General features: G+C 67.6%; 61 protein-coding genes (1 of these 61 running past the window's edge). 19 read left to right on the forward strand and 42 right to left on the reverse strand.

Translation table 11 applies throughout. The features are described 5' to 3' along the window. Nucleotides 1–19, forward strand: partial view of a hypothetical protein gene (locus ACQCSU_RS10710; protein ID WP_426979689.1) — the 3' portion only. 173 nt of this gene lie to the left of the window's left edge; only the last 19 of its 192 coding nucleotides appear in the window; its start codon lies off the left edge, out of view; its stop codon occupies nt 17–19. A 42-nt stretch (nt 20–61) separates the two neighbouring features. Here ACQCSU_RS10710 and ACQCSU_RS10715 read toward each other — a convergent pair whose 3' ends face one another. Continuing rightward, a complete protein-coding gene (locus ACQCSU_RS10715; RefSeq protein ID WP_426979690.1) occupies nt 62–1,252 on the reverse strand; it encodes a 4-hydroxybenzoate 3-monooxygenase in 1,191 nt (396 codons plus the stop codon). Between the two features lie 68 nt (nt 1,253–1,320). Then, complete coding sequence (locus ACQCSU_RS10720; RefSeq protein WP_426979691.1) at nt 1,321–2,100, reverse strand: IclR family transcriptional regulator; 780 nt, start codon at nt 2,098–2,100, stop codon at nt 1,321–1,323. A gap of 196 nt (nt 2,101–2,296) precedes the next feature. Between ACQCSU_RS10720 and ACQCSU_RS10725 the strand changes: the two genes are divergently transcribed. Continuing rightward, nucleotides 2,297–3,580 (forward strand): MFS transporter, encoded by a 1,284-nt coding sequence (locus tag ACQCSU_RS10725; RefSeq protein WP_426979692.1) that lies wholly within the window; start codon nt 2,297–2,299, stop codon nt 3,578–3,580. Here ACQCSU_RS10725 and ACQCSU_RS10730 read toward each other — a convergent pair. After that, nucleotides 3,577–4,656, reverse strand: a complete 1,080-nt coding sequence (locus tag ACQCSU_RS10730; RefSeq protein WP_426979693.1) for an FUSC family protein — start codon at nt 4,654–4,656, stop codon at nt 3,577–3,579. The genes ACQCSU_RS10725 and ACQCSU_RS10730 overlap by 4 nt on opposite strands. A gap of 223 nt (nt 4,657–4,879) precedes the next feature. Between ACQCSU_RS10730 and mscL the strand changes: the two genes are divergently transcribed. Continuing rightward, complete coding sequence (mscL, locus tag ACQCSU_RS10735) at nt 4,880–5,395, forward strand: large conductance mechanosensitive channel protein MscL (protein ID WP_426979694.1); 516 nt, start codon at nt 4,880–4,882, stop codon at nt 5,393–5,395. Between the two features lie 62 nt (nt 5,396–5,457). After that, nucleotides 5,458–6,354, forward strand: a complete 897-nt coding sequence (locus tag ACQCSU_RS10740) for an amino acid-binding protein (protein WP_426979695.1) — start codon at nt 5,458–5,460, stop codon at nt 6,352–6,354. On the opposite strand, the gene ACQCSU_RS10745 is transcribed toward ACQCSU_RS10740, so the two are convergent. Continuing rightward, nucleotides 6,351–7,319: a diacylglycerol/lipid kinase family protein gene (locus ACQCSU_RS10745; RefSeq protein ID WP_426975231.1), complete on the reverse strand. Its 969-nt coding sequence runs from the start codon at nt 7,317–7,319 to the stop codon at nt 6,351–6,353. The two genes, ACQCSU_RS10740 and ACQCSU_RS10745, sit on opposite strands and share 4 nt — an antisense overlap. Nucleotides 7,320–7,548: 229 nt before the next feature. Between ACQCSU_RS10745 and ACQCSU_RS10750 the strand changes: the two genes are divergently transcribed. Beyond that, nucleotides 7,549–7,788 carry a hypothetical protein gene (locus ACQCSU_RS10750; RefSeq protein WP_426975232.1) on the forward strand — a complete coding sequence of 80 codons (240 nt, stop codon included), beginning with the start codon at nt 7,549–7,551 and terminating at the stop codon, nt 7,786–7,788. Nucleotides 7,789–7,791: 3 nt separating this feature from the next. On the opposite strand, the gene ACQCSU_RS10755 is transcribed toward ACQCSU_RS10750, so the two are convergent. The 12 genes from ACQCSU_RS10755 to ACQCSU_RS10810 form a co-directional block, all read right to left on the reverse strand. Further along, a complete protein-coding gene (locus tag ACQCSU_RS10755) occupies nt 7,792–8,607 on the reverse strand; it encodes an IclR family transcriptional regulator domain-containing protein (RefSeq protein WP_426975233.1) in 816 nt (271 codons plus the stop codon). A 113-nt stretch (nt 8,608–8,720) separates the two neighbouring features. After that, entirely contained in the window at nt 8,721–9,395 is a 675-nt protein-coding gene (locus ACQCSU_RS10760; RefSeq protein ID WP_426975234.1) for a 3-oxoacid CoA-transferase subunit B, read from the reverse strand. Nucleotide 9,396: 1 nt separating this feature from the next. Further along, nucleotides 9,397–10,056 (reverse strand): 3-oxoacid CoA-transferase subunit A, encoded by a 660-nt coding sequence (locus ACQCSU_RS10765; RefSeq protein WP_426975236.1) that lies wholly within the window; start codon nt 10,054–10,056, stop codon nt 9,397–9,399. 3 nt (nt 10,057–10,059) lie between these two features. Beyond that, entirely contained in the window at nt 10,060–11,286 is a 1,227-nt protein-coding gene (locus ACQCSU_RS10770; protein ID WP_426975237.1) for a thiolase family protein, read from the reverse strand. A gap of 109 nt (nt 11,287–11,395) precedes the next feature. After that, nucleotides 11,396–11,848: a 4-carboxymuconolactone decarboxylase gene (pcaC, locus tag ACQCSU_RS10775; RefSeq protein WP_426975238.1), complete on the reverse strand. Its 453-nt coding sequence runs from the start codon at nt 11,846–11,848 to the stop codon at nt 11,396–11,398. Further along, a complete protein-coding gene (locus tag ACQCSU_RS10780) occupies nt 11,845–12,666 on the reverse strand; it encodes an alpha/beta fold hydrolase (RefSeq protein ID WP_426975240.1) in 822 nt (273 codons plus the stop codon). Before ACQCSU_RS10780 ends, pcaC begins: the two co-directional genes overlap by 4 nt. Further along, complete coding sequence (locus ACQCSU_RS10785) at nt 12,659–14,158, reverse strand: lyase family protein (protein ID WP_426975241.1); 1,500 nt, start codon at nt 14,156–14,158, stop codon at nt 12,659–12,661. Before ACQCSU_RS10785 ends, ACQCSU_RS10780 begins: the two co-directional genes overlap by 8 nt. Continuing rightward, nucleotides 14,155–14,745, reverse strand: coding sequence for a protocatechuate 3,4-dioxygenase subunit alpha (pcaG, locus tag ACQCSU_RS10790; RefSeq protein WP_426975242.1), 591 nt, complete (start codon nt 14,743–14,745; stop codon nt 14,155–14,157). The genes ACQCSU_RS10785 and pcaG overlap by 4 nt, the downstream gene beginning before the upstream one ends. After that, nucleotides 14,738–15,634 (reverse strand): protocatechuate 3,4-dioxygenase subunit beta, encoded by an 897-nt coding sequence (pcaH, locus tag ACQCSU_RS10795; protein WP_426975243.1) that lies wholly within the window; start codon nt 15,632–15,634, stop codon nt 14,738–14,740. The genes pcaG and pcaH overlap by 8 nt, the downstream gene beginning before the upstream one ends. Before the next feature lie 56 nt (nt 15,635–15,690). After that, nucleotides 15,691–17,667 carry a bifunctional sugar phosphate isomerase/epimerase/4-hydroxyphenylpyruvate dioxygenase family protein gene (locus tag ACQCSU_RS10800; RefSeq protein WP_426975244.1) on the reverse strand — a complete coding sequence of 659 codons (1,977 nt, stop codon included), beginning with the start codon at nt 17,665–17,667 and terminating at the stop codon, nt 15,691–15,693. Continuing rightward, on the reverse strand, nt 17,667–18,548 hold the full coding sequence (locus ACQCSU_RS10805) for a shikimate dehydrogenase (protein ID WP_426975245.1): 882 nt from the start codon (nt 18,546–18,548) through the stop codon (nt 17,667–17,669). Before ACQCSU_RS10805 ends, ACQCSU_RS10800 begins: the two co-directional genes overlap by 1 nt. Nucleotides 18,549–18,699: 151 nt before the next feature. Beyond that, nucleotides 18,700–19,539, reverse strand: coding sequence for an IclR family transcriptional regulator (locus ACQCSU_RS10810; RefSeq protein WP_426975246.1), 840 nt, complete (start codon nt 19,537–19,539; stop codon nt 18,700–18,702). A gap of 225 nt (nt 19,540–19,764) precedes the next feature. On the opposite strand from ACQCSU_RS10810, the gene ACQCSU_RS10815 reads away from it, so the two are divergent. Then, on the forward strand, nt 19,765–21,084 hold the full coding sequence (locus tag ACQCSU_RS10815) for an MFS transporter (RefSeq protein ID WP_426975248.1): 1,320 nt from the start codon (nt 19,765–19,767) through the stop codon (nt 21,082–21,084). A gap of 74 nt (nt 21,085–21,158) precedes the next feature. Here the strand turns inward: ACQCSU_RS10815 and ACQCSU_RS10820 are convergent, their stop codons facing one another. Further along, nucleotides 21,159–22,268: an ATP-dependent DNA ligase gene (locus ACQCSU_RS10820; RefSeq protein ID WP_426975250.1), complete on the reverse strand. Its 1,110-nt coding sequence runs from the start codon at nt 22,266–22,268 to the stop codon at nt 21,159–21,161. A gap of 215 nt (nt 22,269–22,483) precedes the next feature. Between ACQCSU_RS10820 and ACQCSU_RS10825 the strand changes: the two genes are divergently transcribed. Continuing rightward, nucleotides 22,484–22,720, forward strand: coding sequence for a hypothetical protein (locus ACQCSU_RS10825; RefSeq protein ID WP_354239040.1), 237 nt, complete (start codon nt 22,484–22,486; stop codon nt 22,718–22,720). Between the two features lie 5 nt (nt 22,721–22,725). On the opposite strand, the gene ACQCSU_RS10830 is transcribed toward ACQCSU_RS10825, so the two are convergent. From ACQCSU_RS10830 to ACQCSU_RS10855, 6 genes are all read right to left on the reverse strand, one after another. Next, entirely contained in the window at nt 22,726–23,013 is a 288-nt protein-coding gene (locus ACQCSU_RS10830; protein WP_354239038.1) for a MoaD/ThiS family protein, read from the reverse strand. 6 nt (nt 23,014–23,019) lie between these two features. After that, nucleotides 23,020–24,165, reverse strand: a complete 1,146-nt coding sequence (locus ACQCSU_RS10835; protein ID WP_426975252.1) for a WD40/YVTN/BNR-like repeat-containing protein — start codon at nt 24,163–24,165, stop codon at nt 23,020–23,022. Nucleotides 24,166–24,225: 60 nt separating this feature from the next. Further along, nucleotides 24,226–24,426: a hypothetical protein gene (locus ACQCSU_RS10840; RefSeq protein WP_426975253.1), complete on the reverse strand. Its 201-nt coding sequence runs from the start codon at nt 24,424–24,426 to the stop codon at nt 24,226–24,228. A gap of 88 nt (nt 24,427–24,514) precedes the next feature. Then, complete coding sequence (locus ACQCSU_RS10845; RefSeq protein WP_426975254.1) at nt 24,515–24,706, reverse strand: hypothetical protein; 192 nt, start codon at nt 24,704–24,706, stop codon at nt 24,515–24,517. 31 nt (nt 24,707–24,737) lie between these two features. Beyond that, the gene (locus ACQCSU_RS10850) at nt 24,738–25,097 is read right to left on the reverse strand and encodes a YegP family protein (RefSeq protein ID WP_426975255.1); all 360 of its coding nucleotides are present in this window, start codon (nt 25,095–25,097) and stop codon (nt 24,738–24,740) included. Between the two features lie 526 nt (nt 25,098–25,623). Next, the gene (locus ACQCSU_RS10855; protein WP_426975256.1) at nt 25,624–26,301 is read right to left on the reverse strand and encodes a Pr6Pr family membrane protein; all 678 of its coding nucleotides are present in this window, start codon (nt 26,299–26,301) and stop codon (nt 25,624–25,626) included. 217 nt (nt 26,302–26,518) lie between these two features. Between ACQCSU_RS10855 and ACQCSU_RS10860 the strand changes: the two genes are divergently transcribed. The 4 genes from ACQCSU_RS10860 (at nt 26,519) to ACQCSU_RS10875 (ending at nt 30,361) form a co-directional block, all read left to right on the forward strand. Beyond that, nucleotides 26,519–27,031 (forward strand): universal stress protein, encoded by a 513-nt coding sequence (locus tag ACQCSU_RS10860; RefSeq protein ID WP_426975258.1) that lies wholly within the window; start codon nt 26,519–26,521, stop codon nt 27,029–27,031. A gap of 282 nt (nt 27,032–27,313) precedes the next feature. After that, nucleotides 27,314–27,658 (forward strand): metal-sensitive transcriptional regulator, encoded by a 345-nt coding sequence (locus ACQCSU_RS10865; protein WP_426975259.1) that lies wholly within the window; start codon nt 27,314–27,316, stop codon nt 27,656–27,658. A gap of 67 nt (nt 27,659–27,725) precedes the next feature. Continuing rightward, a complete protein-coding gene (locus tag ACQCSU_RS10870) occupies nt 27,726–27,956 on the forward strand; it encodes a heavy-metal-associated domain-containing protein (RefSeq protein ID WP_426975260.1) in 231 nt (76 codons plus the stop codon). Nucleotides 27,957–28,015: 59 nt separating this feature from the next. Beyond that, complete coding sequence (locus tag ACQCSU_RS10875) at nt 28,016–30,361, forward strand: heavy metal translocating P-type ATPase (protein ID WP_426975261.1); 2,346 nt, start codon at nt 28,016–28,018, stop codon at nt 30,359–30,361. A gap of 26 nt (nt 30,362–30,387) precedes the next feature. Here the strand turns inward: ACQCSU_RS10875 and ACQCSU_RS10880 are convergent, their stop codons facing one another. Together ACQCSU_RS10880 and ACQCSU_RS10885 are read right to left on the reverse strand one after the other, a co-directional pair. Continuing rightward, nucleotides 30,388–30,660, reverse strand: a complete 273-nt coding sequence (locus ACQCSU_RS10880; protein WP_426975262.1) for a DUF2277 domain-containing protein — start codon at nt 30,658–30,660, stop codon at nt 30,388–30,390. Nucleotides 30,661–30,868: 208 nt separating this feature from the next. Continuing rightward, nucleotides 30,869–31,834, reverse strand: coding sequence for an EamA family transporter (locus tag ACQCSU_RS10885; RefSeq protein WP_426979763.1), 966 nt, complete (start codon nt 31,832–31,834; stop codon nt 30,869–30,871). 192 nt (nt 31,835–32,026) lie between these two features. Here ACQCSU_RS10885 and ACQCSU_RS10890 point away from each other — a divergent pair, with 192 nt between their 5' ends. Further along, entirely contained in the window at nt 32,027–32,569 is a 543-nt protein-coding gene (locus tag ACQCSU_RS10890; RefSeq protein WP_426975263.1) for a CGNR zinc finger domain-containing protein, read from the forward strand. A gap of 38 nt (nt 32,570–32,607) precedes the next feature. Here the strand turns inward: ACQCSU_RS10890 and ACQCSU_RS10895 are convergent, their stop codons facing one another. The 3 genes from ACQCSU_RS10895 to ACQCSU_RS10905 form a co-directional block, all read right to left on the reverse strand. Then, nucleotides 32,608–32,976: a hypothetical protein gene (locus ACQCSU_RS10895; RefSeq protein WP_426975264.1), complete on the reverse strand. Its 369-nt coding sequence runs from the start codon at nt 32,974–32,976 to the stop codon at nt 32,608–32,610. Nucleotides 32,977–33,060: 84 nt separating this feature from the next. After that, a complete protein-coding gene (locus ACQCSU_RS10900) occupies nt 33,061–33,654 on the reverse strand; it encodes a hypothetical protein (protein WP_426975265.1) in 594 nt (197 codons plus the stop codon). A gap of 9 nt (nt 33,655–33,663) precedes the next feature. Then, nucleotides 33,664–35,022 carry an MATE family efflux transporter gene (locus tag ACQCSU_RS10905; RefSeq protein ID WP_426975266.1) on the reverse strand — a complete coding sequence of 453 codons (1,359 nt, stop codon included), beginning with the start codon at nt 35,020–35,022 and terminating at the stop codon, nt 33,664–33,666. 143 nt (nt 35,023–35,165) lie between these two features. Here ACQCSU_RS10905 and ACQCSU_RS10910 point away from each other — a divergent pair, with 143 nt between their 5' ends. Continuing rightward, complete coding sequence (locus ACQCSU_RS10910) at nt 35,166–35,600, forward strand: DoxX family protein (protein ID WP_426975267.1); 435 nt, start codon at nt 35,166–35,168, stop codon at nt 35,598–35,600. Nucleotides 35,601–35,774: 174 nt separating this feature from the next. Then, nucleotides 35,775–36,749: an acyl-CoA thioesterase gene (locus tag ACQCSU_RS10915; RefSeq protein WP_426975268.1), complete on the forward strand. Its 975-nt coding sequence runs from the start codon at nt 35,775–35,777 to the stop codon at nt 36,747–36,749. Between the two features lie 50 nt (nt 36,750–36,799). Here the strand turns inward: ACQCSU_RS10915 and dnaB are convergent, their stop codons facing one another. Then, nucleotides 36,800–38,188: a replicative DNA helicase gene (dnaB, locus tag ACQCSU_RS10920; protein WP_426975269.1), complete on the reverse strand. Its 1,389-nt coding sequence runs from the start codon at nt 38,186–38,188 to the stop codon at nt 36,800–36,802. 670 nt (nt 38,189–38,858) lie between these two features. Between dnaB and ACQCSU_RS10925 the strand changes: the two genes are divergently transcribed. Beyond that, nucleotides 38,859–39,326, forward strand: coding sequence for a hypothetical protein (locus ACQCSU_RS10925; RefSeq protein WP_426975270.1), 468 nt, complete (start codon nt 38,859–38,861; stop codon nt 39,324–39,326). Nucleotides 39,327–39,329: 3 nt separating this feature from the next. Next, nucleotides 39,330–39,926, forward strand: a complete 597-nt coding sequence (locus ACQCSU_RS10930; protein ID WP_426975271.1) for a hypothetical protein — start codon at nt 39,330–39,332, stop codon at nt 39,924–39,926. Nucleotides 39,927–39,986: 60 nt separating this feature from the next. Here ACQCSU_RS10930 and ACQCSU_RS10935 read toward each other — a convergent pair whose 3' ends face one another. Further along, nucleotides 39,987–40,613, reverse strand: coding sequence for an FMN reductase (locus tag ACQCSU_RS10935; RefSeq protein WP_426975272.1), 627 nt, complete (start codon nt 40,611–40,613; stop codon nt 39,987–39,989). Nucleotides 40,614–40,794: 181 nt separating this feature from the next. Continuing rightward, on the reverse strand, nt 40,795–41,655 hold the full coding sequence (locus ACQCSU_RS10940; protein ID WP_426975273.1) for a PhzF family phenazine biosynthesis protein: 861 nt from the start codon (nt 41,653–41,655) through the stop codon (nt 40,795–40,797). A gap of 66 nt (nt 41,656–41,721) precedes the next feature. Here ACQCSU_RS10940 and ACQCSU_RS10945 point away from each other — a divergent pair, with 66 nt between their 5' ends. Continuing rightward, nucleotides 41,722–42,156, forward strand: a complete 435-nt coding sequence (locus ACQCSU_RS10945; protein ID WP_426975275.1) for a DUF1801 domain-containing protein — start codon at nt 41,722–41,724, stop codon at nt 42,154–42,156. Between the two features lie 171 nt (nt 42,157–42,327). Here ACQCSU_RS10945 and rplI read toward each other — a convergent pair whose 3' ends face one another. The 4 genes from rplI to rpsF form a co-directional block, all read right to left on the reverse strand. Continuing rightward, on the reverse strand, nt 42,328–42,780 hold the full coding sequence (rplI, locus tag ACQCSU_RS10950; protein ID WP_354238982.1) for a 50S ribosomal protein L9: 453 nt from the start codon (nt 42,778–42,780) through the stop codon (nt 42,328–42,330). Between the two features lie 17 nt (nt 42,781–42,797). Then, nucleotides 42,798–43,037 carry a 30S ribosomal protein S18 gene (rpsR, locus tag ACQCSU_RS10955; protein ID WP_003800144.1) on the reverse strand — a complete coding sequence of 80 codons (240 nt, stop codon included), beginning with the start codon at nt 43,035–43,037 and terminating at the stop codon, nt 42,798–42,800. Nucleotides 43,038–43,163: 126 nt separating this feature from the next. Then, the gene (locus tag ACQCSU_RS10960; RefSeq protein WP_426975276.1) at nt 43,164–43,751 is read right to left on the reverse strand and encodes a single-stranded DNA-binding protein; all 588 of its coding nucleotides are present in this window, start codon (nt 43,749–43,751) and stop codon (nt 43,164–43,166) included. Between the two features lie 56 nt (nt 43,752–43,807). Then, nucleotides 43,808–44,113, reverse strand: coding sequence for a 30S ribosomal protein S6 (gene rpsF, locus ACQCSU_RS10965; RefSeq protein ID WP_232084085.1), 306 nt, complete (start codon nt 44,111–44,113; stop codon nt 43,808–43,810). A 261-nt stretch (nt 44,114–44,374) separates the two neighbouring features. On the opposite strand from rpsF, the gene ACQCSU_RS10970 reads away from it, so the two are divergent. After that, on the forward strand, nt 44,375–45,058 hold the full coding sequence (locus ACQCSU_RS10970) for a DUF1345 domain-containing protein (protein WP_426975277.1): 684 nt from the start codon (nt 44,375–44,377) through the stop codon (nt 45,056–45,058). Nucleotides 45,059–45,268: 210 nt separating this feature from the next. Further along, nucleotides 45,269–46,366 (forward strand): ATP-binding protein, encoded by a 1,098-nt coding sequence (locus ACQCSU_RS10975; RefSeq protein WP_426975278.1) that lies wholly within the window; start codon nt 45,269–45,271, stop codon nt 46,364–46,366. A 46-nt stretch (nt 46,367–46,412) separates the two neighbouring features. On the opposite strand, the gene ACQCSU_RS10980 is transcribed toward ACQCSU_RS10975, so the two are convergent. From ACQCSU_RS10980 to ACQCSU_RS11010, 7 genes are all read right to left on the reverse strand, one after another. Next, the gene (locus ACQCSU_RS10980) at nt 46,413–47,726 is read right to left on the reverse strand and encodes a M18 family aminopeptidase (protein ID WP_426975279.1); all 1,314 of its coding nucleotides are present in this window, start codon (nt 47,724–47,726) and stop codon (nt 46,413–46,415) included. 68 nt (nt 47,727–47,794) lie between these two features. Continuing rightward, nucleotides 47,795–48,700 carry an intradiol ring-cleavage dioxygenase gene (locus ACQCSU_RS10985; protein WP_426975281.1) on the reverse strand — a complete coding sequence of 302 codons (906 nt, stop codon included), beginning with the start codon at nt 48,698–48,700 and terminating at the stop codon, nt 47,795–47,797. A 264-nt stretch (nt 48,701–48,964) separates the two neighbouring features. After that, nucleotides 48,965–50,386, reverse strand: a complete 1,422-nt coding sequence (locus ACQCSU_RS10990) for an amino acid permease (RefSeq protein ID WP_426975282.1) — start codon at nt 50,384–50,386, stop codon at nt 48,965–48,967. 235 nt (nt 50,387–50,621) lie between these two features. Further along, on the reverse strand, nt 50,622–51,368 hold the full coding sequence (locus ACQCSU_RS10995) for a response regulator (protein ID WP_426975283.1): 747 nt from the start codon (nt 51,366–51,368) through the stop codon (nt 50,622–50,624). Nucleotides 51,369–51,382: 14 nt separating this feature from the next. Beyond that, nucleotides 51,383–52,669 carry a sensor histidine kinase gene (locus tag ACQCSU_RS11000; protein WP_426975284.1) on the reverse strand — a complete coding sequence of 429 codons (1,287 nt, stop codon included), beginning with the start codon at nt 52,667–52,669 and terminating at the stop codon, nt 51,383–51,385. Nucleotides 52,670–52,703: 34 nt separating this feature from the next. Further along, nucleotides 52,704–53,618, reverse strand: a complete 915-nt coding sequence (locus ACQCSU_RS11005; RefSeq protein WP_426975285.1) for an ABC transporter permease — start codon at nt 53,616–53,618, stop codon at nt 52,704–52,706. Nucleotides 53,619–53,621: 3 nt separating this feature from the next. Further along, nucleotides 53,622–54,566 carry an ABC transporter ATP-binding protein gene (locus tag ACQCSU_RS11010; protein WP_426975286.1) on the reverse strand — a complete coding sequence of 315 codons (945 nt, stop codon included), beginning with the start codon at nt 54,564–54,566 and terminating at the stop codon, nt 53,622–53,624. Nucleotides 54,567–54,621 lie beyond the last annotated feature (55 nt).

Here is a 54,621-nt window from a genome sequence, read left to right on the forward strand (position 1 = left end):
GCCCGTCCGCGTGCCCTGACCGGCCGGTTAGCGGACGCCCTATGGGCGCCTCGTGGGGTGCCTAGCGAGTGCCGGGCCAGCCGGTGTAGGCCTCGGCGAGGTAGGCGCGGCCGTGGCGTGACGAGACCACCGAGTTGAGCTCGCCGAGCTGGCGGGCGCGGGCGAAGTCGTCTGCGCCGGCCGGGGTGTGCAGCATGGACGTCATCCAGTAGGAGAACTGCTGCGCCTTCCAGACCCGGTCCAGGGCGCGGTCGCTGTAGCCATCCAGGAGCGCGGTGCTGCCGGTCCGGTAGAAGCTGTCCAGCCCTTCGAAGAGCACCTTGACGTCGTGGAGTGCCAGGTTCAGGCCCTTCGCGCCGGTCGGCGGGACGGTGTGGGCCGCATCCCCGGCCAGGAAAAGTTTTCCGTGCCGCATCGGGGCGTGCACGAAGCTGCGGAACTTCAGGACCATCTTGTCGATGACCGGGCCTTCCTTGAGTTCGAACCCGTTGCCGTTCACCCGGCTGCGGAAGGCGTCCCAGATGCGGTCCTCGTCCCAGTTGTTGACGTCCTCGTTGGGATCGCACTGGAAGTACATCCGCTGCACGGTCTCGGTGCGCTGGCTGATCAGGGCGAAGCCGTTCCCCGAGTTGGCGTAGATCAGCTCATCGGAGCTGCGCGGCGCCTCGGCCAGGATGCCGAACCAGGCGAAGGGGTATTCGTGGAAGTACCACTTGCGCTGCGCCTCGGGAATCTGGAAGCGGCAGTGGCTGCGCGAACCGTCCGCGCCGGCGATGAAGTCGGCCTGGAGTTCGTACTCGACGCCGTCCGCATCCGTAAACCAGACCCGTGGCTTGCCTTCGATGTCATGGATCGTGGTGGCGGTGACGCTGTACCGGACGTCGCCGCCGTCGGCCCTGCGCCGTGCGGCGAGGTCGGCGAAGACGTCGGTCTGCGGGTAGAGCCAGACGGATTCGCCGACGAGGTCCTGAAAATCGATCCGGTGGCTTTCCCCGTTGAAGCGCAGTTCGATTCCGTCGTGCCGGTCCCCGTCGCGCAGGACGCGGTCCGAGACGCCGCTGTCCACGAGCAGGTTCACCGAGCCGTGTTCCAGGATGCCGGCGCGGACGGTTTCCGAGATGTCCTGGTGGCTGCGGACCTCGATGACGGTGGAGTCGATCCCCGCCCCTGCCAGGAGGTGGGACAGCATGAGCCCTGCCGGGCCGGCGCCCAGGATGGCGACCTGGGTGGTGATGACTTGACGGTTGGCCATGTGTTCCTCGCTTCGTTGCGGCTCGGGAAGTCTCTGGCTACAGTCTGCGTCCGGTGGCGTGACGGACGTTACATGGATTCCGCTGAATGGAATATCTCGATGCTATTCGTCTCGTTCAGCTGCCGCCCGATCCCCCGGGCGGCGGTCTGCAGGGCCGGGACCAGCGCCTGGAGGCGCATCTCCTGGAGCGGGACGACGACGCCGAGCGCCGCCACCGTGCGGTTCCTGGCCTCCCGCACGGGCACCGCAATTCCCCATGTGTCCGGATCCACCACACCGGCCAGCTGGGCGAAGCCGTGGCCCGCGGCCTCCTGGAGCAGGGTCCGGAGCCCGTCCGCGCCCAGCTTGCCGGCGGGGTCCTGGAATTGCCGCAGATAGTCCGCCTGGACGGCCGGGGGCTGGCCGGCCATCAGCGCCAGGCCGGCCGAGGAGATGTGGACGGGCATCCGGCCGGCGATCTGCGCCCGGTTCGGTACCGACCCGCGGCGGGACAGCCGTTCGACGAAGAGCGCTTCCCAGCCGTCCAGCACCGCCAGGTTCACGTTCTGGTTGAGCACCTGCTGGATGTCCTCCATGAAGGGCATGGCGGCCTGGCGGAGGGCCAGGGTCGGTGAATTCCGGTTCACGAGTTCCCACAGCCGCAGTCCCAGCCGGACCGAGCCGCCGCTGCCCAGTTCTAGGAGCCCGTGCCCGGCGAGCTGCCGGACCAGCCGGTGGGCGGTGGTCACGGGCAGCTGGGCCCTGGCCGCGAGCTCCGAGAGCTGCAGCACCGTGACGCCCTCGGGAAACGCCGCAATGACCCGCACCACGCGGTCCACGACGGAGTCGCCCGTGCTCGAGTTCGCCACGATTCCTGCTTCCTGGGCTTCCGGAGCGGCGCCCGGCATTCCATTGAACGGTTTGTGGTGTCCCACATTACACCTGCCGGTGATACAACTCTCGTGTCGGAACCAGCCGAAGTGCCCGTTGTCACGCACCGGAACCCGCCGCTCCGGCCTTCGCCTTCCTGCCCGCTCGACGCCGAGCCCTATCTTCGAGGTTGCCATGCCAATGACGTCCGCTGACCGCACTTCCCGCTGGCCTGTTTGGCTGTGCTGGCTGGCCATGGCGCTTGACGGTTTCGATCTGGTGGTGCTGGGCACCGTCATCCCGACGCTGATCAAGACCCAGGAACTCGGGTTCGACGCCGTGGGCGCCACCTTGGCCGCCACGATTTCCCTGGTGGGCGTGGGCCTGGGCGCGCTCTTCATCGCCCCGCTCTCGGACCGGTTCGGCCGCCGCCGGCTGCTGATCGCCTGCGTCGCCTGGTTCTCCTTGTTCACCCTCGCGGTCGTGATCGCCCCCAACGTCCTGGTGTTCAGCACCTTCCGGTTGCTTGCCGGCCTGGGTCTCGGCGCCTGCCTGCCCGCGGCGCTGGCCTACATGAACGACTACGCCACCAAGGAGGGCTCGGCCGGCCGGTCCACCACAAGGACCATGACCGGCTACCACGTCGGTGCCGTCATCACTGCTTTCCTGGCACTCCTGCTGATCCCCAACTGGCGGATGATGTTCGTCATCGGCGGCATGGCCGGGCTGGCCCTCCTGCCGTTCCTGTGGTTCAAGCTGCCCGAGTCCCTGCCGCCGGTCAAGCAGGCGGACGAACCTGCGGAGGCAGCCAGCTTCCGCGACCTCGCCAGGAAGCCCTACCCCGTGGTGGCAATCGGCGTCGGGATCGCGTCGTTCATGGGGCTCCTGCTCGTCTACGGCCTGAACACGTGGCTTCCGCAGCTCATGGCCTCCGCGGGCTACTCCATCGCCGCGGGCATTGGACAGCTGCTGGTGCTCAACGTGGGCGCCGTCGTCGGACTGGTCATCGCCGGCATCCTCGCGGACAAGCACGGCGCCAAAAAGGTGGTCCTGCTGTGGTTCGGCCTGTCAGCTGTTCTCCTGGCCGTGCTGAGCATCAAGCTTCAGAACGAGCTGCTCCTCAACGCGGCGGTCTTCGTCACCGGCGTCTTCGTTTTCAGCTCCCAGGTCCTCGTTTACGCCTGGGTCAGCCAGCTCTTCCCCAGCCGTCTGCGGGCGACTGCACTGGGCTACTCCGCCGGCATCGGCCGGCTGGGTGCGATCCTCGGCCCCGCAGTGACGGGCACCCTGGTGGCAGCCGGCATCGCCTACCCGTGGGGTTTCTACACCTTTGCCGCAGCTGCCGTGATTGCCGTGGCCGCGCTGGCCATTGTGCCGCAGCGGATCTCGCACCCCGCGCCGCAGGAAAGGGCAGGGGCCGAGGCAAAGGCTCCGGCGGGGACGCAGGCTGCCGGGGCGCCGGCCTCCGAGGACGCCTAGGGCGTCAGGCGGCGGCGTGCTGCGTGCCGGGCACGCAGCTGGCGCCACACTGTGGGCGCCAGCACGACGCCGATGCCGACGGCGGCACCGATGACGGTCTCCAGGATCCGGTCCCGCAGCAGCAGCCCGGGAGCCGAGGGCGCCACCAGCAGGGTCGAGATCAGGGCCAGCGGCGTCACGAAAATCTGGGCGAGCACATACTGGCGGGCGATGAACATCTCGGCGCCGAACTGGCAGGCGGCGATCACCAGCACGGTCTGCCACGGCGCCGGCTGCAGCAGCAGGATCCCGGCCAGCAGGACCAGCCCCACGGCCGTGCCGACGATACGCTGCACCCCGCGGCTCACACGATGACGGGTGGTGTGCCCCACGAGCGGGACAACGGCTGCCACCATGGCCCAGTAGTTGTGGCCGAAGCCCAGCCATTCGCCGGCCAGGGTCCCGAGCGTTCCGGCCAGCCCGGCAGCCACGAGGTAGCCGAGGCTTTCGAGCCGTGCGGCCCGTTTCTCGGCCGGTGTCAGCCGGGCGGGGTGGGGCCACACCCACGGGCTCCGGCGGCTCCGGGCCACGCGGGAGGACATACCGATCAGCAGGGAGAAGGCGACCGTCAGCACGGCCACGAGCATGGCCTGCCAGAGCGGCGGCTGGCTGGGGATGGAGGCGATGGCCGCGAAAGCGAAGATGTGGAAGAGCGAGCCCGCCGGGCGGAGCCGCCACCAGGCGACGATCAGCGAACAGCCCCCGGCCACCAGGGTGGTCGCGACGACCTGCATCCAGATGGTGTCCGCCGTGGAGAGATCAAGGGCACCGCCCGCGCGTGCTGCCAAGGCGGCCAGCAGCATAACCAGCAGCATCAGCGTCCCGGCGCGGAACTGGAGGACGAAGCGTTTGGCGTGCGGCTCATTTCGGCCGTAGATCCCGGTGAAGGCGCCGAAGGAGGCGAAGATGGCCAGATTCAGGCGGTCCAGCAGCACCAGGGTGATCAGCGGGACAAAGACGCCGACGGCGCAGCGGATGGCGACCTGATAGTCCTTGTGGCCGGGTGCCATGGTGAACATCTCGGCGAACAGCTTCACGAGTGGTCTGCGCCCTTCGTTGCGGTCCGATGATTACGACGGCGGCACTGGCATCCAGACTGGATTCTACGCCGGAACGGTGCGGGATCCGCATCGCGCTCCATTGAGTGGAACCCGTCACGGTCCGCGGAAACAGGCAGGGAAGTGGTAGCGTCTAGCGGTTGATTCCCGCCAACGGAGTCACCACTGGACGACGTACGCCAAGGCACCCCGGAGGACCCCCATGCTCAAAGGATTCAAGGATTTCATCCTGCGCGGCAACGTGATCGAACTGTCCATCGCGGTGGTGGTCGGCACCGCCTTCACCGCCCTCGTCAGCGCATTCACCTCGAACATCGTCAACCCCATCATCGCCGCTGCCGGCGGCGTCGAGACCGACGGACTGGGCTTCCACATCTGGCCGGGCAACCAGAAAACGTTTGTCAATTTCGGCGCGGTCATCACGGCCTTTGTCACCTTCCTGATCACCGCGGCGGTGGTTTACTTCATCTTCGTGGCGCCCATGAACCGGATCAACACGATCGTCAAGAGGCGCCTCGCCACAATGGAACCCGAAGAGGAGCCCGTGCCCGCGGACACCGCCCTGCTCGCCGAAATACGCGACCTGCTGACCCAGCTCGCGGCCCCGGAACGGACCGGCGAACACGCGGCCGGCCACACGGCCGACTACACCAGTGAGCACACGGCCGTCCACGCCGGTGAGCACACGGCCCAACACGCGGGCGCACGCAGCCGCTAGACCGACTGAAAAAGTCACCGGCCCGCAACAGGGCCGTAACAGCAGCCGGACATCATGGAGCCATGAAGCCCACAGCCCATGCCACCTCCGAGCTGAGCTGCGAAGTGTGCGGCCAGATGCCCGAACCGACCAAGGCCCGGCTGACCCTGGCCAATATCGCCGTGATGCTGCCGATCGAACTGCTCGTGCACGCCGCGGTGGTGGAAACCCATCTGCCCTACCTGGCCAAAGTCCTGGTCCTCACCCTGACCGCCACCGTCCTCGTGATCTGGGTCGCGGAGCCCTCCGCGGCCCGGATCCTGCGGAGCTGGCTGCACGCCCCGGCCCTGCGCCACCGCAAGAAGCTGGGAGCGGCCCCGGCCCTCTGGCGGGCCCGCACGGTACTGACGGACCACCCCGGTTCCCTGCAGAAGGTGACGCATTCGCTGGCCCGGCTGGACGCCAACATCCTGAGCATCCACGTCCACCCCGTGGCCGGCGGCGTGCTCGACGAGTTCGTGCTCTCGGCGCCCGGTGAACTGCGCGAAGGCGAACTGCTCCGTGCCCTGCGCGACGGCGGCGGCAGTGAACCGCAGGTCTGGCCCACCACGGCGTTGGCGATGGCGGACGGCCAGACCGGTGCGCTGAGCCTGGCCGCCCGGATCGCGGTGAATCCCGAGGAACTACCGCTGGCGGTGGCGGAACTGCTGCGCGCCCGGATCGAGCCGGCACCGGATGCAGACACGGACCCCGCCGAAACAGCCCCCGAAAGGGACGGCACAGCAGGGGACGGCACACCAGGGGACGGCACACAAGGCGACGGCACCGTCCTGAGGATCCCAACCGCCTGGCACGGACCGATCACGTTCTCCCGGCCCGGCGAACCGTTCACGCCGGCGGAGTCCGCACGCGCCCACCGCCTGGCCGAGCTCGCCGAGATCCTTTCCCGCCGTCCGGCCGCGCCGGCAGATCCTGCCTAGACCGTCATTCGGACTGTCAGGGCCTCGTGTTCGACCGTCACCTTGAGGTGCTTGGCCTTGCCGGTGTGGTCGCCGTCGAGCTGGAATTCCTGCTCGTGATCAAGCTCGATCTCCGCTGACTTGCCCCTGAAGTACTCCACGGACGTGTTCTTGCTGTTCTTCCGGCCGAACACTCCGGCGAGCACGGTGAGCCAGCCAAGCTTCCCTGCGGGCGCCAGGATCACGACGTCGAGGATGCCATCATCCAGCTTGGCGTCGGGGAAGACCTCCACGCCGCCCATGATCTTGCCGCAGTTTCCCACCATCACACTGCGGATCCGGCGGCGGACCGGGTGCTGTCCGTCGATGCTGATCTTCGCCTTGACGGGCTTGCCGGGCAGGTGGCGGATCCCGGCCTCGACGTAGGCGAGCCAGCCCACGCGGTCCTTGAGTCCGTCCACCGTGTTCGCCATGATCGCGGCGTCGTAGCCGAGCCCGGCCATCACGAGAAAAAGCTGTTCGTCCTCCGAGTGGTCCAGGCTCGCCTTGACCACGTCCACCTTGGCATCCGTGCCGGTCAGGATGTCATGGCTGGCGGCAACGGGATCAGTGATGTCGATCCCGAGGTTGCGGGCCAGCAGGTTGCCCGTTCCCATCGGGACGAGGCCCATCGGCGTTCCGGTGCCGGCAAGGATCTCGGCCACGCAACGGACGGTGCCGTCCCCGCCGGCGGCAATGACGACGTCGACCTCCGCCTCCAATGCCTCGCGGGCCTGGCCCAGGCCGGTGTCCTCCGCAGTGGTCTCCAGCCAGAGCGGCTCGGCCCAGCCCTGCGTCTCGCACAGCCGGTGGAAGGCCGCCTTGAAATCTTCGCCCGAGGATTTCATGGGGTTGATGATCACGGCGGCGCGCCTGGGCTGTGTCGTGCCATCAGGCGTTGTGCCTTCAGGCGTTTTGCCATCAAGCGCGGGGTTGTTCTCTGTCATGGTGTCCTTCACGGGCGGGTGGGCGGGAAGTGTCCCGAAGTGAAATCCTAGCGGGATTTCCCCGCGTAACTTAGGCAGCGGGGCCGCCGATCATGGACGTTGCCGCACCGCCGTCACTAAACTGGCCATGCTTATGTACTGGAGCGTGCCGGGCTTTTCTGACAGCCGGCCGGATGCCTGCCCGGATCAGCCGGACAGGCCGCGCTCCGGACAATGGAGGCGGGGGCACATGACCGAACCACAGGAAAACTACTCAGCCGAGGCTGAGGCGTCCAGCACGGATCCCCATGACTGGGGACGGGCGATGGCACTGGCGGTCACGCGGCTGGCTGAGCAGCTCGCACCCGAGGACAGCGAGGACATCCACTCCTCACTCGTGGGTAGGGAACTGCACCTCAAGATCCGTGACGACGCCTCCGGGGTCACCATCACCGTGTCCACGGCACCGGTCAAAGACCCCGAGAGCTGACAGCTAACGCCCGCCGGACAGGTCCGCGGAGACCAGTGCCGCGGTGGCCACGGTAGCCTTCCGCACCGAGTCCAGGTAGGCCTCCGGGTCCGGCTGCGCGGCCACGGACTGGGCCTGCAGCGAGACATTGATCGCGGCGACCACCTTGGGCCCGTCATGGACCGGCGCCGCGACGGACATCAGCCCGAGTTCGAGTTCCTGGTCCAGCAGGCACCAGCCCTGCGAGCGCACCACAGCCAGCTCAGCCTGCAGCGCCTCCCCGGTGCCGATTGCCCGTGGCGTCAGGGGGCGGATCTCGGCGGCGGCGAGGTATTGCGCGAGCTCGGCGGGCGGGAGCGCCGCGAGCAGGACCCGGCCCATCGACGTCGCGTAGGCCGGGAACCGGGTGCCCACCGTGATGCCAACGGTCATGATCCGGCGGGTGGCCACCCGGGCGATGTAGGCGATGTCCGTCCCGTCCAGCACGGCGGCCGAGGTCGATTCGCCCAGCTGGAGCGACAGCTCCTCGAGATGCGGCTGTGCGAGTTGCGGCAGGGACAGCCCGGACAGGTAGGCGTAGCCCAGCTGCAGCACTCTGGCGGTCAGCGCGAAGACCTTGCCGTCGGTGCGGACGTACCCCAGCTCCACCAGGGTGTGCAGGAACCGCCGGGCGGTGGCCCGGGTCAGGTCCGTCCGGGCGGCCACCTCGGTCAGCGTCATCTTCGGGTGGTCCGTGTCGAAGGCCCGGATCACCGCGAGCCCGCGCGCCAGCGACTGCACGTACTGGTCGCTGGCCGCGGGTGCGCCACCGCTCCTGACGCCGCTTGCTGCCTCAATCATTTCCACGCCTCTCGGTCTCGCAACACTTTATCCCGCGCTATCCCGCGCGAACGGGCACTTCAGGCCCCGAAACCGCCGATTTGCGGGCCTGAAGTGCCCGTTCGGCCCCAGGGTCAGACGGCGGCCGCGGCCTTGAGCGGCACGGGCACCATCGCCTGCAGCTCCGCCAGGGTGCAGCCGAAGGTTTCCCGGACCTCGACTCCCTCGGGTCCGGTCAGGAAGACCGCCTTGTCCGTGTACACGCGCGTCACGCAGCCAATCCCGGTCAGCGGATAGGTGCAGGCTTCCACGAGCTTGGACACCCCGTCGCGGGTCAGGAGCGTCATCATCACGAAGACGTCCTTGGCCCCGGTGGCGAGGTCCATCGCGCCGCCGACGGCCGGGATCGCGTCCGGCGCACCGGTGTGCCAGTTGGCGAGGTCCCCGGTGGCCGAGACCTGGAAGGCACCGAGGACGCAGATGTCCAGGTGCCCGCCACGCATGATCGCGAAGGAGTCGGCGTGGTGGAAGTAGGACGCCCCGGGCTGTTCGGTCACCGGGATCTTGCCGGCGTTGATGAGGTCGCCGTCGATCTGGTCCCCGGTGGCTTCCGGGCCCATGCCGAGCATGCCGTTCTCGGTGTGGAGCGTGATGTTCTGCTCCGGCGCAAGATAGTTGGAGACCAGCGTGGGCTGGCCGATGCCGAGGTTCACGAAGGAGCCCGGCTTGATGTCCCGGGCCACCAGTCGGGCCAGGTCATCGCGCCCCAGCGGCTTGTCGGAGGTCTGGATACTCGTCTGGACGCTCATCTCAGGCCACCTTCACAATGCTGTTGACGTAGATTCCGGGGGTCACGATGATTTCCGGGTCGAGGCCGCCCGTGGGCACGATCTCGGACACCTGGACCACGGTGTGCCTGGCGGCTGCGGCCATGATGGGGCCGAAGTTCCGGGCGGTCTTGCGGTAGACGAGGTTGCCCTTCCCGTCCGCCGTGAGCGCCTTGATGAGGGCGACGTCGGCGTGGATGGGGGTCTCGAAGACCTGGCCGCGGCCGTCGAGGATGCGGGTTTCCTTGCCCTCGGCCAGCGTGGTGCCGTAGCCGGTGGGGGTGAAGAAGCCGCCGATCCCGGCGCCGGCGGCGCGGATCCGCTCGGCCAGGTTGCCCTGCGGCACGAGTTCGAGCTCGATCTCGCCGGCGCGGAACTTGGCGTCGAAGTGCCAGGAGTCGGACTGCCGCGGGAAGGAGCAGATCATCTTTTTCACCCGGCCTTCCTTGATCAGCAGCGCGAGGCCCTGGTCGCCCTGGCCGGCGTTGTTGTTGACCACCGTCAGGTCCGTGGCGCCGCAGTCCATCAGGGCGTCGATGAGTTCGAACGGCTGGCCGGCGTTGCCGAAGCCGCCGATCATCACCGTGGAGCCGTCTTTGACGCCGGCGACGGCCTCGCCGACGCTGTCTACGAAGTTCAGCATGTCCTATCCCTTTACTGTGACTGTTTTTGCCGACGGTACGGCGGAAGCGGTGACGTTTTCAAGGACCACGGCCAGGCCCTGGCCGACGCCGATGCAGATCGCGGCGACGCCCCAGCGCTCACCGGAGGCCTGCAGGCTGCGGGCCAGGGTGCCGAGGATGCGGCCGCCGGAGGCGCCGAGCGGGTGGCCCATGGCGATGGCGCCGCCGTGCCGGTTCACGATTCCCGGGTCGATGCCCCAGGCGTTGATGCAGGCCAGGGACTGCGCGGCGAAGGCCTCGTTGAGTTCGACGGCGCCCACCTGGTCCCAGCCGATGCCGGCCTTGGCGAGGGCCTTGTTGGCGGCCTCCACCGGGGCGTAGCCGAAGAACTGGGGATCATTCGCGTGCGCGCCGCGGCCGGCGATGCGGGCCAGCGGCTCCAGGCCGAGCATGCCGGCGGCGTTCTCGCTGCCGAGCCAGGCCGCGGAGGCGCCGTCGGACAGCGGGGAGGCGTTGCCGGCGGTGACGGTGCCGTTCTCGGTGCGGAACACGGTCTTGAGCCCGGCAAGCTTCTCGGCCGAGGAGCCGGCGCGGATGCCCTCGTCGCGGGTGAGGCCTGTGCCCGGCACCATGGTGACGAGGTTGTCGTAGAAGCCTTCATCCCAGGCCGCGGCGGCGAGATTGTGCGAGCTGGCGGAGAATTCGTCCTGCTGTTCGCGGGTCACGCCGTACTTTTCGCGTAGCCGTTCCGTGGCCTCGCCCAGGGAGATGGTCCACTCGGCGGGCATCGCCTTGTTGACCAGACGCCAGCCCAGCGTGGTGGAGGCCAGGGTGAGGTCCCCTGCCGGGTAGGGCTTCTCGGTCTTGGGCAACACCCAGGGGGCGCGGCTCATGGATTCGACGCCGCCGATCAGCATCAGCTCCGCGTCGCCGGTGTTGACCTGGCGGGACGCGATGATGGCCGCGTCCAGCGAGGAGCCGCAGAGCCGGTTGACGGTGGTGCCCGGGATCGAGACCGGCAGCCCGGCCAGCAAGGTGCCCATCCGGGCGACGTTGCGGTTTTCCTCGCCGGCGCCGTTGGCGTTGCCGAACACTACTTCGTCGATCTGCTCGACGTCGAGCTTCGGGGCGCGCTTGACGATCTCGCCGATTACGTGCGCGGCGAGGTCGTCCGGGCGGACGGCGGCGAGGCTGCCGCCGAACTTGCCGAAGGGTGTCCGCACGGCGTCGTACACAAAAGCCTGATTCATTTTGCTCCTCTGATTCTGTGTGAGCGAAAGCTCCGGGGAAAGGCTGTGGGTACCCAACTAGGTAGCAGTAATTGTCGTTATGAGGGCCCAAAACGACACTTAGTGCTGCCTAGTTGGGTGGAGTAGCGGTTGCGTCGAGCTCGGCAAACACCTGCTGGGCGGTCTTGAAGGCGGTATTGGCGGAGGGAACCCCGCAGTAGATGGCGGTCTGCAGCAGGATTTCCTTGACCTCGTCCCTGCTCAGGCCGTTGGTGAGGGCGGCGCGGATGTGCATGGCCAGTTCTTCCCAGTGCCCGTGGGCCACCATCGCGGTGATGGTGACAGCGGAGCGCATCTGCCGGGTCAGGCCCGGCCGGGTCCAGATGCCGCCCCAGGCGATGCGGGTGATCATGTCCTGGAAGTCCTCGGTGAAGGCATCCTTGGTGGCGTTGGCGCGGTCCACGTGCGCGGCCCCGAGCACCTCGCGGCGGACGGCCATGCCGCCGTCGTAGATTTGCTGGCTGGTGGCGTCGGGCTGGACAACGCCATTTCTTTCCGGTCCGCTGCGCTCGGCGGCCGTCACTTGCCGGCTCCGCGGGATTCGGTCCAGGCGATGAGGCTCCGCAGCAGTTCGGCAACGTGCGCGGGTGCCTCAAACGGAGCCAGGTGTGCCACGCCCCCGAGTGTCACGGCACTCGCGGTGCCTCCGCCCGCGGTGATGCCTTCGGCGATCTCCTCGGCGAACGACGGCGGGGCGACGGTGTCGTGCGCGCCGGCGACGGCCTGGGTGGGGACGCTGATGCTGCCGAGGTTGTTCCGGACGTCATAGGCGGCGAGGGCTTCGCAGCAGAAGGCGTAGCTGAAGCGGTCGGCATCGCGCAGGGCGTGCAAGAGGCGGCTGCTGCGCTCGGGCTCGCGGTCCATGAAGCCGGGGCCGAACCAGCGCTGCGCCGAGCCCTGGATCATCACCGGGGTGCCCTGGGTGCGCACGGTGTCGGCGCGTTCCAGCCACCCTTCGGGGGTTCCGAGCTTCGCCCCGGAACACTGCACGGACAGGCTCTTGAGCCGTTCGCCGTGCTTGATCCCCAGCTGCAGCCCGGTGGCGCCGCCGAGGGAGACGCCGGCGTAGTGGAAGCGCGCACCCGGCGCGATCGAATCGACCAGCTCGACGACGGCGTCGGCCAGTTCCGCGACGCTGAAGGTTTCCGTGGCGGCGGGCGAGATGCCATGGCCGGGAAGGTCCCAGGCGACGACGTCGACGTCCTGCTCCCCGAGCAGCGCTCCGGCCTGGGTCCACAGGAACGTTGAGGTGCCCAGGGACGGCCCCAGCACCAGGAGGGGCTTGTCCCCGAGCGGGCGCTGGGGGGAAAGCAGTACTGCCTTGACTGTTGGTCTAGCCACGGGAGGCTCCGTTCAGGTCGGGGGTCGGTGAGGCGTCGGGGGCGCCGGCTGCGGTTCCGGCGTACTCGGGGTAGGCCGCGAGGATGCGGCGGGAAATTTCGGCGGCCAGGCCGAGGTAGTTCGCCGGATCCAGCAGTTCCTCAAGCCGGGCGTCGGAGAGTTTTTCGTCCGGGACGGCCGCGCGGAGGAGGCGGCGGTAGGTGGAGGCCTGTTCCGAAGCCGGTGCCCGGAGCGCCTGGTCCACGACCGCCTGGAGCTGTTGCTTGCCGGTATGGCCTGAATCGTCCGGTCCCAGGAGCGGTGCCACCGCAGCGGATACGCCCTCGCTGAGCAGCAGCGGTCCGGAGAGGCCGAGGTTGCGGCGCATGGCGCCGGGGAAGACCTGCAGCCCTTCGGCGAGTTCGCGGAGCTGCCCGGCGGCACCGAGGGCGAGCCGGAGCAGCTGGCGGAGCGCCGGCCATTCGCTGTGCCAGGCACCGTCGGGGCGTTCGTCGTTGAAGTTGGCGGCGGCGAGGTGCAGCTGGGCGGCCTGCCCGGGTGCCTGCAGGGCTGCGCTGCGGATCAGCACGGACAGCACGGGGTTCTGCTTCTGCGGCATGGCCGAGGAGCCTCCCCGGCCGGCGGCGCGCGGCTCGGCCAGCTCGGCGACTTCCGGGCGGCTCAGGAAGAGCACATCGGCGGCGATCTTGCCGGCGGCGTCGGTCACGGCGGCCAGGGCATCGCCCAGTGCGGTGACGGCGAGCCGGTTGGTGTGCCACGGCGCGGGGACGGGCGCGAGGCCCAGTCCGGCGGCCAGACGGTCGGCCAGGTCAAAGGGCGTGACTGCGATGCCGGCGGTCAGCACGGTGCCCGCGGCCAGGGTTCCGGCCGCTCCCCCGGCCTGTACCGGCAGTTCAATGGCCCCCAGCCGGCGCGCCGCGGCGGCCAGTCCGGCGAACCATTGCGCGGCCTTGAGCCCGAATGTGAACGGCAGCGAATGCTGGGTCAGGCTGCGGCCCACGCACAGCGTTTCCGCGTGCTGTTCCGCGAGGGCGGACAGCGCCGAAGTCGCTGCCACGAGCTCGGTGAAGAGCCCGCGGAGGGCGTCCCGGGCCAGCAGCATGAGGGCCGTATCGAGGACGTCCTGGCTGGTCAGCGAGGCGTGTACGGCGAGGTCAGCGCCGATTCCGCCGGTGTCGAGGGCCCGGATCTGGGCACGGAGATCTGCCAGCAGCGGGATCACCGGGTTACCGCCGCCCTGGGCGCGTACGGCGATGTCCACGACGTCGTATCGGCTCACGTCGGCTGCTGCCGCCACCACGGCGGCGGAACCGGCCGGGGTGAGGGACGCCACCTCCAGGACCTGGGCCCAGGCGGCCTCGACCTGCAGGATGGCGGCCAGGACAGCCCGGTCCCCGGTCAGCGCCGCCACAAAGGGCGACGCCGACACGGGACTCAGCAGGCCAAAATCGCCGTGCAGGCCGGCGCCGCCGTCGGATTCGAAGGATGTCACTTCGAGGCGTCCTGTGTTTTTGTTCCATGGAAGTCGAGGAACACGGTCTCGCCCTCGCCCTGGAGCCGGAGGTCCCAGGTCAGGCCGCCGTCGGCGTCCCGGCGTGCGATCAGCGTCTGGCGGCGTTCCGGCTCGAGCGAGGACAGCAGCGCGTCTGCGGCCAGGGCCTTCTCGTTTTCCGGCAGGTAGATACGCGTGAAGAGCCGGTTCATCAGGCCGCGGGCGAAGACCGCGACGGAGATGAACGGCGCCGCGCCTTCTTCTGTGGGACCCGGGTTCACCGTCGTGAAGGTGTAGGCCCCGGTGTTGCCCACCGCGCTGCGGCCGAAGCCGGTGAAGGTGTAGCCGTCCCGCACGAGCGAACCCGCGTGCTGCGGGACATTGCCGTCGGCGTCGGCCTGCCAGATTTCCAGGATCGCGTCCGGGATCGGGTGTCCGGCGCCGTCGTAGACCGTGCCCTGCAGCCGGATGGAGCCCGGGGAGCCGGGAGCCAGGAGCTCGCGGTCCTTCGGGTAGGGCAGCGCGTAGCCGTAGAACGGTCCGACGGTCTGTCCGGGGGTGGGGGTGAGTTTGGTGGGGTTACTCATGATCATCACTTTCTGCTCCCAGGGCCTCGTTCTCGGTCCAGGTCCGCTTCGACCCGGTCAGGACAATGTCCCAGTTGTACGCCAGCGCCCATTCGGGCCTGGTCTGCTCGTGGTTGTACGTGGCCACGAGCCGGTCCCGGGCGTCCTTGTCCACGATGGACTGGTAGATCGGGTCCAGCGGGAAGAGCTGGTCCCCGGGGAAGTACATCTGGGTGACGATCCGCTGGGTGAATTCCTGGCCGAACAGCGAGAAGTGGATGTGCGCCGGGCGCCAGGCGTTGAGGTGGTTCTTCCAGGGGTAGGCGCCGGGCTTGATGGTGGTGAAACTGTAGGAGCCGTCGGCACCCGTGATGCAGCGGCCGACGCCGGTGAAGTTCGGGTCGAGGGGGGCCGGGTGCTGGTCCCTCTTGTGGATGTAGCGGCCGGCGGAGTTGGCCTGCCAGATCTCCACGAGCTGCCCGGCCACGGGACGGCCGTCGCCGTCGAGCACGCGGCCCGAGACGACGATGCGTTCGCCCAGCGGTTCCCCGTTGTGCTGGATGGTGAGGTCCGATTCCAGCGCGTGCACGTCCATGTGCCCGAACGCCGGGGAGAACAGCTCGATGGTTTCCGGGTCCGCGTGGTGCAGGTCCTTGGTCGGATGGCGCAGGATGCTGCTGCGGTAGGGCGCGTAGTCCAGCCGGGGCTGGACCTCGGCCGGGGCGCCGTTCTGGAGCGCCTGTGCGTAGGCGTCGCCAAGGGCTTTCATCTCGGCGCTGAGGTCCGCCTGCGACTCCGCGGCGGCATCCAGCGGCGGGTGCGTCGTCGGTGCGGCCCCGGTGGCTTTGTCGGACACGTCCTCGGTGAGCGGATCCGCGTTGTAGACCTCGAGGTTGATCTCTTCAGGCACGGCAGCCTCCTTTTCGTTGGGTGTGGGTACTGGTCGGTTCGGCCAGGGGGTTCGGCTCAGGGGGTGGGCTTCAGCTGGTGCAGGTGGTCGTACTGGACGGCGTGCCGCACCGGGGCGTTCGGTGCCCCGTAGCCGTCGTAGGCGCCGCGGCGTTCCACCATTTCAAAGAACACGCTGCCGACGGTGGCGGTGTAGAAGTGCAGGAATTCGCCGTCGGCATCGCGGTCGTAGAGCAGGTTGAGCTCCCGGAGGGTGGCCAGGAAAGCCGGCTCCAGGTCGAACCGCGCCTCCAGATCCTCGTAGTAGTTTTCCGGGATCCGCAGGAAGTCCAGGCCGCGGGCCTGGGCGGCGCGGGCCGTCGCCACGAGGTCGTCCACCGCGAAGGCAATGTGTTCCTGGTAGCTCCGGCGCTGGCCGGTGCCGCCGGTCCCTGCCGCGCTCGGCGTGGTCCCTTCCTGCTGGAGCAGCGGGGCCAGGTTCAGCACCAGGCGGACGCCGCGGTCCCGGGTCAGCATCACCTGGGAGCGGACCAGCCCGGTGGGGCTGGCGACTTCGGCGTACGGCTGCGGTTCCAGCGCGAGGGCGCTCGTGTAGAAGAGCACGGCTTCGTCGAAGTGCTGCCAAGGCTGGGCGAGGTTGACGTGGTCGATCACGGCGCCCGGAGCCCCGGCCCGGCCCGCGGCGGGGAGTTCCAGTCCTTCGCCGAATTCCCGGGTCCACGCGGCGGTGCCGTCGGGGCTGCCCTGGCAGAGGAAGATCTCGGTGGAGTCCGGGGCCGCGAAGCCCTGGAAGATCTCCTCGTCGGCCTGGCTCTTGCGCGGCACGGCCGGGGCCTTGAGCTGCTGGGCGCGGGCGGCGGCAATCACCGGGGAATCGACGTCGAACCCCACCGCGGAAATGGCAGCGGAAATGGCAGGGGCGGTGGCCGTCCCGGAACTTTCGGCACCCGCCGACTCTTCGTTGATGATGACGCGGGCGTGACCCATGGTCCACAATTGCACGTTCTTGGTCCGGTGCCGGCCGTTGAACGCGAAGCCGAGCTGGCCCAGCAGGGTCTCCAGCGCGGCGGTGTCCGCAGCCCGGACCTCGGCGAAGTTGAAACCGGCGGGTTCGGCCACCTGCGGGAGCGTGGCCAGTTCCATCGGGTACCGGCGGCGGGTACCCGGGACGAGGCCGGCGGACTGGCCGTCCGGGCCGGCGGCAGCCGGGTTCGCGTCGAGCCACTTGGCGCTTTGTTCCTCCAGCCAGATGAGCGAGCGCATGGCATCCACGGCGGTGCGTTCGACGTCGGACTGGCGGAAGACGTCGTTGAAGACCTCGAGGGAGACCGGTCCGGTGTAGCCGGCCCGGACCACGTGGCCCAGGAATTTGGCGAGTTCGAACTGCCCCTCGCCCGGGAACACGCGGTAGTGCCGGCTCCAGGACAGCACGTCCAAGGACAGCTTCGGCGCATCGGCGACCTGCACGAAGAAGATCTTGTCCGGATTGAAGGACTCGATCGGCGCGGTGTCCCAGTCACGGGACAGGATGTGGAAGGAGTCCAGGCAGGTGCCCAGATTGGGGTGGTCCACCGTCTGCACCAGCCGGTGGGCATGCTCGTAGTCGTTGACATATTTGCCCCACGCGAGCGCCTCGTAGGCCACCTTGATGCCGTGGTCGGCGGCGAGCCCGGCCAGCCGGGAAAGCTGGGCGGCGCGGAGGTCGTCGTCGTCGATGCTGGCGGTGCCCACGTTGGAGCAGACCAGGACGGTGTCCATGCCGAGGCGGGACATCAGCCGGAACTTGGCCTCCGCGCGGCGCAGGTTGGCGGCGAGCAGTTCCTCCGGGACGCTGTCGAAGTCGCGGAACGGCTGGTAGAGATCCAGGCTCAGGCCCAGGTCCGCGGCCATCTTCCGGACGTCCTCCGGGCTCAGCGGGGACGTGACGAGGTCCTGCTCGAAGATCTCGATCCCGTCGAAGCCGGCGACGGCGCAGGCCTGCAACTTCTCCCGCAGCGTGCCGGAGAGGCACACGGTGGCGATTCCGGTGCGCATCAGGCGGCCACCTCTTCCGCGGCGACGAGCTCCAGGAAGTGGGCCCGCATACGCTCCGCATCGGGCTCGAGACCGGTGAAGATCCGGAAGGCGTCGGCAGCCTGGCCGACGGCCATCCGTCCGCCGTCGAGCACCTCGCAGCCCTTCGCCCGGGCCTCGCGGACCAGTTCGGTCTCGATCGGGCGGTAGACGATGTCCGCGACCCAGTGCCGGGACTCCACGTGGGACATGTCCAGCGGAACGCCCGGGTGGGCGGCCATGCCCACCGGGGTGCAGTGCACCAGACCGTCGGCCTGCGGCATCAGCCGCGGCAGCTCCGCCGTCGTCCGGGCCGTGACTTTCTGGTCCGGAAAGAACCCGGCGAGTTCGGTGGCGCGCGCCGCGCAGCGCCCGGCGTAGGTGTCCACGAGCTCGAGTTCTTGGACCCCGGCGGTGAGCAGGGCGTAGGCGACGGCGGACCCGGCACCGCCGGCGCCCAGCTGCACCACGCGGTCCAGCTTGGCGCCGGGCAGGCCCGAGGCCAGGGCCGCGGCGAAGCCGGAGAAATCGGTGTTGTGGCCGACGAATCGGCCGTCCCGGATGGTCACTGTGTTCACCGCGCCGAGGCGCCGGGCGTCGGGCGTGACCTCATCCAGGCATTCCAGGACCAGCTGCTTGCACGGGTGGGTGATGTTCAGCCCGTTGAAGCCGAGGCGCTGCGCGCCGGTGAGGAGCTCGCCCACGGCCGCGCCGGGGAGCCCCAGCTCCAGGAGGTCGATGGGGCGGTAGAGGTACCGGAGGCCCTGGAGGTCGCCTTCGCGTTCGTGCATATAGGGAGTAAGTGACGGCATCACGCCGTCACCCACCAGTCCCACGAGGAAGGACTCTGCTCGATTGCTCATCCGTATAGCTCCTTTGACAACGGCACTCGGCCGGCGGGGACGCCCAGGGCGTCGCCGGCGGGCCGGGGGATGGGGATTACTGTAGCGCAAATGTTCACATCTTGCACGGTTGTTCTAGTAGCGAACAGGTGATGACGACTCATGGCCGTCCTCACCGTTGCGGAAGCCTGGCGGACAGCTCCGCCGCTGCTGACTGCAGCAGCGGCACAAGAGCCACGAGGGCCTCCATGCTCATCCGGAAGACCGGTACGGCGGTGGCCAGGGATGCAAAGGCCTGGCCCTGGGAGCTGAAGACCGGGACCGCAATGGCCCGCATGCCCAGCTCGTTCTCCTCGTCCATGGTGGCGTAGCCGCGGCGCCGGACCAGCTCGATCTCTGCCCGGAAGGCCTCACGGTCCGTGATGGAAAACTCGGTCAGCGGCGCCAGCTCCAGGCCTTCCACGAGCTCGGCGCGCGCGGCTTCATCAGCAAAGGCCACCAGCGCCTTGCCCACCGAGGTGGTGTGCAGCGCGCCGAGGTGGCCGGGATCGCTCGTGACCCGGAAGGTCTGCGGCCCGTCCACTTTGTTGACGGTGAGATGGTGGACCCCGTCGCGCACGGACAGGATGGTGGCCTCCCCCGTCTCCTGCGTGACGCGGCGCAGGATGGGCAGGGCCGTGCCGGCAAAGCCGTGGTGGTTGGAAACCCGCTGTCCGAGCTGGAAGACGCGCAGGCCCAGGTGGTAGCGGCGGCCGTCCGGTTCGTAGTCCACAAAACCGTCCCTGGTCAGGGAGCCCAGCAGGCGGTAGGTGGTGCTGAACGGCAGATCTGCCCGGCGGGACAGCTCGGCAGCGCTAGCCCCGCGGGGCTCGTCACCCAGCAGGACCAGCAGGCCCAGGGCTTTGCCCACCATGTCCGTCCGGGAGTCCTCCTTCGGAGACTTGGGGGACTTGGCTGCCGGCGTCGGAGGGGCGTCAGTCTCGGTCGATTCTGTGTCTTGGTTCACACTCATGACTCAATGCTCTCACATAGTGAGAGCTATTTCTAGATGGTGATTATTTTGCTTGACAGGTGACACCGCTCACAGCCATGATTGCTACATCGCACGAGTAGCTCCCACAATGTGGCTACTAGTCCGGGTCTTTCCACGGACCTCCGGCTACCGCACACTTGAATCATGCGGCGGCTGAGACCTTCCTGATCCATCCGCGACAATGTCGTCACACCAAAGGAACACATGAGCCAGACACTCCCGTCCACGACGCCGGGCACTGCCGCACCGGCCGGGACACCGAAAAAGGCGGCCCTCGCCAGCTTCCTGGGCAGCGCCGTCGAGTATTACGACTTCTTCATCTTCGGCTCCGCCGCCGCCCTGATCTTCCCCAAGGTTTTCTTCCCGGACGCCGACGCCAACGCGGCGATCATGTCCTTCGCAACCTTCGGCTTCGCCTACGTCGCCCGGCCGGTCGGCGCCGTCATCCTGGGCCACTTCGGTGACCGGGTGGGCCGGCGGAAGGTCCTCATGTTCACGCTGCTGCTGATGGGCGCGTCGACCTTCCTGATCGGCTGCCTGCCGGACTTCAAGACCGTCGGCTGGTGGGCCCCCGTCCTTCTGGTGCTGGCGCGTCTCTGCCAGGGTCTGTCCGCAGCCGGCGAGCAGGCCGGCGCCTCTTCCATGACGCTGGAGCATGCCCCGGATAACCGCCGCTCCTTCTTCACCTCCTGGACGCTCACGGGCACCCAGGGCGGCCAGATCCTCGCGGCCCTCGTCTTCATTCCGGTCCTGGCCCTGCCTGACGAGATCAAATACGGCATCGGCTGGCGCATCCCGTTCTGGCTCAGCGCCGTCGTCGTTGTGGTTGCGTTCTTCATCCGCCGGACGCTGCACGAGCCGCCGGCCTTCGAGGCAGCCCAAAAGTCCGCCCAGATCTCCAAGCTCCCCGTCGCCGACCTCCTCAAGGACCACTGGCGCGATGTCCTCCGCGTGGTCGCCTGCGCCTTCATCGCCGCAGTCTCCACCGTGTTCGGCACGCTCGCCATCAGCTACGCCAAGAACGTCGCCGGTGTGGACGGCGCCACCACGCTGTGGCTCGTTGTCGGCGCCAACCTGGTCGCCCTGGGCACGCAGCCGCTGTTCGGCAAGCTTGCGGACCGGATCGGCCGCAAGCCGGTGTTCATCTACGGTGCCCTGGCCAGCGCGGTCCTGACGCCGTTGTTCCTGCTGAGCCTGGAGTCCGGCAGCGTCCCGCTGATGTTCCTCGCCGCGATCGGCTTCTTCTCCTTCGGTTACGCGGCCTCCAACGCCGTCTGGCCGTCCTTCTACGCCGAAATGTTCAGCACCAGGGTCCGCTTCTCCGGCCTGGCGATCGGCACCCAGCTCGGCTTCCTGATGGCCGGCTTTGCCCCGGCGATCGTGGCAGCCATGGGCGGCATAAAGCCCGGCGGTTGGGTGCAGATCAGCATCTTCACCGCGGTCATCTGCGTCATCTCTGCCGTCTCGGCACTGACCGCCAAGGAAACGTTCAAGGTCCCCACCCAGGAACTCGGACTGCGTTAAGGCTCAACGGCAACACCTACGACGGCGGTCCGCCCCTTCCCGGGACGGGCCGCCGTCTGCGTTGGCGCGAGTGTCTAGCGGCCGCCGGTTTCCAGCACCTGGGCCAGGTCATAGGAGACCGGCTCCTCGAGCTGTTCATAGGTGCAGGAGCGCGGATCACGGTCCGGGCGCCAGCGCACGAACTGCGCCGTGTGGCGGAACCTCACGCCTTCCATGTGGTCGTATTTCACTTCCACGACGCGTTCCGGGCGGAGCGGTGTGAAGGACAGGTCCTTGCCCCCGCTCCACCGGCTGCCCTCCGCATTCCGCGGCGTCCGGGCGCCCTCCTCCTGCCGGGCCGGGGTCCACGGGTGGTCCTCGAGGCCGGTGACGAGGGGCTGGAGCTCCTCGAAGAGGTCCTTGCGGCGCTGCATCGGGAAGGCGCCCACCACACCCACATTGGCGAGGACGCCGTCGTCGTCGTAAAGGCCCAGCAGCAACGACCCGATGCGGTCCGGCCCGGACGTGTGCACCCGGTACCCGGCGAGGACGCAGTCCGCGGTGCGTTCATGCTTGATCTTGACCATGGCGCGTTTATCCGGCTGGTACGTACCGTCCAGGGCTTTGGCCACGATCCCGTCCAGGCCGGCCCCTTCAAACTGGCTGAACCACTGCCCGGCGGTCTCCCGGTCCCGGGTCGCGGGCGTCAGATGGATGGGCGCGGCACTCCCGGCCAGCGCCCGTTCCAGCGCGCCGCGCCGCTCGGAAAAGGGCCGCGCGGAGAAGTCCTCCTCAGCCAGCGCCAGCAGATCAAACGCCACAAAACTCGCCGGAATCTCCTCGGCCAGCAGCCGCACCCTGCTCGCGGCCGGATGGATGCGCTGCTGGAGCGCATCGAAGTCGAGCCGGTCCCCGGAAGCGCCCACCAGGATGATTTCACCGTCGACCACACAGCGCGGCGGCAGGTTCGCCTTGAGCGCTTCAACCAGCTCCGGGAAGTAACGGGTCAGGGGTTTACCGTTGCGGCTGCCGATCTCCACCTCCTCACCGTCGCGGAAGATGATGGACCGGAAACCGTCCCACTTCGGCTCAAAACTCCACCCCGGCCCGGAGTCCCCGGAGCCCGAGTCCCCGGTTCCCCCGGGGAGCGCACTCGCGGCCTTCGCCAGCATCGGCGCGATCGGGGGCATCAGGGGCAGTCGCATAGGCCCCATTCTTACCCGGCGGTCCGCTCGCCGCCAGCCCCCGCCGGCAGGTATTCCTCGACACACCCCTGAGGACAGTTTTGCCGGGCGGGCACCCAAACCTTACCCAGAGCTTACGCACCGCTTACCGGGCCGAAACGCCGCCGCAACATAGGCACGTCACACTGGAAGTGCCGGCAAGAGCAGGCACCAGCTCCAGTCCAGGAGGCCCCGCCATGTTGAAGGAAGCCAAAGCCCATGTGACCCGCGTCCGCGCCGTGGATCAGCTGCACCGCGGCGACGAGATCGAGGCCCGCCTGCGGATCGGCCCGAACTACGACGACGTCGTGATCCGCCGCGGCAGCGTGCAAGAAACCGCGCCAGGAATCGGCGTCGTCTGGATCATGGACCGGCAGTCCGGCACACGCAAGGCCATCAACACTGACGAGTGCAGCCTCTGGCGGGTCGCCTGAGACCGCTAGCCTCCCGCGACCGACTGGATGATCAGCAGTTCCTGGCCCGGGGAGACCTCGGTGGCCAGGCCCTGCAGCCGGCGGATCTCATTCCCGTTGACGTAGATATTCACGTAGCGCCGGACCGCCCCGGTTTCATCCCGCAAACGCCTGGAAAGCGCCGGGTAGCCCCCGGTCACCGAGTCCAGCACCGCCGCAACAGTCACCGCCGCGCCGGCGGGCGCAGTCAGGACGGACTGCCCGCCGGCGAGCGGCTGGAGCACGCTGGGAAGCAGGACGCTGATCTCAGTCATGGACGCTCAGGCGTTCACGGCGACGCCGGGCGCGGCAACGGGTACGGGTGCGGAGGACACGGCCGCGGCCCGCACGCACAGCACGTCCGGCAGGTGGGAGGCCACTTCGGTGAAGTGTTCGCCCTCGTCGGCGCTGGCGTAGACGCTCCCGCCGCGTGTCCCGAAGTACACGCCGGCCGGCTCCGCCGCATCGACGCACGCGGCGTCCCGGAGCACGGCGTTGAACTCAGCCCGCGGAAGGCCGGAGTCGAGCCGTTTCCAGCTCGCGCCGGCGTCGTCGGTCCGGTGGACGGCAAGTTTGCCTTCCGGCGGGATCCTTTCACCGTCAGCTTTCAGCGGGATCACCCAGGCGGTGCCTGCCCGGCGCGGATGGGTGAGCATCACGAAGCCGAAGTCCGCCGGCAGCCCTTCAGCGATCGACTGCCAGTGCTCGGCGTCGTCGTCGCTGCGGTAGACGCCGTGGTGGTTCTGCGCGTAGAGGCGGCCGTCGACGGCGGCGTCGGCCGCAATCTTGTGGACGCACTGGCCGAATTCCGGGTTGGGATCGGGCATGAAGTACGCCGAAATCCCCTTGTTCCGGGGCTCCCAGGAGGTGCCGCCGTCGAGCGAGCGGTAGACCCCGCCGGTGCTCATGGCAACATGGACCTTCTCTCCCGTGGGGTCGACGACGATCGAATGCGCCGCGGCGCCGCCATACCCGGCTCCCCATTCGGTGCGGTGCGGGTGGTCCCAGAGTCCCCGGTTCAGCTCGAAGTGTTCGCCGCCATCGGTGGACTTCCAGACGGAGATCGGCTCGCAGCCGGCCCAGACGACGCCGGGGCGGGACTCGGCGTCCGGGTGGATCTGCCAGACGCGTTCGAGGGCGGCATCGGTGTCTTCGGGGAAACGGATGGCGCCCTGCTCCGGCTCGCTCCACGTCCCGCCCAGGTCATCGGAGTGAAAAACGGTAGGACCCCAGTGTTCCGACCTGACGCCGACCAGGATCCGGGTCCGGCCGTCGCGCGTGTCGATGCCGATGCTGGGGATCTCGCTCATCAGGAAATGCGGACCGGACAGGGACCAGTCCTTGCGGTCGGGACTGGTCGCGAGCCAGAGCCCTTTTTTCGTGCCGATCGCCAGGACATAACTCTCTTCGGTAGCCATGCCCCCCATGCAACCACTCCGGCCGGGCGGCCGCAATGGTTATTTCCACTCAACGGACGACGCCGGAAATCAGTCCACGAATTCGGACTGGGTCTCGATGAAGTCCCAGTCGGCGGCGGTGAGCACGGCCGCCACATTGTCGGGGTGGGGGCCGCCGGCCTCCGCGATGCCCTGCAGCACCGGTAAGGGCACTTCGGCGGCGCGCAGGTTTTCCCGCAGCCACTCCTTGCTCGCCAGATCCAGATCCAGCCACCACATGAAGATTTCCACCGCGGTCACCCTTTCCCTATTTCTTCAACCGTAGGCCCCGTAGCGAAGGTGTTCAAGAGCCACTCAACCACGCCGGGCACGCCGCAGGTCAATGGTGCGCAGACCCCACGAAGTCCAAGGCCTCACGGGCCAGGGCCAGCCATGACTCCTCATCGTCGGCCGTGACGGTGAGCCACTCCTTCATCGCACGGCCCTTTCCGGCGTCGAACGGAGTGCCGGCTCCGGCCCCGATCAGCGTGTCGACCCGATCATGGGGCAGCTTAACAACAAGCCTGCCCAATCTATTCCTACGGCTCCCATGCGCGCGGTGTTCAGGCAACCTTGTTTGATCTGGCGGCGGAAACGCGCCGGCGAGCGACGGCGGGCTGGCATGTTGCGGGCGAGTGGGTTCCCGCCGTGGGCTGCGGCAGGTCGGAGAAATGGCTAACTGCGGGCGCCGGGGTGGTGTCGAGGGCAGGAGGCCATGTTGATGATCCGCTGGCGGGGACTTCGGGGCAGAGATCGGTGATGAGGCCCAGCCCGGCATACTCGCGCACCGCGCTGATGCCGGAGACAGCAGCCGACTTATCCGAAAACGGCCTGGAGATGGCTACCACGGTTCCGTCGGGGGCTTTCAGCCTGAATCTGAAATACATGTCCTCGTCGGTGAAGAGTTCAAATTTACCGGTCATTGTTATCCTCCTGAACGCGGGTACAAGGCCGCCTTCGACATTCTCTCGTCGGGTCCTGGATGCGGCACTGCATCCAGGTTTTTCCGATTTGCAAAGGACCATTTCTTCATTTGATATATGAAGCGCGCCAATTGAAACGTGAAGCGCGCCACAAGGCGCCCTCACCAACATACGCGGAAAGACCGTCTGCTGGCGAGTCCACCAACGGTCGCCGGGAGCGGATTCGGCCCGCTTGGCCGTTCGATTTCGGGCTTTGCACGGTCATCAACGGGAATCCCCCGCCTGCCGTGCCTGACCTCAGGAAAGCTGCCGTGCATTGGGCAACCTCGTTCGCCTGTCTTTACTTCCGTGGCATGTGGAATGCTTCAGCCATGCCGTTCGACGTCGAATACGAGAGGCACTGACCGGCCCACCTCCAGCGGGACATCGGCTCGCCAGGAACGACACCCGGTCCGTGTCGGGTCGGGTCCTGAGAGACAAAAGAGACCCGGCGGAAGCAGCCGGGTCTCTTCTGAATGACCGGTCCTTAGATGGTGCTGGCGTCGACTTGAAGGGGTGCCTCGGTGGCGCCGGAGGTGACTCCGGCAGGTCTCGGGGCGATGTGAAGTCGCGTGGAGAACGCCGCGATGAGGGCGAAGAGGAAGGCTCCTGCCGCGATGGCCAGCGCCATGGCGGCGACGGTTCCGTAGCCGCTGACCCGGGGGTCCAGGAACGGGTAGGGGTACCAGTCGACGATGGGACCGCGGATCAGGCTGTAGATCAGGTAAAGGAGGGGGAACGCGAGCCAGATCAGCGAGGTGCGGACAGGGACCCTGGCTTTGGGCAGGTCAACAAGCCAGTCGATCACCATGATCGTCGGGATGGTGTAGTGCAGCACGACGTTGATCCAGGGGATTGGAGTGTTGACGTCGATGTTGCTCAGCAGAAGGTTGTAAACGATCCCGGTGATGGTCATGTAGATGGTCGCGGCTCCGCGCAGGAGTTCAAGCCAGCGGGGGCTTTCGCCTTTCCACGCGTACCGGCCGGCGATCGCCAGGGCGATGACGGCGATGATGTTTGATTCGATGGTGAAGTAGCTGAAGAAGTTCCCTGCGGAGGCGCCGGGAACGTTCTGGAGCAGGTGTGTCAGCTGGAAAAGTATGGCCAGGAATCCGAGCAGGGCAAACCAGTACCTGAAGAGCGCGAGCCCTCGATTGGGTGTCATATAGGGATCCTATGGGGCCAGGAACGTCGGGGCCGTGAGGTTGGCGGTGTCGGCGCCGGGTCAGCGCGCAGGAGGGGCGCCGACTTACATGGAGGTATCGGGTCAGCTTGCCCGCAGCATGGTCGTGGGAGCTTCGCGGTTCAACCCGGAGCTTGTCGCGAGAAGGTCCGGGGAGTAGGGCCCTGTTCAGGCCGGCGTGCCGGGGCAACAATTGAGTATGTCCGACGAGCCCTTCACCGGTCCCGCGCCCCTCCTGCTCGGCGTCCTGCCGGGACAGTACCCGGAAGTGCTGCAGACCGCCGCGTCGCTGGCGGACGCTCTTTCCGCGCCCCTGATCTGCGCTTACGTGGACGAGGCAAGCTACCTGGTGGAGTGGGATCCGGCACGGTCGGCGCACCGCTTGTCCCTGCACCCGGACGTGGACGACGCCGAAATCCGGGCCGTGACCCAGGAGCTGCGGTCCGTCGTCGGCGCAGCCTGCGACAAGCTCGGGGTCAACTGGGCCCTGCGGACCCTCGCCGGCGACCCGGCCCGGGCGCTCGGCCGGCTGGCGGCGGAGGCCGGCGCGGCAATGATCATCGTGGGCACCCCCGAACGCGGGCTGGGGCACCGCCTTTCCGCCGCGCTCAACGGTTCGGTGGCCGCGTGGCTGAGCCACCATCAGGAGCATCCGATCCTGATCGTCCCGGCCCCCGTCGCGAAGCCTGGCCGCCCGCCTCGCGGCTCCTGACGGGCCCCTTGGAACTTCCCGTGGACCGCAGTCTGCGGTGAAAACTGCCCCGGGAAAGTAAAGCGAAAGTAGTTATCCGGGGTGCTGGCTTTCTTTGACTACCGCCGAGTAAGCTTGATGTCGTAGCCCGATGGAGGGTCTACCCCATAGCTGCTCCGGAGTGCGTATCCCCCAATAACGCACTCCGGAGCTCTTTAACGCCCGGGCAGGTTCCGCAGCCCGGACCGCCGATACCCCCACCGGGTACTTGCGCCATACCCCTAGGGGGTATACCTTAGCCTTATGAACGAGTCCGAGATCCCTGTCCTGGCAACTGCCGATGCGGAACACCAGCAGCACGGCTACACCTCCAACAAGGACGCCTACCTCCGGCGGCTCAAGCGGATCGAAGGCCAGGTGCGCGGCATCGCCCGGATGGTCGACGAGGACAAGTACTGCATCGACATCCTCACCCAGGTTGCCGCCGTCACCAAGGCCCTGCACGCCGTCAGCCTGGGACTGGTCGAAGAACACATCGGCCACTGCGTCGTCGGTGCGGCGTCCGAGCCGGATCCGGATCTTCGGGCGGAAGCCATCGACTTCAAGGTCAAGGAGGCCACCGATGCCATCGGGCGCCTGCTGCGGTAGCGGCAACACCACTCACCACACCATCGGTCTGCTGCAACCACCAGCAGTCCACCAAAAGGAGCCAGCCATGAGCACCGTTTCCACCACCGTCAGCGTTTCCGGCATGACCTGCGGCCACTGCGTGTCCTCCGTCAGCGAAGAGCTCGAGGCGCTGACCGGCGTCGAGAAGGTCGACGTCGACCTCAACGCCGGCGGCGTCTCCACCGTCATCATCACCTCCACCGCGGCGCTGTCCGCCTCCGAGATCGGCGAGGCCGTTGCCGAGGCGGGCTACATGGTGGTGGCCAACGAAGCCTGAACAGCACCCCGCCACCGGCCGGAACTCCACCGGGCACGCCACCAGGACAAGGAAAAACCGTGAATAACGAGCAACTGCTGGACCAACCCGGAGGCCGGGTGATCGAACTCGATATCGAAGGCATGACCTGCGCGTCCTGCGTCAGCAGGGTCGAACGCAAGCTCGGAAAGCTCGACGGCGTCGAAGCCTCGGTCAACCTTCCCCTGGAGTCCGCCCACGTCACGGTCCCCGCCGGCGTCACCGACGAACAAATCACGGCCACAGTAGCCGCCGCCGGCTACAAGGCCACAGTCCGCCCGAGCCGCAACCCCGCCCCGGAAACCGAGCCCGGCGAAACACGCGCCAGCACCGGGGCGTCCAGCGCCTCAAGCACCGGCGGAGACCACCTGGCCCACGGCGGGACCGCAGCCAAGCTCCGCCCGCGGCTCCTCGTCGCCGCCGTCCTCAGCATCCCGGTCTTCCTGATGTCGATGTTCCCGGCGTTCCAGTTCGCGAACTGGGGCTGGGCCGCCGGTGCCCTCGCCCTGCCGGTGGTCAGCTGGGCCGCGTGGCCGTTCCACCGGGCCGCCGCCGTCAACGCCCGGCACTTTGCGTCTACGATGGACACCTTGGTGTCCATCGGTGTGACCGCCGCGTACATCTTTTCGGCCTGGCAGCTGCTCGCGGACCCGCGGATGACCGACCACCTGCCAGGTATCGCCAGTATGGAGATGGGTCCAGGCGGGCTGTACTTCGAGGTCGCATCCGTTGTCACCACGTTCCTGCTGCTGGGCCGCTATCTGGAGGCCAACGCCAAGAGCAAGGCCGGCGACGCCCTGAAGGCCCTGCTGAACCTGGGCGCGAAGGATGCCACGGTCCTCCGCGACGGCAGCGAACACAAGATCCCCGCGGACCAACTTGAGGTGGGCGACGTGATCGTGGTCCGCCCCGGCGAGAAGATCGCCACCGACGGCGTCGTCGTCGATGGCTCCTCCGCCGTGGACGCCTCCCTCGTGACCGGCGAATCGGTACCGGTGGAGGTCGGCCCGGACAGCCTCGTCACCGGCGCCACCATCAACACCTCCGGCCGGATCCTGGTCCGCGCCACCCGGGTCGGCTCGGAGACAACCCTGGCCCAGATGGGCCGGCTGGTCTCCCAGGCACAGACCGGGAAGGCTCCGATCGCGCGCCTCGCGGACCGCATCAGCTCCGTGTTCGTGCCTGTCGTCCTGGCCATCGCCGCCATCACCTTCGCCGCATGGCTGCTCAGCGCCGGACCGGCCATCAGCGACGCCGAGCTCCGCGCCGCTTTCACGGCAGCTGTTGCCGTACTGGTCATCGCCTGCCCCTGCGCCCTGGGCCTCGCCACGCCCGTCGGACTCCTCACGGGCACCGGCCGGGGCGCCCAGCTGGGGATCCTCATCAAGGGTCCGCAGGTTCTGGAGGACACGCGGACCGTGGACACCATCGTGCTGGACAAGACCGGCACCGTGACCACCGGCCGCCTCGCCGTGGACCGCACCAGGTCGTTTGCCCCCTTCAGCCAGGCCGACGTCCTGCGCCTGGCCGGGGCCGTCGAGGCCGCGTCCGAACACCCCATCGCCCGTGCTATTGCGGCAGCGGCGCTTTCGGCGGAGCGGCAGAATGACGCCGCCGACGGCGGCCGGCTGCCCGCCGTCGTCGGCTTCCAATCCGCCCCGGGCGGCGGTGTCCAGGGCACCGTCAACGGTCGGCTGATCACCGCCGGCCGGACGGGCTGGCTGCAGGAAAACGGGGTCACCATCACGCCCGGGCAGCAGGACCTCCTCCGCGAGGCCGAGGAATCCGGCGCCACCGCCATCTGGCTCGCCGTGGACGGCGAAGCGGCCGGCATCATCAGCCTGCGCGATACGCTCCGGCACGGTTCCGCGGCGGCGATCGCCAGGCTCCGGGAACTCGGGCTGCGGCCGATCCTGCTGACCGGAGACAACGCCGCGGTGGCTGCCCAGGTGGCGGCCGCCGTCGGGATCAGCCCGGAAGACGTCTTTGCGGGCGTGCTTCCGGAAGGCAAGGTCGAGGCGGTGCGGAAGCTGCAGGCAGGAGGCGCCACCGTGGCCATGGCCGGAGACGGCGTGAACGACGCCGCGGCGTTGGCACAGGCGGACCTGGGCATCGCGATGGGCTCGGGCACCGACGTCGCCATCGAGGCCGCCGACCTCACCGTCATGGGCAACGAACTCGGGCAGGTGGCCCAGGCCATCGAGCTGTCCCGGCGGACCCTGGCCACCATCAAGACCAACCTCTTCTGGGCCTTCTTCTACAACGCCGTCGGCATCCCGGTGGCTGCCCTGGGCCTGCTCAACCCGATGATCGCAGGCGCCGCGATGGCCGCCAGCTCCGTGCTGGTGGTGGCCAACTCATTGCGGCTGCGCAGCTTCGGCAGGTAGGTCGGACTTCGCGCCGGCGCCCTCCCTCAGGCCGCGCCGAAACGGACGGCAGCCCTGGCCTTCGCCTTGGCGGCTTCCTCCGCGCGGTCCTTTGCCGGGGCGTGGGTCACCAGGGAGTCGAGCAGGTGCTGCGTGGCGTGGGCAATCTCATGCACAGCCCGATTGAAGGCCTCTTCGTTGGCCTTGGACGGCGTGGTGCTGCCGCTGATCTTGCGCACGTATTGCAGTGCGGCAGCCTCCACCTCGGCGCTGGTGGCGTGGGGTTCAAAATTGTGGAGGGTCCGGATATTTCGGCACATATCTCCATGCTAGGTGCCTTCGCGCCCGGGATCGAGGGCCCTGAGTGCGAATGGCACTGCCCCAGAGGAACCGGAACCAAACCCGTTGCCCTATCAGTTGTGGTTGCTTCCGGGCCCTGATAGGGACCGCAACTGATAGGGCATCGGGGTGGGGATGGGAGGGGTGCCCATCGACAGGTTTCGGCGGGGCCGTTCGTTTAAGTGCCGCTTAGGGAACCGGTTCGACGTCGTTCGCGTGGACCAGCGCCGCCGGCAGCGCAGCCGCACCGGCGATGGGCGGGGTCTTGAGCTCGTCCAGCCTGACCAGCAGCACGCCGCCGACAATCAGCAGCCCGCCCAGGAGCTGGATGGGTCCGGGCAGTTCGCCGAGCAACAGCCACGCCCAGATGACGGCGAACAGCACCTCCGTGAGCGAGACAAAAGACGCCACCTTGGATCCGAGCGCCCGCGCGGCGACTATGCCCGCGACATAGGCCAGAACGGTGGCCATCAACACGAGGCCGCCCAGCGCCACCCACCAGGGGGTGACCCAGGGGCCCAGCCGGGTGTCGGCGGTGCTGAAAGCCATCGGCAGCAGGCCGGTTGCCGCGGCGAGCCACATGACAACTGCACCCACCATGAGCCCGCCGGAGGCCAGGACAATGGGCGGCAGGGTGTCGTTCTCCTTGGCCGTGATGAAGAAGTAGATGGCCAGGCAGACGGCGGCCGCCATCCCCCACAGCACGCCGATGAGGTCGATTTTGACGGCTCCGGTGAGATCCAGGACCAGGGCCAGGCCACCCAGGGACAGCAGCGTACCGGCGATGGTCAGCGGGCTCGGCCGTTTCCGGCTGGCAGCCCAGAGCCAGAGCACAATGAGCACGGGGGCCAGGTATTCCAGCAGCAGGGCGACGCCGACCGAGAGCCGTGCCACCGCATTGAAGTAGAACAGCTGGCAGGCGGCGACGCCGATGAGGCCGAACAGCACTATGGTCAGCCAGTTGTCCCGGAGCTGGTGCCAGCGTCCGCGGAGGGCGGGAATGGCGGGGATTGCCAGGATCAGCGCCGCCCCCGTGAGGCGGGCCGTGACCGCGGCGCCGGGGGTCCAGCCCGTTTCCAGGAGCGCCTTTGCGAACGATCCGGAGAGTCCGAACACGGCAGAGGAAAACAGGGCAACTCCCAGTCCCGAGGCCATGAACCCTGAAGCTGCGCCGGTCGCCAGCTGGCCGCTTTTTCCGGGAGTGCGCGTTCCGGCGCCGTGGATATCCGCGGGATTCTGGACCGGTGCATCGGCGGAGCGGCGTGCGGCAGACACGGGCTGCCTCCTGTCAGGAGTAAAGTAGGGTTATGGTCATGACAGTACGCCAAGCGGCCGTAAGGAGTCAAGATGGTTTTTGCCCCTGACACGGAGGTTGCGCTGCGTTCCGTGGTCGACCTCATCAACACCTGCGCCAACGGCGACGAGCAGCTGGCCACGCCTGCGGACCTGGACCGCTTCCTGGCAGCCGAGGGCTTCACGGGCTCCCGGACCCGGGACGCCGCCGAACTGGCCAGTGTGCACCGGCTCCGCGGGGAACTCGCCGAGCTCTGGCTCGCCGGCGAGTCCGCGGCCGTGGAGACGCTGAACAGGCTCCTGCGGGAGGCCCGGGCGCTCCCCCAGCTGGTCAGGCACGATGAGTGGGACTGGCACCTTCACGCCACCACGCCGGAGGCTCCGCTGGCGGACCGGATGAGCACAGAGGCCGCGATGGCCCTGGTCGACGTGATCCGCAGCAAGGAGATGGACCGGCTGCTGGTCTGCGCCGCCGAGGACTGCGACGCCGTCGTTCTGGATCTCAGCCGGAACCGCTCAAAGCGGTACTGCGACACCGGAAACTGTGCCAACAGGGCGCATGTGGCCGCCTACCGGGCGCGCAAAGCAGCATCCTGAACCTCGACCGGCTCAGGACGCCAGGCGTGACGGGCTTGCTAGCGGGGGTCGTCCCGGGGCGTGCCGCCGGAGATTTCGTCCGGGTCGTCGGAACCCGGCTGTGCACGGTAGCCGCCGTGGCCGGAAGCGGACTTCCTGGAGCTGAGGTTCACGCCGGATCCCTTGCCGAGGTCCTCGGCATTCTCCTTGTGGCTCATCGAAAGCATGGCGGCCAGGACCAGGGTGACGATGAAGGCGATGCCTGCGCCCGTGAAGGCCAGATCAAACCGGGGTGTTTTGGCGCTGCCGCCGGAGGCGAAGATCAGGACGGCGAAGAAGGCCAGCACTGCCCAGAATGTGGAGAACATGAGGGGTCCCTTGACCGAGGTCCGCAGGCTGCGCGGTTCGCCGGATTTCTGCTGTGCCAAGGTGCTTTCCTCCTGCTGCCGACGCGGGCCGGCGTGGCAGTTTTGATACCGCAATTGTTCTACGCAGGGTAGAACCTGTCCGTACTAGTTTACGGCCTCCGTGGAATCGCCCCGCGCATCGTGCCGCAGCGTCAGGCCGGCCAGCATCCACAGCACGCCGCTGATGATGGCTCCGCCGCCGGCGACGCCCAGGAGCGCGTGTGGTCCCAGCTCGATGAAGAAGGGAAGTGCCGCCGCCGTGCCGAGCCCGATCACGCCGGAGGCGATCCAGTCCCGGGCCAGCGCTGTGTGGCCCCGCCCGGTGAGGCCGAGGTAGAGTTCCGCGGCGCCGGCCAGACCGAGCCCGAGCGTCGCGATGACTGCGAACACGAGGCTGCCGGAGATCAGCCCGACGGCGGCGCCGGTTCCGGCCAGCACCGACCCCGCGGCGGAAAGGACCTTGCCGGAGCCGGCGCCGCCCCGGAATTCCGTCTTCTTGACGCTCCAGATCAGCACCGCTCCGGTGGCCAGCAGGTAGAGTCCGCCGGCCCAGCCCATTCCGGCGTCGGAGGGGGAGGTCCAGAAGACGGTCAGCGCACCGAAGCCGAGCGCGACGGCGGCCCGGACAAGCACCGGCTTCCAGAGGTCCGCGGCGGCGGGCAGGGCGGTGGACGCGTCAGGGCTTGCGGGGAGAGTCACGCATCCAGTTTAGTGCGAAGCGCCGAGCACCATCCACCGGTCCGTCCGCGCGCGCAGGCCCAGCGTGAGCGCCCGGGCCAGCATGTAGCCCAGCGAGAACGCCGCCCACAGCCAGAGCAGCCCCGCTCCGCCGTCGGCCCCGGACAACCGGACCGCGAACAAGAGCGGCAGGTAGAGGGCCAGATTCACGACGCCGGCGATCGCCAGGTATTTCGCGTCCCCCGCCCCGATCAGCACCCCGTCCAGCACGAAGACGTAGCCGGCGACGGGCTGGCCGGCCGCCAGCACCCACAGGGCGAGCGTGAGCGCGGCCTGGACGCCCGGGTCGGAGGTGAACAGCAGGCCCGCCCAGGGGGCGGCGGCGGCCAGCAGGACGCCGGTGAGCACCCCGAAGCCGAGTCCCCAGCGGACCATGGTGCGGGTGAGTTCGCGCGCCGCGGCAGGATGGGCCGCGCCAAGCTCCTTGCCGATCAGGGCCTGCGCCGCGATGGCCAGGGCGTCCAGGGCGAACGCCAGGAAGGTGAAGACCGTCATCGCAAGCTGGTGGGCAGCCAGATTGACCGGCCCCTGGGCTGTGGCCACCACGACGGTGGCCAGGATCGCGATGCGCAGGCTCAGCGTCCGCAGCATCAGCCACGAGCCCACCTTGGTCATGGCACGGATGCCGCGCCAGTCCGGCAGCAGCGGCACGCCGTGGCTACGGGCGTTGCGCCGGACCATTAGCACGTAGACCAGCGCCATGGCCCACTGCGCAATACTGGTGCCGATCGCGGAGCCGGCGACGGAGAGCTGCAGCCCGTAGACCAGGAAGAGATTCAGACCGATGTTCAGCGTGAACCCGGCGGCGGCGACCGCGAGCGGGGTCCGGGTGTCCTGCAGCCCCCGGAGGACTCCGGTGCCCGCGAAGATCAGCAGCATCGCGACGAGTCCGGGCACCGACCAGCGCAGGTAGTCCACGGCGAAGGTCAGCACCTCGCCGCGGGCCCCCATCAGCTTCAGGAGCGGGCCGGCGGCAAGGAATCCGGCCAGGGCGAGGATGCTCCCGAGTAGCAGGGCCAGCCAGACGCCGTCGCGCCCGGCCGCGAGGGCCTCGGGCAGCTGGCCGTTACCGATCGCCCGCGCCACGGCCGGAGTGGTCGAGTAGGCAAGGAAGACCATCAGGCCCACCGCCGTATGCAGCACCGCGGAGGCCAGCCCGACGCCGGCGAGCTGGGCCACGCCGAGGTGTCCGACAATCGCCGAATCCGCGAGCAGGAACAACGGCTCGGCGATCAGGGCCCCGAAGGCCGGGACGGCAAGGCGGAGGATTTCCCGTCGCCGGAAGGCCGGAGACGGCAGCGTGGCGGGAGATGGGGACGAGGCGTACACGGAACAACCCTAACGGGACGCTTGCATCACACCGGTCGACATTTAGTTGACTTTTCAACTAAATGTTGCGAGACTTGAAGTTGAACCTTCAACTGATGTGTGGACGGCAACGCCCGCCCACCCCGACACGAAACGGCACCCACATGAACCAGCCCGCCCTCACCACCTCGGCCCGCACGATCCTGCGCATCGTCACCGGCTTCCTTTTCGCCGCCCACGGCTGGCAGAAATTCAATGAATTCACAATCGCCGGCACTCAGGCTGCCTTCACCCAGATGGGTGTTCCGGCCGCGGAACTGGCCGCGCCCGTTGTCGCCACCCTTGAACTGGCCGGCGGCGTCGCGCTGATCCTGGGCGTGCTGACCCGCATCTTCGCCGTCCTCCTGGCGGCGGACGTGCTGGGTGCGCTGTTCCTGGTCCACGCCCCGGCGGGAGTCTTTGCCGCCAACGGCGGCTACGAGCTGGTGCTGCTGCTGGCTGCCGCCGCACTGGCCGTGGCCCTCGTCGGTGCGGGCAAAGTTTCCGTGGACAAGGTGCTGTTCGGCCGCCGCGGCTCAAAGCTCAGCGTCCTCGCCTAGAGAATCTCCGCAAAGAATCTTTGCGCCATCAGGCATGCGACGGCGGGCGGTCACCTCAGGTGGCCGCCCGCCGTCGTTCCTGCCCCTTTTATGGCGTCCCGGACTTATGGCGTCCCGGACGGCGTTTGTGTCGGCGCCCGCGACGGTTCCGCAGCCTGTCAGTAAACTCACAGCATGAGTGAGACTGCCGCCAATTCCGTGACCCTGCGCTTCCTTGCAGCCCCCACCGACGTGGGCCACAGCGGCTCGGTCGACGCCGGCACCGTGCTGGAGTGGGTGGACAAGGCGGCCTATGCCGCCGCCGTCGGCTGGTCGAAGTCCTATTGCGTGACGGCGTATGTGGGTAACATCCATTTCGCAGATCCGGTCAACAGCGGCGACATGGTGGAAGTGGAGGCCACCATCGTCTACACGGGGCGCTCCTCCATGCACATCCGCACCGTCGTGTCCTCGGGCGACCCGAAGGGCGGGGCCGCGACGATGCGCAGCCAGTGCATGGTGATCTTTGTGGCAGTGGGCGTGGACGGCAAACCCATACCGGTGCCGCAGTTTGAACCGGTGACGGCGGAACAGATCGAGCAGCGCGACCACGCGCTGGCGCGGATCAAGGTCCGCGAGGACATCGTCCGGGCCATGAGCGCCCAGGAATATACCGACGCCGGCACCGCCGAACGCGTGGTCCTGCGGTTCATGGCCGCCCCCACGGATGTGAACTGGGGCGGCAAGGTGCATGGCGGGATCGTCATGAAGTGGATCGACGAGGCGGCCTACGTCTGCGCCTCCCGCTACTGCGGGAAGGACACGGTGGCCGTCTTTTCCGGCGGCGTGCGGTTTTACCGGCCGCTGCTGATCGGCCACGTGGTGGAGGTGGAGGCCCGGCTGGTCTACACCGGCACCAAGGGCATGCACATCGCCGTTCATGTCCGCTCGGGGGATCCCAGGGGACGCGAACTGAACCTCACGACCTACTGCCTGACCGTGATGGTGGCCCGCGACGAGCACGGCACCTCGGTCCCGATCCCGCAATGGGTGCCGGTGTCCGAGGAAGACAAGCGGCTGCACGCCCACGCCCGCGAGCTGCTGGAGATCCGGGGGATGGCACCTGGAAACCGGCTGCCCAACCATCTGCTCCCGGCCGGCGGCCTGTAGCGGCCCAACGCTGGCCTTCTACCCCCGGGCGGCCTGCCGCTGGAGGCCGGCTAGAATCCGCCTCCAGCGCCTCCGGCGTCGGCCGCCATGTTCGCAAACCGCGAGTAGTGGCCCTGGAACGCCACCACAATGTCCTTGGTCGGGCCGTTACGGTGCTTGGCGATGAGGATGTCCGCTTCACCGGCGCGTGGGGATTCCTTGTCGTAGACGTCCTCGCGGTGCAGCAGGATGACCATGTCGGCGTCCTGCTCGATGGAACCGGACTCACGGAGGTCAGAGACCATGGGGCGCTTGTCCTGGCGCTGCTCGGAGCCACGGTTCAGCTGCGAGAGCGCAATCACGGGCACCTGCAGTTCCTTGGCGAGCAGCTTCAGCGCACGCGAGAACTCGGAGACCTCCTGCTGGCGCGACTCCACTTTCTTGCCCGAGCTCATGAGCTGCAGGTAGTCGAGGATCACGAGTTTGAGGTCATGCTGCTGCTTCAGACGCCGGCATTTGGCGCGGATTTCCATCAGCGACATGTTGGGGCTGTCATCGATGAACAGCGGGGCATCGTTCATCCGTCCCATGGTCGTGGCGATCTTGGACCATTGCTCGTCCTTGATGGTCCCCTTGCGGAGGTCTTGAAGGCCGATTGTGGCCTCAGCCGACAGCAGGCGCATGGCGATCTCGTTCCGGCCCATTTCCAGGGAGAACATAACGGTGGCGAGGTTGTTCTTGATGGCGGCGGAACGGGCGAAGTCCAGCGCGAAGGTGGACTTACCCACGGCCGGGCGGGCCGCGATGACGATCATCTGGCCCGGGTGCAGGCCGTGGGTCAGTTCGTCCAGCTCGTAGAAGCCGGTGGGCACGCCGGTCAGTCCTTCTCCGCGGTGGCCTGAGGCCTCGATCTCGTCGACCGTGGATTCCATGACGTCCTTGAGGACGACGTAGTCCTCGGCGGTGCGGCGTTCGGCGACGGCATAGATCTCGGCTTGCGCCTGGTTCACCAGGTCCTCGACCTCGCCGTCCGCGCCGTAGCCGAGCTGGACGATCTTGGTGCCCGCATTGACCAGGCGGCGCAGGACCGCGCGTTCGGCGACGATCTCGGCGTAATAGCCTGCGTTGGCCGCGGTCGGGACGGTCTGGATCAGCTCGTGCAGGTAGGCGGGACCGCCGATGCGGTTGATCTCTCCGCGCTTCGTCAGCTCATCAGAGACGGTGACGGCGTCGGCGGGTTCGCCGCGGCCGTAGAGGTCGATGACGGCCTCGTAAATCGTCTCGTGCGCGGGGCGGTAGAAATCCTGGCCACGCAGGATTTCGACGACGTCGGCAATGGCATCCTTGGACAGCATCATGCCACCCAGGACGGACTGCTCCGCGGGTATGTCCTGCGGCGGCTTGCGGCTTCCTTCGGATCCCCGCGTGCCCTCGACTGAGTCCAGATGCGTAACTGACAAAACTGCCGTCCTCCATTGTGTGCCGCGGCGGATATCCGTTCGCCGGCGACGCGTAAGCCATGTGCCTTGATGCCCACATGCTTTAACTGCTCGCGACGTCAACTGCTTGTGGCGTCCATCCCGGCGTATGCCGATTGGTTTAGTCCTATCAGCCGGCTCCGACAGTTTGCCTGCCGTCCTGCGCTGCCGTTATCCACAGCGTCGATGCCGGCGGGGCGCCGTTCTGAATTTGCGGAAGGCGTCGTTCGGCGATCATCCGATTTCCGTATCCACGGCTCCATGTCCCGCTACGTTATCCCCCCATCGGGCAGGCACCAACCCGGCAGGACGGCGCCCCTGTGGATAAGCTGTGCACTACCGTCCCCTGCTTGTGCACAGCCTGTGGGAACAGCTGTGGATAGAAAATTTGTTGCCTCGGTAATGTGCCGCTGACCTGCGGAAACACAGGGTTCACCTTGTGGACACAAAACTAATTTCCGCAAGCTTCATCCACAGCTTGCACTCTGTGGCTGGGGATACACCGCGGGGCGGGTGCCACATTTGGGGCAAAATAGTCGCATTTCGTGAGGGGCATCACGGCGTCGACAGGATATTGACGCCTTAATCGGCCCACCGTCTGCGTCGTGCGGAATATGCTGTGGATAACCGCAATCTGGCATAAGCTCTAAGCATGGGCGATGTATTGCTGGTCATACTGCCTGCCCTCATCCTGGCGGCAGTCCTCTGGGCGTTCGTTACGGCCCTCAAACCACGGGATTTCGGCATGTCGGACGCGGAGCGATATCAGCTCGAGCTGTCCGTCCGCTCCCAGGCGCACTACGCGGCGCAGGTCCAGGCCGCCACCGCGGCGCGGGCACGGGTTAACGCCGTCACCCGGCCCAGCCAGAACGAACAGCAGCAGTCCCAGCAGGCCGACCACGCCCGCGCAGCCCTGCGCGCCCAGTCCGGCTCCGCGCCGGCCGTGGGACAGCCCGGCTACCAAGGGTCCGTGTTGCCGGGCGGACAGCTGAATCCCCAGTTCGCCCTCCAGCTGCAGTCGCTGGCCCGGAACGGCAAGAAGATCCAGGCCATCAGGCTGCTGCGCCAGGCAACCCATTCAGATCCCTTGACCGCCAAGAATTATGTAGATCGGCTGTAGTACATGGAATCCCTGATCATCCCCATTCTGATTCTGGCAATCGTCGGGGCCAGCGTGTTGCTGATAGCCCGCGCGCTCGCCCGGCGCGGGGCCGGGGCCCAGGCCCGGCCCGGGTCGGCCGCACCGCAGCCCGGTCGCGATCCCGTCGAGCGCGATCCCGTCGAGCTGGCCCGCACGGCGGCGGCCAAGCTGAGCCAGGAACAGCACCGCCGCCTGTACGCGCTGATCGCGCAGGGTCAGGCGATGGCTGCTATCAAGCTCTACTTCGACAGCACCGGCGATGGCCTGCGGGCCTCCCGCGACGCCGTCGGGGCGCTTGCAGCCCACCCCCAGCCGTTCCGGCCGGCACCCGCGCAGCAAGCCCCCCGGGACGAGGAAGACGACACACCGCAGCGTTTCCCGTACCGCTACCGGGCGATCGCCAGCAAGGGCGACGTGACCCGCGAGGTCAGCAGCAACATGCTCAACGATGAGATCTACGGCAGGATCCGCACGCTCGCCAAGAGCGGCGACGCCGAAGCGGCAGCGACCGCCCTGACCCGGCACTCGGACATCTCCATGAAGCAGGCCCGCGAATTCATCGCTCTGCTTGACGACTGACTTCCCGACGGTCCCGGCGGGCGGCCGGAATCGTTCGGGCGCCCCGCTCGGCGCCCCGGGCTACTGTCCGCGGGAAATCCCCGCGAGCAGCTGTTCGAAAGGCAGCGACTCCAGCGCCGCCGGCTTCTGCTGCGGCTGGGTGCCCTGAAGCAGACGGGCAAACTCGGCCGCTGCGCGGTCGATCCGCGCGGAGAGGGGCGAGCCGCCGTCGTCGTTGGTTCCCCAATCCTGGGGACCCGCGAAGACCGCGGTGGCGGCAACCCGGGTGCGCAGGTAGGTGAACAGCGGCCGCATGGCGAAGTCCAGCACCATCTGGTGCCGGTCCGTGCCGGCGGTGGCACCCAGCAGGACAGCCTTGCCCTCCAGCGACTTCGGGTCCAGCACGTCGATGAACGACTTGAACAGACCGCTGTAGGACGCACTGAAGACGGGGCTGACGGCAATGATGCCATCGGAGCCCTCGACGCCGGCGATCACCTCGGCCAGCCGCGGGGCCGCGTAGCTGGTCACGAAGTTGTTGGCGATGTCCACGGCGAGGTCCCGCAGTTCCACGATGTCCACAGTCACGGCGTGGCCGGACGCCGCGAGCTGCCGTTCAGCCGAGGCTGCCAGCTGGTCCGCCAGCAGACGGCTCGACGAGGGGACGCCGAGTCCGGCGGAGAGGACGGTGATGCGGCGGGTTTCCACAGAGTGCTCCTTGGGTGAGATTGGTCCGTCAGACCGTACTACATGCGTTTGCATCTACCTTTAGAAGCAGCAGGCCGCACCGTTTATTCCCGCCCTCCGTTTGCGCTATCACTTTTGGGCCCCAAGGGGACGGAATGGCAACCACAACTGATAGGGCAACGGAGCCAGCCGATCCCCTGCCTCAGAGCGTGACGCTGCCCTCGATGCAGCTCACGGAGTCTCCGCCGACCCAGATGTCGTCCCCCTCGGCATCGATGTGGACCCGGCCGGCACGGCCCAGCACGGTTCCCTGCGCCGCGACGTAGGATTCCGGTGCCCGGCCGCTGCGGATCAGCCACTGGGCGGCTCCGGCGTTGAAGCTTCCGGTGACGGGGTCCTCGGCCGCGGCGTCGCCCGGGATGAAGGTGCGGACCTCGTAGTCGACGGCGGATCCGGCGGCGTGCGGAGCAATCACCCCGACCTTGAGTCCGGCCATGGCCGCGTAGTCGGGCCTGATGGCGAGCACCTGCGCGGCCGACTCCAGCAGCACCCCGATCCAGTCGGGCCCGTTGACCAGCCAGGAAGCATCCAGCAGCGCTTCCCGCGGCATCCCCAGGCCTGCGGCGATGAGGCCGAGGTCCTCCCCTGCCACCGGGCCGGAGCGGGTCAGCGGCGGGGCCGCAAAGGCCAGCCGGCCGCCGTCGCGCTTCACCCTGACCAGACCCGCCGCACACTCCTGGACCAGCAGTCCGTCCCGTTTGGGGATGCCGCCGGCCTCAAGCCAGGCATGCGCCGAGCCAAGGGTCGGGTGGCCGGCAAAGGGGAACTCCTCGCTGCCGGTGAAGATCCGGACCCGGTAGTCAGCGTCAGGGTGCGTGGGCGGCAGCAGGAAGGTGGTCTCCGAGAGGTTGGTCCAGTTGGCGAAGTGCTGCATCCGGTCCGCCGCGAGGCCTTCGGCGTCGACCACGACGGCCAGCGGGTTGCCGAGGTAGTGCTCGGCGGAGAACACGTCCACTTGCGTGAAGGGGCGGGGGCGAGGTTCGGGGGCTGGATTCGGGGTCACCGCAGCAGGCTATCACCGGCGCGCGCCGAGGCTGACATGGCGTCCGGCGTCTGCCAGACTGCCGTCATGACGGAAAACAAGACCCAGAACAAGATGCAGGCCATCCGGGCATCCGTGGAGGAGTTCCTTGCCGCCGTGGAGCATCCGGTCCGCCGTCAGGATGGTTACCGCCTGCTGGAACTGATGACGGGCATTACGGGCCAGGAGGCGGAAATGTGGGGGCCGACGATCGTTGGATTCGGCCAGTATCACTACAAGTACGGCAGCGGACGCGAGGGCGACTCCCCTGCCGTCGGGTTCTCGCCTCGGAAGGCAAGCCTCTCGCTCTACGGCCTGACATACGGTCCAGAAGCGGCCGAACTGCTGGTCAGGCTGGGCAAGCACAAGACCGGCGCGGGCTGCCTCTACGTCAACAAACTCGGCGACGTCGACGAAAGCGTCCTGGCCGAACTGATCCGGCTGGGCTACCGGCACGTGACCACGGTCCTGCACCACGGCTGATCCCCGGCGCAGTCCCGCAACGCGGGGTCACTTCTGGCCCGTCCCGGGGCCGAAATGGGCGGGGAGTGACCCCCGTTGGAGTTAACGGCAGAAGGCCCCCGTTTCCGGTTCCTCAGAGGAAACCGTAGGCGGGGGCCTTCCAGCAGTTCAGGACTGCATAGCCGGTAAGGGCTACTTGCCTGCGACTACGTCGAGTTCGATCACAGCGGCAACGTCGGCGTGCAGACGGACGTTGGCCTGGTAGGAACCAACCGACTTGATGTGTGCCGGCAGTTCGACCTTGCGCTTGTCGATCTTGCCAAGGCCAGCGGCCTCAACAGCGTCGGCTACGTCGCCCTGCTTGACGGTGCCGAACAGACGTCCGGTCTCGCCAGCCTTGACGACGAGCTTGACCGGCTTGGCGGAGAGTGCAGCAGCCTGCTTCTGAGCGTCTTCCAGGGAAGCGTGCTCGCGGGCAGCGCGGGCAGTCTTGATGGACTCAACCTGCTTCTCGCCACCCTTGGACCAGGTCAGAGCGAAGTTGCGGGGCAGCAGGTAGTTACGCGCGTAACCGTCCTTGACCTCGACAACATCGCCAGCAGCACCGAGACCGGTTACTTCGTGGGTCAGAATGAGCTTTGCCATGTTAGTTAATCCCTTCCTTAGCCGCGGCCAGCGCCGGAGTAAGGCAGCAGAGCAACTTCGCGGGCGTTCTTGATTGCCTGGGCGATCTTGCGCTGTTCCTGCACCGTGACGCCAGTGACGCGACGGGCGCGGATCTTTCCGCGGTCGGAGATGAACTTGCGCAGCAATGCTACGTCCTTGTAGTCGATGACAGTGATGTCAGCGGCCTTCAAGGGGTTGGACTTTGGTTTGGGCTTACGGAGTTCAGCCTTAGCCATCGTGGAGCTCCTATTCGATGGAGCCCGTGGATATTGATCCACGGGATGGTGGTGACCCGACGTCGGTCTGCACCCTTCCGCCTTGAGGCGTTCCGGCGGGTTCCGTCGTCGAACCTTAAATGTTGTTTAGAAGGGAGGTTCGGAATCCGGGCCGTTGCCCCAGGTGCCGCCTGCATTGCTGACACCGGGCGTGGCCCAGGGGTCATCCTGCTGTGCGGGCTGGTTGCCGCCCCAGGTTCCGCCGGAGTTGCCGCCCTGGTTTCCACCAGAGCCGCCACCGAAGCCGCCGCCGCTGTTGCCGCCGCCGAAGCCACCCTGGGCACCGTTGCCGGCACCCCCACCGCCGGAGCGCTGGGTGCGGTTGACCTTGGCGTTGGCGTAGCGCAGGCTCGGGCCGATTTCGTCGACCTCAAGCTCGATGACGGTGCGCTTCTCGCCTTCTTTTGTTTCGTAGGAACGGCTCTTCAGGCGGCCGGAAACGATCACGCGCATGCCCTTTGTCAGGGATTCGGCGACGTTTTCGGCTGCTTCACGCCATACCGACGCGCGGAGGAACAGGGTTTCCCCGTCCTTCCACTCATTGGACTGGCGGTCGAAGGTGCGGGGCGTAGAAGCGATGGTGAAATTCGCTACTGCCGAACCTGACGGTGTGAACCTCAGTTCGGGGTCATTGGTGAGATTACCGATGACCGTAATAGTGGTTTCGCCTGCCATCTACTGCCTCCTTGTTCGTTCCTGCGGGGATGAAGAGTGAAAATCGGGAGCTGAAATTACTCAGCAACAACCTTCTGTACTTCGGGGCGGGTGATCTTGGTGCGCATGATGGTCTCATTGAGACTCAGCTGGCGGTCAAGTTCCTTGGCGGTAGCCGGCTCGGCGGTGAAGTTCACCACGGCGTAGATACCTTCAGACTTCTTCTGGATTTCGTAAGCCAGGCGACGACGGCCCCAGATGTCAACCTTTTCGATGGTTCCACCATCGTTGGTGATGACACTCAGGAACTTCTGAAGCGTTGGCTCAACGGTACGCTCTTCGACCTCGGGGTCGATGATTACCATCAATTCATAAGGACGCATATGTGAACCCACCTCCTTTGGGCTAAGCGGTTACGGCATTTCCGTAACAGGAGGTTCATTTGCGGTGCCATGCGCCTCGCAACACCCCCGGAACGGAGGCAGGGCGCAGCACAGACTTCAATAGCTTAGTGCATCCGGGCCGGATTTCGCGATTCCGTGTCCCCACCATAAGGCCCCGCAACAGGCGGCGGAAGGGCACCGGCGGCCATGTGGACAACCGCCGGGACGGGGTGGGCGCCGGCGGCATGCCATGATCGGGGAATGAACACCGGATCCCCGTCCCGCGCTGTCCGCACCATCCGGCGCAGCCGTCTGCGTTTCGCCGTCATGCTGCTGGCCGGACTCCTTGCCGCGACGGCCGCCGGCCTGGCCGGGCACTGGGTGCAGGCTCCGGCAATCGGCTGGAGCAGTGCGGCGCTGACTTACATGGTCTGGATCTGGCTGGTGATCGGGCGGCTGGGATCCGCGGAGACCCGGGCCCACGCCACGGCGGAGGATCCGTCCCGCAGCACCACCGACCTGCTGATCCTGGCCGCGAACGTCGCCAGCCTGGCAGCGGTGGCAGCCGTCGTCGTCGACTCCCACACCAACACCGACGGCGCTTCACGGCTCGGCGGCGGCCTGCTGGCGCTGGCCTCCGTGGCACTGTCCTGGATGCTGGTCCAGACGCTCTTCACGCTGCGCTACGCCCAGCTGTACTACAGCACCGGCCGGAAAGCAGGTCCGGAGGTGGGCGGCATCGACTTCAACCAGAGCCAGCCGCCGCAGTACACCGACTTCGCCTACCTGGCCACAAGCCTCGGCATGACCTACCAGGTTTCGGACACCGCCCTGCAGAACCACGCCATCCGCGCCGAGGCCCTCAAGCACAGCCTGCTGTCCTACCTCTTCGGGACAATCATCTTGGCTGCCACCATCAACCTCGTGATCGGGCTCGCCGCGTAGTCCGGACGGAAAAGACCTTGGGCGTGCGCTAGTTGAGCACGCTTTCTGCGCGGCAGAGAGGAATGGAATTTCTAAGCTGTCATCGACAGTCCACCGCCCTCGCCGCAAGAGTCCAACAACATACAAACCCGACTGGGATGCTGGGATACTCACAAACCTCACAGAGCGAACTAAACTCACAAGATACACAAGCACTCACAAGGGAAATTCGTGGAGAACCCGTTTCGCCCCTCTGCCGGCGCCACGCCGCCGGAAATTATCGGCCGCGCAGGCCTCCTCGACGAGTTCGACTACGGCTTGCGCCTCGGGTCTGGAGCGCCGGGACTTCTGACCATCTTCACCGGTGCGCGCGGCATCGGCAAGACCGTCATGCTCGGCGCCGCCCACGACATGGCCCGGGATCACGGCTGGGCCGTGATCTCCGAGACCGCAACGGCGGGCTTCATGGGCAGGATCGGCGAATCCATGCGTCAGTTCACCGAAGAACTAGGGACTGGACCGCAAGGTCGCCGTATCACAGCGATCTCTGCGGCCGGCTTCAGCCTTACGACACAACTCCCACCGGAACGCCAGGTCGCATGGCGGGGTATCGCCGAGGAACTCCTCGGAATCCTTCAGGCACGCGGCGCCGGCCTTGTCATCACAGTGGATGAAATCCATGCGGCTGACCGTACTGAGTTGGCGCAGTTGGCAGCCAGTGTCCAACATTTTATTCAGGACCGGCTTCCCATTGGGCTGGTCTTTGCCGGGCTGCCGGCTGCGGTGTCAGACTTGCTCAACGAGGGCGTGGCGACATTCCTCCGTCGGGCCGACAAGATCGATCTGCATGCGGCCGCAGTCCGGGACGTGGAGTCCTCGTTCGCGGAGACGTTCGCCGCGGCGGACTTCGATATTGCCCAAGGATTGGTCCGCCAAGCGGCCGAAGCCACCGAAGGATATCCGTTTCTTATCCAACTGGTCGGATACTTCCTCTGGAGGGAAGCAGAAAACAACGACGGAAGGGTCGAGCCAGAGGCGGTCAACAGGGCCATTGCTGCCGCCGAGCGGCGCAATGCACGCACCGTGATCGAAGCGGCCCTCTCCACTGCCTCACCCAAGGACATGGAATTCCTGCGTGCAATGGCCGAAGACGACGGACCGTCGGCCTCGGGTGACATCGGGCAACGGCTCGGAGCCAGGACAAACCTCGTCGCGAACTATCGGACCAGGCTCCTAGCCGCCGGACTCATTGAATCGGCCGGGCACGGCAAAGTCGATTTCGCTATCCCAGGGTTGCGCCGGCACCTCAGGTCGCAACCCACAGCCTGAGCCGCCTGTATCGATTGGGCGCGTGCCCGGAACGAGCCCGCAAGGCCTACGCCGCCGTGCGGAAGAACAGCTCCGTCACCCTCGCCAGCCGGTAGGGGTCCTCGACGCCGCAGAGCTCACGGGCGGAGTGCATCGAGAGCAGGGGCACGCCGACGTCGACCGTCCTGATCCCGAGCCGGGTGGCCGTCAGCGGGCCGATCGTGGAGCCGCAGGGCATCACGTTGTTGGAGACGAACTCCTGGTACGGGATGCCGGCCTCCGTGCAGAGCCGCGCCCAGACGGCGGCGCCGGGGCCGTCCGTGGCGTAGCGCTGGTTGGCGTTGATCTTCAGCAGCGGGCCGCCGTTGAGGGCCGGCCGGTTCGCCGGATCGTGCCGCTCGGGGTAGTTGGGGTGCACGGCGTGCCCGGCGTCGGCGGAGACGCAGAACGACCTTGCAAGAGCCTGCCGCCGCTGGCTCATCGAGGCCCCCAGCCCGTCGGAGATGCGCACCAGCACGTCCTCGAGGACTGGCCCGGACGCACCGGAGCGGGAGGCGGAGCCGATTTCCTCGTGGTCGAAGGCGGCCAGGACGGCGATCGGGGTGCCTTCCGGCAACGGACCCTTGGCGTGCGCGATCAGTGCCTCGAGGCCGGCGTGCGTCGCCGAGAGGTTGTCCAGCCTGCCCGAGGCGAAGAACTCGCCCTTGGCGCCGAAGACGGCGGGCGCCTGCGTGTCCGCAATGACGACGTCGTAGCCGCCGATCTGCGCCGGATCGACGTTCTTGCCCTTGACGCGCCCGGCGAGCAGCGCCAGGAGGTCACCGTCCGCGGGCTCGCCGAGGCCGTAAACGGGGTTCATGTGCTGCTGCTTGTCCAGGGCCAGGCCCTCGTTCACGGAGCGGTCCAGGTGGATGGCCAGCTGGGGGAAGCGCAGCAGCGGTCCGGTCGCAGTGAGGTGCTGGGTGCCGTCGAGCATCACGAGGCGTCCGGCAAGCTGCAGTTCGCGGTCCAGCCAGGAGTTGAGCAGGGGTCCGCCGTAGACCTCGACGCCGGCCTGCAGCCAGCCGAACTTGCCGGTGGTGGGTTTGGGCTTGAGTTTGAACGACGGCGAATCGGTGTGGGCGCCCAGGATGTTGAAGCCGGCGGTGGGGCCGGCCGTCTCAGGCACCACCCAGGCGATGAGGGCGCCGTCCCGGATCATGTAGAACTTTCCGCCTGCGCCGGAGGCACCGTCCCAGGGCTGCAGTTCGTCCAGGCCGGTGAAGCCCGCCTCGTCCAGCCGGCGGGCGGCCTCGTGGACGGCATGGAAGCTGGAGGGCGAGGCGATGACGTAGGCGCCGAGGTCCTGGATGTGGGCTGCGGCACTGGGGTGTGAAGGCATGGCACCGAGTCTAGCGCCGCGGCCCCGGCCCCGCCCGGCCCCGGCTACACGGTCCACTGCACCGTTAGCTATACCGTGACATTGAGTCCGGCCGTGTAGCCCGCGGACACCGAGCCGGCCATCGTGGCCAGCTGGTAGATGCCGCCGTCATTGCCGAAGACGTTGTCCGATTTCAGTGTGGTGCGCGGGAAGTTCTGCGCGCTGGACTCGTAGCCGGCGGAGGCATAGACGTCCCTGCAGGCCGCCTCGGTCAGCGCGATCTGCGAGACGGCGAGGACCTGCCCCGCCGCCGTCGCGTTGCTCATGGACTCGAACACTTCAAAGTGGATGTGCGGCCAGCGGCCGCTGTAGGCGCCCGGGTAGACGGTCTTGAAAGTCACCTTGCCGTTGGCGTCGGCCTCCTGGACGCCGCGGAGGTAGTTCTCGTTCCTGAGGCCGGAATCGTACATGGAGTACCTGCCGTCCTTGTCGCAGTGCCAGGCGTAGACCGCGGCACCGGCCAGCGGCGTGCAGCCATTGGAGTTGTCCAGGAGGGTCAGCGTGACGGTCAGGGGCACACCGTCGGCCGTGCTGGTGGAGGTGCCGAAGCTGGAGGTGATGTCCTGGCGGACGACGCCGGATGCCGCCAGCACGTTGGGGCCGTTGGAACCGTCACCTGGGAACGGTCCTGCTGTTTCCTTAGGGACTTCGACGCCGCATTCGGCGATTGCCCGGGTCAGGGTGGGCGAGGAGGAGGCCGACGGCGTCGTAGTGGCTGTGCCGGCGGCGGCCGGAGTCGGCGCCGGGGACGCCGACGTCGTGCTTCCGGATCCGGCAGACCCGCCCGGGGTGCAGGCCGCGAGGGCGGCGGCCGCTGTGCCGGCCCCGAAGAAGATGCCCAGCGAGCGGCGGCTCATCAGGGTGGAGAGGTCGAACTCCAGGCCGCGGTCGTGATTGGGGTGCGGCTCGTGCGGGGGCTGGGTTGGCGTGGTCATGCACCCATGTAACCCCAGCGGACTATGCCTGGACTAAGGCCTTCCTGTGAGGGAGCTGTGCCCGGGACATGCCCTCCCCTGGCCGCGGGGACTGGACATATTGGCATTATGTCCATCCCTGGAACGCAGGACTGGGCATGTCCCTGGTCCGCCCACCGGACATGCCCTCCCCTGGCCGCGGGGACTGGACATATTGGCATTATGTCCATCCCTGGTATCGAGGGCTGGGCATGTCCGGGGGTGCAGTGCAGAGGGGCCGGGCGCCTACGACCCCGTGCCGGCGCCGACGCTGGCTTCCTCGGCGGCCACTTCTTCCCCGGGGTGGACGGCGGACTTCCCGCCGCCCGTCCGGTACCGCCAGAGGCCAATCCCGACGACGACGGCCGCGAGGGCGAGCGAGAGCAGCAGCGACTCCCGGGTCGATTCCAGGATCACCATGCCGATCAGCAGGGCGACGATGCTGACGATGGCCACCCAGGTCAGGTACGGAAAGAGCCACATTTTCAGCTGGAGGTCCTTGGCAGCCGCGCCCATCCGGCGGCGCAGGATCAGCTGTGAGCTGGCAATGACGAGCCAGACGAACAGTGCGATGGCGCCGGAGGTGTTGACCAGGAAAAGGAACACAGTGTCCGGGGCTATGTAGTTCAGGCCGACGGTGATGAAGCCGACCACCGTGGAGGCCAGGACCGCAGCGGCCGGGACACCGCGGTTCGAGATGCGCATCCAGGACTTGGGGGCGTCGCCGCGGCGGGAGAGCGAGAAGAGCATGCGGCTGGCCGTGTACAGGCCGGAGTTCAGGCAGGACAGCACGGAGGTCAGCACCACGATGTCCATGATGGTGCCGGCGCCGGGGATGCCGAAGAGCTCAATCACGGCGACATAGGGGCTCTTGGCCACGGAGGCGGAGTTCCAGGGCAGCAGGGTGACCACGATGGCGATGGAGCCGATGTAGAACACCAGGATGCGCCAGACGGTGGACTTCACGGCCTTCTTCACGGCATCGACCGGGTTCTCGGATTCACCGGCGGCAATGGTGGCGATTTCGGCGCCGAAGAAGGAGAACACCACCACGAGGATGCCCGCCAGGACAGCTCCCGGACCGTTGGGCAGGAACCCGCCGTTGTCGATCAGGTTGCTCAGTCCCGGGGCGGGGACACCGGGGACCAGGCCGAGGATCGCCGCGGCGCCGAAGAGCAGGAACAGCGCGATCGCGGCAACCTTGATGGAGGCGAACCAGAATTCGAACTCGCCATAGGACTTCACGGACCCCAGGTTGGTGAGCGTGAGCAGCACCATCAGGATGAGGGCCCAGACCCACTGGTCGATGCCCGGCACCCAGCGGTGCATGATGGCCGCCCCTGCCGTGGCCTCGATGCCGAGCACGATGATCCAGAACCAGGCATAGAGCCAGCCGATGCTGAAGCCCGCCCAGCGGCCCAGGGCCTTGTCCGCGTACGTCGAGAAGGAGCCGGTTTCCGGGTTGGCCGCGGCCATTTCGCCGAGCATGCGCATGACCAGGATGACGACGAGACCCGCCGCCGTGTAGGCAAGGAGGATGCCGGGACCGGCCTGCTGGATGGCGGCGCCGGAACCCACAAAGAGTCCGGCGCCGATCACGCCGGCGATGGCGATCATGGACAGATGCCTGGGTTTAAGGGATTTCGAGAGTTGCTGGTCAGCCTGCATTAAGCGACGTCCTTCGTGGGGGTGTCGGCCCGTCCGTCATGCCTGGCATGATGTGCGGCGGACCACAGTGTCGTTTCACCCTAGACCGGGCCGTCCCCCGCCTGTTCTGTGCAATCCCACAGTTTACGCTGGGCAAACCGGGCGGGACTCCAACATGGAGGCGCATCAGGCAATTAAAGTTTCCTCACAGGCAAATCCGGAATGTGCCTGAAACCACTGTTTCAGGCTCCTGGCGTCAGTAGTCCGGGTTGCTCGGAACCACGAGGCCGGTTTCATAGGCGTAGACCACGGCCTGCACCCTGTCGCGGATGTGGAGTTTGGTCAGGATCCGGCGCACATGGGTCTTGACAGTGGCTTCGGAGAGGAAGTACCGGTGCGCGATCTCCGCGTTGGAGAGCCCCTCGGCCATCGCCCCGAGCATTTCCGTCTCACGCGGCGTGAGGTCATCCAGCAGCGGGTCCTTCGCCGGGCGCGCACCGGCTCCCGCCGCGGCCTGGCTGCCCGGACCGCCGGAAACCCTGGCGGCTCCGCCCGCCCCGGATCCGAATCCCCGGACGTAGGTCTCGAGGAGCCGCTGGGTGATCCGCGGTGCCACCACGGCGTCGCCGCTCGCCACCACCCGGACGGCGCTGATCAGTTCGGCAGGGGCCACGTCCTTGAGCAGGAACGCAGAAGCCCCTGCCTGCAGCCCCGCGAAGGCGTACTCGTCCAGGTCGAAGGTGGTCAGGATGATGATTTTCGCGCAGGACCCGGACGCCGTGACGGCCCGCGTCGCCTCGATCCCGTCCAGCACCGGCATCCGCACGTCCATCAGCACGACGTCGGGGCTGAGTTCCCGGACCTGGCGCACCGCCTCGGCGCCGTCGGATGCCTCTCCCACGATGCGCAGGTCATCCTCGCCCTCCAGGATCAGGCGGAAGCCCATCCGGAGGAGCGGCTGGTCATCGACCAGCAGGATGCGGATCGGTGAAGTTTCGCTCATCATTTTCCTTTGTGTCAATTCCCGTTGCCGCCGTTGCAGTTCAGGACGGCATGCACGCGCCAGCCGCCGTCGAGGGTGCGCCCGGCCTCCACGCTGCCTGCGTAGATGCGGGTCCGCTCCCGCATTCCGGCCAGACCCTGGCCGGTGCCCACGAACGCGCCGGACTCCACGGTCCCCTTCCCGTCGTCGAGCACGTCAATGCTGACGGTGCCGCCGTCGCGCACAATCTCCACATCCACGCGTCCCAGCGAGCGGCCGTAGCGCAGCACATTGGTCAGGGATTCCTGCACGATCCGGTACACGGTCAGCTGGAACGCCGCGTCCTCCGGCAGCGACGGGCCGGTGTGGGTGTAGTGCAGCGGCAGGCCCGCGGTGCGGAATCCTTCCAGCAGCTTGGCCAGGTTGTCGCCAGCCACGAGCGGCTCGCGCGGAGCCTTTCCCGCGGCCGAGTCGTCGCGCAACACCCCGAGGACGCGGCGCATGTCCGCCAGTGCGGTGCGCCCCGTGCGGGACAGTTCGCCGAGGACGTCGGCGGCCCGGTCCGGGTCCTTCCGGACCACGACGGCGGCCCCGTCCGAGAGACTGATCATGACCGTGAGCGAATGCGCCACCACGTCGTGCATTTCCCGGGCGATGCGGTTGCGCTCGTTGACGGAACCGAGCTGTGCGGTCCGCGCGGCCCAGGCGGCGATCTCGTGCTCGTGCTCACGCCGCTGCCGGACCGAGATGCCGATTCCGGTCGCAATGACGTTGGACAGCGTGATGCTGATCCCGGCCGCGATGCTCGTGACGAGCTGGAAGTTCTTCGGCGAGCTGACGGCCGTGTCCGGGAGGCGGCCGTCCAGCGGGCCCACCGCCATGAAGAAGTACAGGAGTGCCAGCGGGGCCGTGGCCGCGGCCAGAGTGATGAAGGCGAAGCGCCGGCTGCGGACGACGGCCACCGAGTACAGCGAGAACCACAGCCCGGCGGAGACGTTGGAGCCCCAGGGGTGCAGCAGGGTGACAGCCACCTCCAGCACCGCCACCGCCACCACGACCGGCACCGGGTGGGTCCGCCGGAAGACCAGGGCCGCGGCCGTCGCCGCGAGCAGCACGGCGGCCGGCCAGACGCCGTCGGTCACGGATTCCACCGCGGTGGGCGTGACGAGGACCAGGTAGCAAAGCACCACGACGGCGTCCATGATGCGGGGGTGCTGGAACAGGTAACGCCGGAGCCGGCCGCGCCGGCGGGCGGTAATTTCGGCGAAGGACGCGTCAGCCTGGCCGGCTGGCGCATCCTTCACGGGTACTGCATCGGTCATGCTCTGAGCCTAGACGGTGGGTCTGATGGCCCGCCTAGACGTCCCGTTTCTTGAGCAGGACCCCGGCGAGCACCACCGGGATGACCACCCAGGCGCCCAACACCATGGCGGCCTGCCAGGCTTCGAGGGTGTCCGGGACGTGCTGCACGGCCGTCAGCGGCTCCACGGTGTTGCCGGGGAGGTACTTCCGGGCCTCCACGAAGAAGTCACCCGGAATCAGCTGGAACGCGATCGGGGCCACGAAGAACAGTCCCACCAGGCTCATGATGCCGCCGGCGGAGTTGCGGATCAGGGCGCCGAGGGACATGCCGATCGCGGCCACGGCTGCGACATAGAGGCTGTTGACCAGCAGGAGCTTGACCGACTGGGAGCTGCCGAGGTCCAGCTTGAGGTCGTAGTTGCCCAGGATCGGCAGGGACACCAGGCCGGCGAGGAACACCGAGACGGCGGTCAGGACGAAGGCGGTCACCATGACCACGAGCAGCTTGGCGACAAATGCGGGCGTCCGCCGGGGCACGGCCGCGAACGTGGAGCGGGCCATGCCGGTGGTGAACTCCGAGCTCATCAGCAGCACGCCGAGCGAGCCAAGGATCAGCTGGGCGAAGGCGATGCCGGAGGTGGGGACTCCGACGGCGAGATCCCCGCCCTGGGCGGCGAACGCGCCGGCCGCCTGCGGGTCCGTCGCCGCGGCTTGGGCGAACTGTCCGGTACCCCACGCGGAGAGGGCACCAAAGCCCACCACCACGAGGACGGTGGAGCCGAGCAGGATCAGGGTGGACAGCAGGGTGCGGAACTTGATGAATTCGGAGTTCAGCACCCGGAGGAAGGACGGGCCGGGACCGGTGCTCGTGCCGTTGCCGGACAGCTTGCCGGCAGGGGCGTCGCCAGCGCCGGTTCCGGCGTGGGCGCCACGGGGGGCGGGAGTGGGTTCGAGGGTGGTTGAGCTCATGGCTTAGTTGCCTCCGGACGTGACGGGGGCGGGTGCGCCCGTGGTGATCAGCGAGTGGTATTCGACCTCATCCTTGGTCAGTTCCATGTAGGCCTCCTCGAGGCTGGCCTGAAGCGGGGTGAGTTCGTAGATCATGACGTGGCTGTCGAGCGCGGCGCGGGCGATCTGCCGCGGATCAAGGCCCTTGACCTCCAGCAGTTCGTTTTCTTTCAGCTCCACGGACACGCCGGCGCCGGCCAGCAGGTGCATCAGCTGCTCCGGCTGGTCGGTGCGGACCCGGGTGCGGCTCTGGCCCTTGCCGGTGATGATCTCCTGGATCGGGGCGTCGGCGATGATCCGGCCGCGGCCGATCACGATCAGATGGTCGGCGGTGACGGCCATTTCACTCATCAGGTGGCTGGAGAGGAACACGGTGCGGCCCTCCGAGGCCAGGTACTTGACCAGGTTGCGGACCCACACCACCCCCTCCGGGTCCAGGCCGTTGACCGGCTCGTCCAGGATGATGGTCTGCGGGTCGCCGAGCAGCGCCGCGGCGATGCCGAGCCGCTGGCCCATGCCGAGCGAGAAGCCGCCGACCTTCTTTTTGGCGACGTCGGCCAGTCCGGTCATCTCGATGACTTCGTGCACGCGCTTCCTGGCGATGCTGTGCGTGGCCGCCATCGCGAGGAGGTGGTTGTAGGCCGAGCGGCTGGTGTGCACGGCTTTGGCGTCGAGCAGCGCGCCGACGGCGCGCAGCGGCGCGGCGTGACGGGCGAACGGGGCGCCGTTGACGGTGACGGTGCCCGACGTCGGCCGGTCCAGTCCCATGATCATGCGCATGGTGGTGGATTTACCGGCCCCGTTGGGGCCAAGGAAGCCGGTGACCCGGCCGGCTTCGACAGTGAAATTGACACCGGCGACGGCGGTCTTTTCGCCGTAAACCTTGGTCAGGCCTCGTGCTTCGATCATGGAAGCGTTCCTTTGGTAGCGGGTGTTGTCAGGACCGGGCGTTCATTCCAGGTCC

This window comes from Pseudarthrobacter sp. O4, from assembly GCF_050157025.1.
In the GTDB taxonomy this organism is placed as follows: domain Bacteria; phylum Actinomycetota; class Actinomycetes; order Actinomycetales; family Micrococcaceae; genus Arthrobacter.

Coding starts and splice junctions, on each gene's coding strand:
- ACQCSU_RS10765 (WP_426975236.1), bottom strand. CDS start 10,056: ATGCTGAACTTCGTAGACAGCGTCGGCGAGGCCGTCGCCGGCGTCAAA.
- rpsF (WP_232084085.1), bottom strand. CDS start 44,113: ATGCGTCCTTATGAATTGATGGTAATCATCGACCCCGAGGTCGAAGAG.
- ACQCSU_RS10800 (WP_426975244.1), bottom strand. CDS start 17,667: ATGCGCACCGGAATCGCCACCGTGTGCCTCTCCGGCACGCTGCGGGAG.
- ACQCSU_RS10805 (WP_426975245.1), bottom strand. CDS start 18,548: ATGAGCAATCGAGCAGAGTCCTTCCTCGTGGGACTGGTGGGTGACGGC.
- ACQCSU_RS10930 (WP_426975271.1), top strand. CDS start 39,330: ATGGAATCCCTGATCATCCCCATTCTGATTCTGGCAATCGTCGGGGCC.
- ACQCSU_RS10860 (WP_426975258.1), top strand. CDS start 26,519: ATGTCCGACGAGCCCTTCACCGGTCCCGCGCCCCTCCTGCTCGGCGTC.
- ACQCSU_RS10915 (WP_426975268.1), top strand. CDS start 35,775: ATGAGTGAGACTGCCGCCAATTCCGTGACCCTGCGCTTCCTTGCAGCC.
- ACQCSU_RS10745 (WP_426975231.1), bottom strand. CDS start 7,319: ATGACAGAGAACAACCCCGCGCTTGATGGCAAAACGCCTGAAGGCACA.
- ACQCSU_RS10850 (WP_426975255.1), bottom strand. CDS start 25,097: ATGACCGGTAAATTTGAACTCTTCACCGACGAGGACATGTATTTCAGA.
- ACQCSU_RS10885 (WP_426979763.1), bottom strand. CDS start 31,834: ATGGCCTCGGGACTGGGAGTTGCCCTGTTTTCCTCTGCCGTGTTCGGA.
- ACQCSU_RS10980 (WP_426975279.1), bottom strand. CDS start 47,726: ATGCCTTCACACCCCAGTGCCGCAGCCCACATCCAGGACCTCGGCGCC.
- ACQCSU_RS10715 (WP_426979690.1), bottom strand. CDS start 1,252: ATGGCCAACCGTCAAGTCATCACCACCCAGGTCGCCATCCTGGGCGCC.
- ACQCSU_RS10750 (WP_426975232.1), top strand. CDS start 7,549: ATGACCGAACCACAGGAAAACTACTCAGCCGAGGCTGAGGCGTCCAGC.
- ACQCSU_RS10835 (WP_426975252.1), bottom strand. CDS start 24,165: ATGGGGGGCATGGCTACCGAAGAGAGTTATGTCCTGGCGATCGGCACG.
- rpsR (WP_003800144.1), bottom strand. CDS start 43,037: ATGGCTAAGGCTGAACTCCGTAAGCCCAAACCAAAGTCCAACCCCTTG.
- ACQCSU_RS11010 (WP_426975286.1), bottom strand. CDS start 54,566: ATGATCGAAGCACGAGGCCTGACCAAGGTTTACGGCGAAAAGACCGCC.
- ACQCSU_RS10985 (WP_426975281.1), bottom strand. CDS start 48,700: ATGACCACGCCAACCCAGCCCCCGCACGAGCCGCACCCCAATCACGAC.
- ACQCSU_RS10820 (WP_426975250.1), bottom strand. CDS start 22,268: ATGCGACTGCCCCTGATGCCCCCGATCGCGCCGATGCTGGCGAAGGCC.
- ACQCSU_RS10815 (WP_426975248.1), top strand. CDS start 19,765: ATGAGCCAGACACTCCCGTCCACGACGCCGGGCACTGCCGCACCGGCC.
- ACQCSU_RS11000 (WP_426975284.1), bottom strand. CDS start 52,669: ATGACCGATGCAGTACCCGTGAAGGATGCGCCAGCCGGCCAGGCTGAC.
- ACQCSU_RS10830 (WP_354239038.1), bottom strand. CDS start 23,013: ATGACTGAGATCAGCGTCCTGCTTCCCAGCGTGCTCCAGCCGCTCGCC.
- ACQCSU_RS10880 (WP_426975262.1), bottom strand. CDS start 30,660: ATGTGCCGAAATATCCGGACCCTCCACAATTTTGAACCCCACGCCACC.
- ACQCSU_RS10910 (WP_426975267.1), top strand. CDS start 35,166: ATGAACCAGCCCGCCCTCACCACCTCGGCCCGCACGATCCTGCGCATC.
- ACQCSU_RS10990 (WP_426975282.1), bottom strand. CDS start 50,386: ATGCAGGCTGACCAGCAACTCTCGAAATCCCTTAAACCCAGGCATCTG.
- ACQCSU_RS10995 (WP_426975283.1), bottom strand. CDS start 51,368: ATGAGCGAAACTTCACCGATCCGCATCCTGCTGGTCGATGACCAGCCG.
- ACQCSU_RS10865 (WP_426975259.1), top strand. CDS start 27,314: ATGAACGAGTCCGAGATCCCTGTCCTGGCAACTGCCGATGCGGAACAC.
- ACQCSU_RS10810 (WP_426975246.1), bottom strand. CDS start 19,539: ATGAGTGTGAACCAAGACACAGAATCGACCGAGACTGACGCCCCTCCG.
- ACQCSU_RS10725 (WP_426979692.1), top strand. CDS start 2,297: ATGCCAATGACGTCCGCTGACCGCACTTCCCGCTGGCCTGTTTGGCTG.
- ACQCSU_RS10755 (WP_426975233.1), bottom strand. CDS start 8,607: ATGATTGAGGCAGCAAGCGGCGTCAGGAGCGGTGGCGCACCCGCGGCC.
- ACQCSU_RS10945 (WP_426975275.1), top strand. CDS start 41,722: ATGACGGAAAACAAGACCCAGAACAAGATGCAGGCCATCCGGGCATCC.
- ACQCSU_RS10890 (WP_426975263.1), top strand. CDS start 32,027: ATGGTTTTTGCCCCTGACACGGAGGTTGCGCTGCGTTCCGTGGTCGAC.
- ACQCSU_RS10770 (WP_426975237.1), bottom strand. CDS start 11,286: ATGAATCAGGCTTTTGTGTACGACGCCGTGCGGACACCCTTCGGCAAG.
- ACQCSU_RS10870 (WP_426975260.1), top strand. CDS start 27,726: ATGAGCACCGTTTCCACCACCGTCAGCGTTTCCGGCATGACCTGCGGC.
- ACQCSU_RS10960 (WP_426975276.1), bottom strand. CDS start 43,751: ATGGCAGGCGAAACCACTATTACGGTCATCGGTAATCTCACCAATGAC.
- ACQCSU_RS11005 (WP_426975285.1), bottom strand. CDS start 53,618: ATGAGCTCAACCACCCTCGAACCCACTCCCGCCCCCCGTGGCGCCCAC.
- ACQCSU_RS10760 (WP_426975234.1), bottom strand. CDS start 9,395: ATGAGCGTCCAGACGAGTATCCAGACCTCCGACAAGCCGCTGGGGCGC.
- ACQCSU_RS10925 (WP_426975270.1), top strand. CDS start 38,859: ATGGGCGATGTATTGCTGGTCATACTGCCTGCCCTCATCCTGGCGGCA.
- ACQCSU_RS10970 (WP_426975277.1), top strand. CDS start 44,375: ATGAACACCGGATCCCCGTCCCGCGCTGTCCGCACCATCCGGCGCAGC.
- ACQCSU_RS10855 (WP_426975256.1), bottom strand. CDS start 26,301: ATGACACCCAATCGAGGGCTCGCGCTCTTCAGGTACTGGTTTGCCCTG.
- ACQCSU_RS10825 (WP_354239040.1), top strand. CDS start 22,484: ATGTTGAAGGAAGCCAAAGCCCATGTGACCCGCGTCCGCGCCGTGGAT.
- pcaG (WP_426975242.1), bottom strand. CDS start 14,745: ATGAGTAACCCCACCAAACTCACCCCCACCCCCGGACAGACCGTCGGA.
- mscL (WP_426979694.1), top strand. CDS start 4,880: ATGCTCAAAGGATTCAAGGATTTCATCCTGCGCGGCAACGTGATCGAA.
- ACQCSU_RS10740 (WP_426979695.1), top strand. CDS start 5,458: ATGAAGCCCACAGCCCATGCCACCTCCGAGCTGAGCTGCGAAGTGTGC.
- rplI (WP_354238982.1), bottom strand. CDS start 42,780: ATGGCAAAGCTCATTCTGACCCACGAAGTAACCGGTCTCGGTGCTGCT.